Below are 55,463 nucleotides of genomic sequence, written 5' to 3'. Positions count from 1 at the left end.
TCCAACTCAGTCACATGCGGAAGTATTAAAAGGTTTGCTAGATGGATTTGTTACAGATAGTAATAGGTCACACATTATTGTGGGTGCTTACGGCACCGGGAAATCGCTTATTGCAACAGTTATTAGTACAATTGTTTCCAAAAGAGCTTACTCCAAAGACATTCAAAAGTTAATAAACAAATTTAAATATTTTGATGATTATATTGCTGAACAAATTCGCAATGCAAGTAAGGTTGAAAAAAAATACTTACCTGTATTACTAACAGGAAATGAAGGTAGATTTAGACAATCCTTATTATCCAACATAATTAAAACACTCAATAAAGAAGGATTAGAGGTTGTTCTACCAGGTGTTAGCAAAAAGATATTAGAGACAATTGACAAATGGATGGTAGACTACCCTGATACTTTTTCTAGTTTTAATTCCTATCTGGATGAATATGAAAAAAACTTTGATAGCTGGCTAGATGGTATCAAAAGCCAAGATGAGGAAGAAATAAAATTCTTTTACACTGTGTTTCCATCACTAACGTCGGGTACAGCTTTTGAGGCTGGATATAACGATGCATTTCTAACACAAATGGAACACATTCTAGAGATCTTAGATAAAAATAATTTAGGACTTATTATCGTACACGATGAGTTTGGAAGATTCTTGCAAGGTATAAACAGCTCTAGTCTTAATGAAACTATGCAAGATATCCAAGACCTTGCAGAGCTAACAAACCGAACAAATTCATTGCAATTCATATTAATTACTCATAAAAGTTTAAGACAATATTTCAATGTAATGAACAAAGATGTTGCAAAAGAATTTCAAAGAATTGAAAAGAGATTTAGACAATATAATATAGTAGTGACCAAGCCACATTTTTAAAAATAGCAGAGGTAATATTAACAGAAAATTTAATGGAAAAACCAGCTGTTTCTGAAGAGCAGTTTGAGAAAGCAATCAATAACTTGAAAAAGTATCCACTTTTCCCCAGTCTAAATCCTAGTGAGAGAGAAAGGGTAATCGCAAAATCAATGTATCCTCTTCATCCGGTGGCACTTTATGTATTACCAAAACTTTCAGGTGTATTTGGACAAAATGAAAGAACATTGTTTACTTTCCTAGAGAGCGAAGAAACCGGGGGATTAATAAATCATATTTCAAAAACAGATGATTATTATCATGCTCATCAACTTTTCGATTATTTTTTCTCCGATGCTACTGAAAGTGATCTGGATAATGGTATAGCTGAACATCTTCTTCTTTATAAGAAGGCAATAGCAAGGATAGCTGATAAACTTGTGGATAAAAAGATTGCTATGAAACTTATAAAATTTATAACTACTTGGAATTTATGTGGATTACAGAAGGAGCAAAAGCTCTCAACAGAGTTCCTTGCATTTTCCATGCAAATGGATGAAGAGTATTTAGAACAAATATTAGATATCCTTTCAAAACAGAAGATAATTAGGTTTAATATTTTAGACCAATTATGGGAGATTCACTCTGGTAGTACTATAGATTTGCAAGCGAAAATCGCAAAAAAGAAATCAGAGTATGTAGTAACAAAAGCAGAAATTAAGAAAGTTCTCCAAAGGAATCTATCTAAAAAATACTATTTTGCTGAGCACTATAATGATGAAAAAGATATGACTAGATTTGCAAAAGTTGAAGTTATACTCGAATCAGATTTAGATCAGATATACTCGTTAAGAAATAATACCTTCAGCTCTGATTTAACTATATATTATGTAATCCCAGAAGAAATGGTTTCAACTAAATTAGAGAAGCAAGTCATTAAACTTTCTAGTTCTGAGAAGGATATCTTTGCAATAAACCCTAAACCATTATCCTCTATACTGTCTGAGTTGTATGATAGTAACATTATTGAAAGTATAATGACTGATAAAGAATTACTATCAGAAGATAAAGGAATTAAGGAAGAGTTAATTTTACTGTTAAAAGAAGCAAATTATGTAATTGAAAAATATTTAGCCACTCTCTCTGACTTTACAGAAGAAATGATTTGGATAACAAATAAAACTCGTAAACAAATTGTTAGCGAAATCCAATTGTCTGAGTTGTTGACAGATAAATGTAATAGTCTTTATAGTGAAACACCTCGAATCATAAATGATTCTTTTAATCGTATGAATGTATCCCCTCAGCAGAAAGCCGGGGCAAAAACTCTTATTGATGCGATTATTAAGAATCCAACAGAGGAAAGGTTTGGTATCGAGGGTAGTGGTCCTGCATATGCCATCTATGCTTCCATATTTAAAAATAATGCTAACTTTGATAAAAATGTGAACAACTTTGATTATAAAGATATTGGGTATAACCCCTATAGTAAGCTTCGTGAGAAACTGATAAAGCTACTTGATGAAAAACCAAGAGGTAATTTTGCAGATGTAGTAGATGTGTTTACAGGTAAACCTTTTGGTATTAGAAATCCTGTAATACCAATTTTACTAGTTGCAATGTTACGGGACCGGTGGAACGAATTTATGTTATATCGAAATGAGATTTTTGTACCGGGTCTAAGTGGAGATAAGCTGTATGAAATACTAGAAGAGGAAGGCGCAGAAAACTATCAATATGTCTACGAACAAATTGATGAGAAATTTATTTTGTTTTTCAATAATATTGAAAATCATTTCTCAAATCATATTGAAGAACGGCTTGAAGGAGTCAATAATTCTCGATTAATTCAAATATGTGGGACTCTTATCAAATGGTTAAGATCTTTACCACGATTTACTCAAATTTCAACATTAGTAAGCAAGGATTTTTCTTTAATTCGGGATATTATACGAAAAACTGAAGTAAAGCCTCAAGAAGCTATCTCAGAGTTATACGAACTATTTAACAATGAAAATTTCCTTGAATTATTGCGTATAAAGGAATATGCTGAAAGCTTTATAATTGAAGTTAAAGCTGATATTGTAAGAGATATTCTAAAGACGACTGGATTTACCAGTGTAGAAGACTTATTAGAATGGTCAAATAACAAACATGAGTATTTAAAGAAAACAAATGAACTTATAAAATCAATTCTTTCAGCAAATGAGAATGAGAATTGGGTTGATAGCTTCCTAGAGTCATTTACAGGGGTATTTATAGAGGATTGGTCCGATAAAACACTAGAAAAGTTTAAGCGTGAATTCAAACAAAATTATCAAGCAGTAATTGATTTCAAAGAGGTTGAAAGGAGTGAAGCGACGAACAGCTTCAAAGAAGAATCTGCTTATATTAAAATTGAAGTTAGCGATAAGACAAAAGTCATTTCGAAGGTAGACTTCTCAGTTAAAACAAGTACAGTCTATTCAAACATTGACAGGATCATTAGGAATGCAGGACGCAATATTCCAAAAGATGAGTTGGAATACATGATTTATCTACTATTAGAAAAGTATGTTGATTAGGGGTGGAAACTATGGAGGATGAACGTCAAAGTGTCCATATAGCTGTATTAGCAGGTGGTGTTACAAGTGCATATGTTGCTTTCGATATGGTTAAAAGGTTTGGTAAAGAGAATAGTAGATTAATTTTTATCGATACCTTTAATAAAGGTGCTGATGATCCAGCTTTCGAAGCAAATACTCGTTTTATGAAAGAAGTAGCTGATTATATTGGCTTACCATTAATATTTATTAAAAATGATGAGGTTGATTCACTGCATATTGAGTATTCAAATGAAGAAGAGTCTAACTCCACATTGGGCTATTCTGTAGAGGTTAAACTTAAACAGTTGCTCACCTATCTTGAAGAAGTTAGAAAAAATGAAAATCTTGAGCCTGTATTGTATTTTGGGTCTGCACCAGAAGAAATGTATAGAAACAAGAAAATATGCTTGGAAAGTATCGAAAAAGAATTGGTCAGTGTATCCGACTTACAATCTTTTTTTGAGATTGCACCATCTAAGTCTATAAAAGTACATTTCCCACTTGTGGAGCAAATGAACATAAATTTAGATGTGAAAAAAATAGTTCAAGATGAATGGGGTATAGAACTACCTCGCTCTGAGAGAAAACGTGTCTATATAGCAATGTTCTCAGGCGGTGCTGGAAGTGCTTATGTAGCGTATTATATGGTACAAGCATTTGGCAAAGAGAATTGTAAATTATTTTTTACTAATACTTTGTGGGAAGATGAAGACAATTTGAGATTTATGGATGAGGTCTCAGAATACATTGGGTTAGAAATAACAGAAATCTTGGATGGAAGAACACCAGAAGAAGTATTCTATGATTATAAATTCTTAGGGAATTCTAGACTAGCAAAATGTTCTGAAGAATTAAAGGTACGACAAACACTTATATATCTTGAAGAACTTCGTGATAATGAAAAATTAGAGCCTGTCTTATACTTTGGTATTGCGCCACATGAAAAGCATCGAAGAGACGATAGCCATGTTAGGCGTAAATTAAGTTTAGTTCGGGAAGATAGTCCAGATGCGAATATCAGAAAAGCAGCTGGGATAAGGTCATTCTATGAGCATTTCCCACTTGAGCCTATTGAATCAAGATTTCCGCTTATAGAAACACTAAGAGCTGATTTGGATGCAAAAGGTATTATTCAATATGAATGGGGAATTAAGTTACCTCGTATGTATACTGCTGCTGTTGAAAAAGCAGAAAAAGAAGGTAATACATTAGCTAAAAAGCTTGTCGAAAAAGGTATTAACGGTTTTTCACATGCGAATTGTGGCGGAAGATGTGTACGTGGTGGATTTCAACACTATGCAACTCTTTATGCAATATGGCCAGATCAGTATAAAGAGCAAGAGGAAATGGAAGAACGATTCCGTAAACATTTTGAAAAGAATGTTTCAATTTTAAAGAAAAATGGTGCCGCTTATACATTAAAACAATTCCGGGAAGATATGGATCATGAGGGTGTAGAGAAGTATTTATTCACCTCTGATGATACTATTCCTTGTGTATGCTCATTTTCATAAGAAATGTTTTAAAAAGAGTACTACTTGTAAAACAATGTTTTATAAGTAGTACTCTTTTTTGATTTTAAAAGAAATAGCTAAATAGACCAATAATTGATATAATTTCTTTAGGAAAAATGGTAAGAGATGGAGTGTGAACTATGGCGAAGGGTAATTCTAATTGGATAAGCTTTTTGAGGCAGTATGGTCCAATTCCACGTAACGACAATATGTATGATGAAACTATTCAAAGGATTATCAAAAAGAAAAAAGTAACTCCGATAAAGATAGAAATGATTTATTTGAACCAACTATTGCAAAACTTTTTTTCTGAATCACCTGTATCTGTAATATTAACAGGGACAGCTGGTGATGGAAAGACGTATTATTGCAGGGAAGTATGGAAGAAACTAGGTGGTTCAGAAGAACAGTGGGCTAAAAACAATAGAAGAAACGAGCTACTTTTAAACGGAAAAAGAATTATTTTTATTAAGGATTTAAGTGAATTGTCTTCTGATGATAAAGAAGAACTTATTCTGATGGCAGACTCTATCGCCGGGCTAGAAAATAAAATTGTTTTCCTTATTGCTGCTAATGATGGACAATTGTTAGATTCGTGGAAGAGTATTCGCCAAACGGATAATGTTATTATTGCAAGGAAGCTAATAGAGGATTTGCTTATTAGCGGTAAAAGACAAAAAGAGGATCAAAACCTATGGCTTTATAATCTTAGTCATACGAATTCAGCACACTTATTTCCAAAGGTTATTAATGAAGTATTACACAATCCCGGTTGGGAAGAGTGTAGTAATTGTTCTTTCAGTACGGGAGAGCAAATTTGTCCAATTATTGAAAACAAAAAAAGATTGGAAAGTGAAAATAGCCTAATTGTAAAGAGATTAACTGATCTTTTAACTCTTTGTGAAGTAAATGAACTGCATCTCCCGCTAAGACAGCTACTTTTGTTAATAGCAAACATGCTCTTAGGTCACCCGGATGTTAAGGATAGATTACTAAAGTGTAGTGATATTCCAAAAGTTATAGAGAAAGATAAAGTCCACTTAGCTAGCATATACCGAAACATATTTGGGGAAAATCTTCAGGATAGAAAAAGGGATACAATAGATGTCTTTAATATGCTTAATAAGTTCGGTATTGGATCTGAAACTAATGGAATAATAGATAATATTCTAATATATGGAGAAGATGATAAAAAATATAGAGAACTATATGAAAAGCTTGTAATAACGGATACTATATACGGTGCTGATAAGAAATTTATATCTGAAAAGAAAGCATACTTAGAAGGTGAAAATCTAGACAAAAACAAGTTCTTAGATTTACTTAAGTCTCAACGACAAAGGCTATTTTTTGTTATACCACCTGAAATAGAAGAGGAATTAATGATTTGGAGATTAACAACATTTCAATTTGCCGGTGAGTTTTTAAAAGAAGTATATAGACCACTTCATGAGGAAAAAAGAGTTAATTCTCAATATATAAGTAGAATGGCGAAAGGTCTAAATAGAATCACTACTGGTCTCTTAGTAGAAGATAAGGATCGTTTGATCTTATCTACTTCAGGAAATCACTCTCAAGCAAAAATTAGTAGAATTCTTGAAGAGTTCATATCTGTTAAACCAAATAGAGGCGAATATGTGAAGTTCGAATTAGACAAAGAGAATTCCAAAGTATATCTGGCTGTTGGATTTTCTAATGATCTTCCACCAGTTCGCCTACACCTACAATTAGTTAGATATGAATTTATATCGCGAGTAGCGGAAGGAGCATTACCGGGTAGTTTTTCAAGAGAGTGTTATGAAGATATTCTTGCTTACAAGAGTAAGTTATTAAAAAGACTAGCAGAAAGAAGAAAAACTGAAGATGATGCTTATGAAAATATATCAGCACTTAAATTATTGAAGATTAACGAAAAAGGGCTAGTGGAACACAAATCGTTGGAGGTGTTTTAATGATTTCAATCCTACCACGGAATTATTCTTATAATAATTTGGATTTTTGGGTTGATGAAGCCATTTGGGGACATAGATTGTATGATGAACAAACACCTTGGCTATGTTTTATGGAATTTTTAGGTGTCCTTAGTTCCGAGTATCAAAAAGGAACAGCGTTTGTTGAGAATACATTCAACTCATTAAGCTATAGTCCGTACTCACGAATTTATTTAAGAAATTTGTTATTTAACAATCCATATATCGAGGTCGTTTATAGAGACTACGAAAACCATAAAGATGGTAAAAAAGCATGGAATGATTGGATTCAAATAGCTGAACAAAAATTTGCTGGCCTAGGGTCTCTTCCTGATTTCAGGTATTTACAGTCAAACTTTGACGATTTTGAGGATTTCTATGAAGCAATTAAGTTTTTACAGAGTAACACAATCGAAGGTGAGAACAATAAACGGTGGAGTTCACAGTTTATTTTCCCATATGGAAAAGAGTGTCTGTATGAGGATTTGAGAATAAATGGGGATAAAGTTCAAAATGATAGAAGGTTTTTTGGCAGAACAGGAGAGATTTTATATTTAATGCTTTCAAGATCTGGCCGAGGGGAGCAGTTATTGCCTTTCCTTGAGGCAAATATCTTAAATTCTTCTTCTGTATTCAATCGCCTTGCAAAAAAGTTACAGCCAGACGCTGGCTTTGAGAACTCGATAAAAGAGCTAAAGGGAACTTACTTACCATACGAGAACCTAGATGATTTTCAAAACTTGGCTGATGATTGGTTAAATATTTTCACTTGTGAAATTCCACCTTATGATACACTGCCTCATTTAGTTAATATCACGGGTTTGCATATGATACTATATTTTCTTAATCGATCTAAGGGAGTACTAAATCAAAACAAAAAATCAAAATTTATACTTGAAATAATGGCTCCGAAAAAGACGATTATTCGTGACTTGGCCTCAGATTCATATATAAATAATAATAACCTTTCAAGGCAAGCAATTGAGCGACATATCCTTAGTATTAAGGAAACGAATGATTGGAAAGGAATTTCTATGTCTGGTGACCCATTATATGCTGCTCAAAAATTGATGCAGAACAAATTCTTTTGGCCATCTAATGATGAAGACTTATCTATGTATGACAGTCCAGAGGATTTATTAAATGAATTAGTCGATAAAGCAATCATGCGACACAAACAACACGTAAATAATTTTCATAGAGTTTGGGGTAAAGAAATAGGTCTTTCTTCGAGTAGAAATAGCCAAAGAACTAGGTATGCACCCACGGATAGCCTCTTTAAATCTTTAGTTCTTACAAATGTACCAAAAAGAATGGAATTTCAAGAATTTCTTGCTAAACTGTATGTAAAATATGGCTTTATCATTGGAGATAAACAAGCAATAGATATAACTGCTTCAGGGCAAGCAGATTTAGAAGCATTTTCAGAGAATGCTCTAAGATTAGAGCAGCGATTATCAAGTATGGGCTTATTAAGAAGACTTTCAGATGCTTGTGCTTATGTTGAAAACCCATTTGCAAGGGATGGAGATTGATGAATCAGTTAAAATTAATTGGTAAAGTTGCAGTAGAGTACTTGAAAATTAACATAGGAGCAGAACAAGACGATGGTATAGCTAGATTTTTATTGGACAGGTTATCAAGTTCACAAGTGTCAGTGATATGTAAGGAAATACTTGAAGACGATTCTTTATGTGGAATTGTAGATATCAAAATACCTGTAGAACTAGATACAGGTGAAGGACTGCCAAAGAACATTTTTACTCCAAAAAGAACTACTAACCTACGGCACACTTACACTGATAAACCAGTATTATTACTAGCCAACAACAATGATGATCAAGGCCCTTCTCTAAAAAACATCTTTAAAATTGGGGCAAATGACCTTAAAGACAATACTAAAATTTGGGTGAAAATTGCTGCTAGCGACATTACAGCTATAAATGGAAGTGAAAGGCTTCTTAATATATGGGAAAAGGCTTTAAAAGGCTTACTTAACACAACTGATTGTAGCCTTGAGATGTTTAGTAAATATGTTTCCAATACTAGGAATAAGATAATTGAAGACGGTGTAACTCTAATAGAAGCATTAGGATGGGCTTTACCAGCTTTGAAGTTTCCTAGAGATTCAGGAGTTTTTTATTCTATTCCTGATAACAGACAAACTTATAAAAAGAACTGGGAAAAAGTATATAAAGAATTAAAAGAGAAAAGAAGTTATTTCTTATACAAACTAACACCATCAAGAGATGTAATAGAAAATGAACAATTAAGAAACTCATTCGATGAAGTAAAAGAGTATATTCCAGAATTTGTTCATTTCGCTATTTTGGACTTTATTTCCTCAAAGCCAGCTTGGACTGCAGAGTCCGAGATCTTATCTCAGTTTGAGTGGGAAAGTGATGGTATTAGTTCATTTTTTTCCGGTATAAAGCTGGCAAAAAAGAGTAGTCTTGCAGAAGAAACAAAACAACTTCTAGAAGATGAATTCTCTGATCTGATTACAGACGAAGATTATGCCTACTTGGATCTACTTGAAAAAAGAAAGGCTAAAGAATCGAATGAAGAAGATATAGCATTTTACGATAAGCACAGGCATCAAATAGACATTGATAAAAAATTAAAGGCTAAATGGGATAAGTTTATCTATGGAAAACCAATAGAATGTAGTGACTTCCTTGTAGGACTATTACGTGCTATTGAAAGGTTACTTGCCCAGTCCGAAGGCTCTAAGGGAAGAAGAGTTATCAAAGTAAAGACTCAAAAGAGAGATAAAAAAAGTGCTTGGTTAAATCTAAATACCGATTTGGGTCTATATTTTAGCACAAGATATAAGGGTTTGCCGGAATTAACGGCTCCTTACATTGAATGGGATACGTTCTGGTTATTTAGGTACGACGAGTTTATTGAAATTGAGCAAAAAAGGTTAAAGTCAAAGTACAGTAAAAATAATTCTGTTTCAAAGGGTTCGAGGCAGATTAAGTTTTATATTGAGCTATATTATGAGGATGATCATGGAATCGAGCAACACTGTAAAGTTCAACTAGTTTGGGAAGGTAATGTTAATAATGTAGGGATGGAGCTGTATAGTGACTTAGATCGGTTGGTAAACAAGCTTAAAAATCCATTCCAATTAACCAGTGTTTCGAAAAATCCCATAAGTAAGAAGGGTAAACTCCAGGGAATATCACTCGGCGACGTGTATACGCTCCAGGCCGTTTATAGACAAAATAGGGGTTCTTTTGTAAATATATATGATAGGACAAGAGATATACAAAATGAGTTTTTAAGTGAACTCCAAATAGCTAAGGATGAATCTCGTATTAATACAGATGGATACAATGAGATTTTGAGTTCTTGGGAAGAATTTTCAGGATCATATAAGACTGCATTAAATGAATGGCTAGAAAGTGGTCTTATTTCTCAAAATCAAATACGCCAATCCGAGCTTTACGGAAAGTTAATCACTTCATTGATGAAGAATGCCAAAGGAGACATCAACAGACTTAAGTTATGGTATCCGATTATGAGAATTGGAGTTGTTGAGGTAAAGGACACCAAACCTTTAGCCATCCTTCCCCCTTGGCACCCAATGAGAATGGCAGGTCTAGCGGTAAAAATGCAACAATTGAGAGATGTTATTTTCAATCTCTTAACAACAGAGAACTTAGAGTTCGGAGATGCAAAGCTATTTTTTGATGAGTTGGAAGCAGATATTGAGCATCCATATTATCCAGAAATTTGTTTGGGATTTCAAGGCGAAGAACTACCAGAAGTTTTAACTTTAACTGATAGTGTAAATGATTATAGTTTAATGGAAATGCCAATAATTAAAACAATTTATCAAGAGACAAATGAGGATCCTCGAAAAGCAAGTGCAAAGTTAGCTAATTTACTAGATAGATATTTGGAACTACAGCCCCACGAAGGAGCTAATTTAGGAGTAGTGCTCTATAACTCAGATTCAACAAGATTGCCTTTAGCAATCGTAGACTCGATTTCTAAATTGAATGACAAGAACGATAACATTAGGTGTCAAGTAGTACTAAGACATAGAGATACAAATAAGTTGAATAATATTTATTCAAAGATGGTTGAAGGAACAGATGCAGATCCCGATAATTTTGTTGCTAGTGAGGTCACAAGTGACTTTATGGCTAAATTAAGGATTGGGGTAATGGCTCATCAATCATCAGTCTCCGAAAGCGAAGAAGGTAAGCCATACGATGTGGTGTTCCTTCAGGATGTAATATCAAGGCACGCAATGTTTGAGTGGATCAAAGTTGAAGTTTCTGCCCCTGTAGAAAATGTTATTAGACATTTTCCTGCAAGATGGTCACGTCGTCGTCCTGCGGCAAAAGATGAGTTGAAGTCAATAACCTACCTTGTTTGCCCTAATCAGACTATGGAAGGTTGGGAGTATTTAAAGTTTATTAAGAGCATTACAAAAGCTAGCGATGAAGATAATGCGGAGTACTTCCTACCTTCGAGACAGATTACCTTTCAGAACAAGGAAACAAAAAATATATTTGATGAATCTCATAAACTAGGTGAGTGGGTTGCAAATTATGATGAGTTGTTAGATCGACGGCTATTAAAGAGCCAAGGTGTGAATGTAATAAAGTATCAGCATAACAAAACTAATGGTCCTAATTTGGTCGTTTCGACTACAACGTCTCTACGCTTACTCAGGATAATACTTAAAAGGAAGCTAAAATCACTAAATTTAGGAATTGGTGATACCGATATTGAGACACTAGCTGATTATTTTATCCAAGAAGCGAATGAGCTATCGGGAGATATTGTTTTAAGGGCAGCTAAATTAGGGAGGTATGCTAGTGAATTAATGGGTGTAGTGTTAAGTAAATTAATTACGAAGGAAGAAATGCATGACCCTAATAATATAGGCTGGTACTTCCTCGATGATTATGCAAGTTGGTTAGGGAAGAGTGAGGAACAAATTGCAGATATTATGGCAATTAGTCCGTTTGAAAAAGATGGAAATTTATTTTTGCAAATAATAGTGACAGAGGCTAAGTTTGTTGATATTAAAGGCTTGTCAAATTCTAAAAAGGTCTCAAAGAAGCAACTTGTAGATACAGTTTCTAGAATTAACAATGCACTTTTTGAAGTGCCAGCTAGGTTAGACAGAGATATATGGCTTTCTAAAATCAGTGATCTGCTAGTCGAAGGAACCATTTATATGCAAAACTCATCAATTTCAATTGAGAAATGGCGAGAGTTAATTCGATCCGGCAAGGTTGAAATTGAGGTTAAGGGATATTCTCATGTTTTTGTACCAACCTATGATGGTTCAGAAAGTTTAGAGAGTGAACAGATAAAGATAAGCGAACTTAGTCACGGATATCAGGAAATTTTCTCAAGAGACTCGGTTAGAGAGTTATTGTTATCAATTTTAAACAAACAAAATCTCTACTCTGTAAGATCTAAGTTCGCAAATGAAGTAACTTGGAACAAGCTTAATACTATGCTTCCAAGTGAACAAACAGTAAATGCTAGTGTTGTACCAACTGACATTGAAGTAGTAGACAGTGACTTAGGTCAACAACGTAATTATGAAGCAACATTATCAGAAAATACAGGTGTTAGTGTTGAGGGAAGCAATCCAACAACAAGACCTTTGTTACTGTCAAATGCGATGTATCAAAATCAAGAATTTAATGAATGGGTATTTAACAACTCGAAACAAAATGCAGATACTGATAATGATCGAACTTGGTTAACGAGAGTTGTAAATTCATTAAGGGCTGCGTTGGCGACTTATAATCTACAATGTAAAGTTCTAGAGTCAAGGTTAACTCCTAATGCAGCTATCGTAAAACTTAAAGGGTCAGATCGACTTAGAGTAGAGGATATAGAGAAAAAGAAATCTCAGCTTCTTACTACACATGCTTTAAATATTATTAATGTTCTTCCACAGCCGGGAGAGATTGTGGTATTCATTGAGAGACCAGAAAGACAAACGATACCCTTAGCCACTGTTTGGAGTTCACGCAAAATTAAGGAAGAAAATTTAAAAACGAATTTAAATTTTGTAATAGGTGTTAAAGAGGTAGATGGTGAATTGCTTTATTTAAACCTTGGTGGACCTTTCGGTGGGCTAGAACAACATGCCCCTCATACTCTCATTGCGGGAGAGACTGGAAGTGGTAAATCGGTCTTAATACAAACAATAATCTTGGATATTTGTGCAACGAATACGGTTGAATCTGCAAAAATATATTTGATTGATCCTAAATATGGAGTTGACTATCAGGGGCTAGAAGACCTTCCACATTTAGCCGAAGGAATTGTTATCGATCAAGATAGGGCCTCAAAAATACTAGAGAATTTAGTGAATGAAATGGAATCTAGATATTTAAGGTTCAGAGAGCATAAAGTTCCTAATCTTAAAGAGTATAACTCAAGAGTATCTGATTCGGATAAGCTCCCATTTATCTATCTAATACATGATGAGTTTGCTGATTGGATGCTCATTGATGAGTACAAAAACACTGTATTTTCTACTGTTCAAAGGTTAGGCGTAAAGGCAAGGGCAGCAGGAATTCATTTAATATTTGCTGCACAAAGACCAGATAAGGATGCTCTACCTGTACAGTTAAGAGACAATTTGGGAAATAGATTGATACTCAAAGTTGGTAGTACAGGAACATCAGAAATTGCACTAGGGGAAAAAGGAGCTGAAAACCTATTAGGTAGGGGGCATCTGGTAGCGAGATTATCTGGGGAGCCCAATTTAATCTTTGCTCAAGTTCCATATATATCGAGTGAAGAGATATTCCGTGTATGTCAAATTATTAATAAATCAGTCTAATGGACTATAAGAAGGGGGGTGAGTATTCGTATCTCATCTTCTTTCTTATGTTTAAAATTAATCGAGATAAACATCATAATTATTTTTATATTAACTGCTATAGATTCATATGGGTGTAATATATTATTGAGAAATCATTGTAATACTTATCATTATAGAAGAATTGATTATCTCCTTTAAGTCGTACAAATTATACCTGTAAACTTATTTTTCTGAGTAGAAGATATTTTCTCCGTCTCTATTAGTTTTTTACTAATTATCTGATGGACTGAGTAAAGGCCATGAGTTTTATAAATGTGATGCGCTTAAGAAGAAGGTGCATGTAAACAAAAATAATAGTAGTATTCAACGAGTTTCTCCATCCCAACGTGTGGAGACGAAATCGGCCCAAACTTCTCACCCTTCCTCTTCTCACTAATTATGTAAATTTTATCAATACTCAAATTTAATAGGAAGGGGTTGAGCGACCGCAAAATAAATTTTCGGTACAGTCCGCAAAAGGGAGTTTTGGTGTTTTGCATTATACTTGGTTTTGTGGAGGTAGTACAATCTCAATTTTGAACTTTGGATTGCGGTTATTACGACTGAGCAGTTTCGTCGTACTCTTTTAGCAGTTTTTCTGTCTTATGCATTTCTTTGAGCATAGGATTCATGTAGTCGTTAGCTGATTCCAGATATGCTCTTGTCAGAGTATCTAGTTTATTTTTAACTTTACAGCAGTCTTCTTCGAATTGTTCCTCTGTTGAATGTTGGATAAATTCTTTTGCCTCTTCATATCTTTCTAATATGTTTTTCTTCATTGGAGTTGGATTCTTTTGATTTATTGTTTTTATTACTGTGATTGTTAAATTTATTTGTTTTATTAATTCTTTTCTTACTGTCAAAATGTTGCTCCTTTTATAAAGTGAGATGAGATAAATTTAAAACCCTCAAATAAGAGGGCTTTAGATTTATTAAGCAGAGGTGAAAGGATACCAATCTTTACTACATTAAATTTTGAATTCATTTTCATCAAACCAAATTCAAATGGAATCAGAGTTCTGGTATCATTTCGTTAACGGTTTCAGCTATGCTTCTATATGATGCATTTAATTCATTTTCCAAAAAAGACTCATCCTCCGGCATTGCTACTCTGGACAAAGCTCTAGCAAATCATGAAATAATGCCAGTTCTACCGTGACTTGGGGACCGAATAAAGGCGCTGTTTTTATATCAAGATCACAAATGACTTCATTCATTTCTTGATAATCTAGAGCATTGTATCCCATTTGTTTCAAAGTTTGGTTCACTTTTGCATCAAATTCCTGTTGAGGCATAGAGTACGTTTGTGTACTAAAACCATCTAGGATTGGGGTTGTTCTCTTTGGATCAATGTTTTCTAACTCAAATTCATGTTGTATGTAAAAGATAGGAGCCAACTTAGAAATCATTAGTTTGCTGCTATAGCTTATATTAAAATCATTTTTTACAAATGGTTCAAATTCAAATCTAAATGTAGCAGAAGGCCAAATTTCATCCTCATTTGTATTTTCATAACTTATTTTTTCTGTTTTTAAATAAGACTTTAATGAGTCAGAGAGGATAATTTCTTGTTTACATAAAGATAGATACTCTTCTTGTGTAGACTCTTTATTGTAGAATTTATTAATAGCATCAGCAATCAATTTATCCATAAGGGTACCTCCCAAAATATCTATTTTATTCTTAAATCATGTCCGCCTGATTTGTCCGCTTCTTTAGTAGGATTAAGGTTAAAATCGACTTCCCCTTGATGTTTCCCTCTTTTATTTAGGATTTCAAAGCGTCCATGTTGTGTATCTAAAGCATAATATGTTTTACTTTTTGAATCGTAGTATACATCTCGTTTATTAATTGTGGATAGTTTAGAATCTTTTTTCCAGCCATTCTGTTTAGCAATCGGGGCGGCGGTTTCTCTTATAAAAGCAATTTTTTCATTGATGTTCATGCTATACATTTTCTTTTCAAAAGATGTAACATCAAAAGTACTACTGTTCGAAGGTGATTTCCCACTATTTGATTGAAATAATACACTTTCTTTTTTTGATACATCTCTAAGAAGTTCAGTATTTAGAACGTTATGAACATCTTGTATTTTTTGTAAGTCATCCGCGAAAGCAAATTGATTTGTTCTATTAGAAAGCATGTTACTGAACATTTCTGATGTAGTAACAAGTGCTTCACTGCCTTTTGTAATAGTTTTTTGAGCTGTGAGTGTTCCTAGCTTTCCAACTTTATCAATACCTTTTGTTCCAATAAGTGATGTTACGACGGTGGCCAACGAATAGGTGATCCAACGTGATCTTGACTCTGCGTCTCCGTTTACCATATCACGCTTCCATGAATCGGATAACGATGCCCATATATTAATTCCCGTAAACGTAACTGTTGCGAGTTGCTGGGTGGGAGAGGAGTTTAAAAATTTGTATACACTGTTAATTGTCTCTGGTGCATGTAAAATCATATCCTTCACACCAAGAGCAGTGTCTTTTCCAAAGTTGTATAATCCCTCACCAATTCCTTTTAAAATTTTAGCTTCCTGCTTAGCCGTTTCTAATTGTATCACATACTGTTGTTGATAAGGCTCAAGGTCCTCATACCCAATCTTCTTCGCAATTTCTAAATATTCATCCGGGTCAGACACACCATCCGCAAGCTTTTTCTTTAAGTCTTTGATCTCTCGTTCCTTCGCTTCCTCTTCCTTAATCTTCAAGTAAGCCTCAGTCCGCTTTTCAATGTCGCCTTTTTTCTTATGTATGTCGCTCTCACGGTACGCCTTGGCGTTGTAGTGGATGGGTGTGGCGTTTTTGCCTTTGCCTGTTGCTTCTTGGAGCTTTTGGAAGTCGGACTTGATGAATTGTTCGTTTGGTTCTGACAGGGCGTATTCTGTCTTCAGGTCTTCGTCCAAGGCGTCCAATTTTTCCAGTGTTTTTTTGCGTTTGTCGTTGGCATCGGCCAGCTCGTCTTTGAAGGTTTCTGTTGAAAACAGGTCGAGCGGGAGGATGGCGTTGATATCGTGCAGGATGTCTTTCATCGCTTTTTTCTGTTCGGACATGATGGATTTTGATTTTTTATGGGCATTTGCCAGTTCGTGCTCCAGGAAGGACTCTTCGATGTATGAGTCTGAGAGGCCTTTGTCCTCGGCGGCTCCGGCGATGCTGTTGAAAAATGCGATTTTCATGTCGATGTAGTCGATCCATTGGTCGGTGACACCGACGTGGTCGTGATAGAAGGCTTTGATGTTGCTGGCGCCTTTTCCTGAGAATTCGCTGTCGCTAAGATCGGCAACGCTTTTTAATGCTTTTCTCAAGTTAACCATTTGCGTTCTTAGTTCTTTATACTCTTTCGCGCGGTCTGTTGCTTCAGAAAGCAGTGTTTTCGCTTCAAGTACTTTCATGACCATTTCCCTTCTTTTGTTCGCTCAATATCAAAATTTTACCACGGAGCGGGATCAGGGTGGGTGTAAGAACGTATTTTGGTGGAAAAATGAGTCATTAGGCATGTGTCTTTATTCATGGAGGGATTGGTAGAAACATGGTCGAAATGATATTAACTGATAAACATTTTTTGGAAGTTCGTATTCTATATTGTTTTTTAAGGAGCATGTTTATGAAGAAAAAATGGATTACATTTGGTTTATTAGGGTTAATGGTATGCATCATACTGTTTGCTCTGTATTGTCAGATACACAATAAAGACAATATCCCTGTCAGAACTTCCGCCATCGCCCCCGAAGAAGACCGCATCTTTTTTATCTACTCCAATCCTTTCATAAAAGAAAGCACGCTGCTTTCGACCTCAACAGGCGAAAGATTTAACAGGCGCACCTTCAAGGTGGCGGATGTGCCTTACATTCAAACGAAATCTTACACAGCAACTGACATTGTATTATTAGCGGAGCATGAGCCTTTCTATTACACGCTGGAGAAGGATGTGATCAAAGAGCATCCGCTGTCAGATCCATTTGCGTTTTGGTATGAGGGGAAGGATGTCTCTGTTAAGGCATATAACGTTGATACGACGGGGAATGACATACACATAAATGACAGAAAAACAAAAAAGAAATATCGGCTCACCTTGCCTTCGCTTGTCACGATGGGGTCGAGTGATGAGAACTATATTTATATCATTCAAAGCATGTCTATTTACGTGATCGATAGAAAAACAGAGGAAATGATTAAGACTCTGGGTTTGGCCTCGTATGCAGATAAATTCGTAGACTCGGAGGAATTTATTGTCGCGAGCTCGCAGCACGAACTGACTGTGATTGAAAAAGGGACATGGAAAACGACATATAGTCCGTATCCTGATGATCTTGAATACGCTGATACCGTGTACTATGACAAAGAAAGCGGCAGTTTTTACGTTACGTACGAAGACAAAGAGGGTGAAGCGAACTTGCTGGAGTATGGGAAGGAATTTTCTTTTCATACATATAGTTTGAATTTCCCTTATATGAAGGCGAAGTTTAAGGGGAATTTATTGTATATAGTCGCCCAGGAAGAGCATAAAAAGGGCATCGGCGGGTATGTGGGTGTGTTTGATATCCATTCTAAGGAGATGCTTTATCAGTTTGATTTGCCTGAGGAACAAGTGAAGGTTCAAGGTTTTGTGGTGGTTGATTAGACTTCAAAGCTATAATCTTGAATCAACTCATATGTTTCGAGGTGAGTAAATTAATCAAATGTCTTTTTGCTTAATAATAGAATTTATTAAAACTTCATATTGAAAGCATTTACTAGGAATATAATTTGAAAATATATTTTAATTCTAGTTTTTATGGTTTATAATGTATGGTAGTCCTGTATTTTACAATTTTAATTGATGGAGGTATTTGATAATGAAAAGAGTAAACCACTTGTTGACACTAGTTCTTGCAGGTGTAATGGCATTTGGACTAGTATTCATTGGATCAGGTCAGTCGGCTAAGGCTGTTAGTAAAACTACGAGTTTTACTTTTCATGCAACTGTAGAATCAAAATCTTATATTCACACATCAGAAAACTATAAGAATGTTTATACTACAGTTGAAATGGGGAGAACAGGAACTTGGGAAAGTGCTGCTTATTGCAAATTATATTTGCAACGTTATACAAATGGTTCTTGGAAAACAATTGATACAGCTTCTGGAAATGCATCATATGGTAAAAAACTAAATGTTACATTCACAAATATCGCAAAAAAATCGGCATCGACTAGAGTGAAACTAAAACTTTATAATAATTGGGATCATTCAGACTATATGCAAACAGTATATTCTAGTAAATGGACTAGATGAAGAAAAAGCTCTCCTTTTTAAGAAGGAGAGCTTTTTTTGTTACATTAATATGATTCCTTAGTTACCATTTTTGCGTTTCGATTCTCTGCTAAGGTTTATTTAAATATATTGTTCTAATAGTCTAGGTATCCGATTTTAGATACAAACCTACAAAGACAATGAAATAAGAAAGCTACCATGAGAGAACAGAAGGGTGAGAAGGACAATGAGTTATAAATTAGGTGCGATGCTTTTATCGATACTATTCCTATTATCGTCGTGTTCTGATAAGGATCAAGAAAAGTAAGCCGTGAAGAAAGCAAGCGTTACGAAGCTGACGGAGCAGGAAGTAAAATCTGCTTTAAAAAACGATATTGATTCGATCTTCAATGCATTTGATAAAGCGGGAAAAGAAAACGGCTGGAGCACACCAAACAAGACGGATTTCAACAAGCTGCGGCCTAGTGTGCTGCCTTATGCAACAGAGGCGTTTGGCTGGAGAGTACTATTGTGAGTGTGATGCTCCTTTTCACCCCGGCACTGATTTCGATGTGCGTTTTACATATGAACAGAACAAGAATAAGATAGAGGCTTCATCAATAGACCCGGCAACAGAGTTAAACAACTTGGGCACGTCATGGACGTTTGAATTGGTGAAGCAAGATGGCAATTGGAAGATAAACAAATGGGACAGCAAGTCGCTTCAAGGTGATGATGTCAAGCTGACAAAAGAAGAAGCGAAAACGATTCTGTCGAGAAACGGTGAAACTGCGGAATTTGTGAAGTCCTATGAGTCGAAGGCTGCCAGCGGTACAGCATATCTTTTTAATGTAAAAAGTTCAAATGGGGAAAGACAGGCGGCGATCAGCTCAAAGGATACCAGTCTGGTGAGTGATTATGAAAACGAGACTGAGGCTGCGGAGCAAGAAACGGCTCAGACGACTGAGGAAACCGAGTCATCTGATAGCACGGATACACAGAGCAGTGAGCAGACAACGGGAAGCACAAAAGCAGATTATGTTGCCAAATTGTCAGCGACAGAAAAGAAAGAAAAACACAATGACTATCAAAGTGATTATCAAATGATAGAGGACCACGGCTATAACTATCAAATGTGGGATGCATTGCTGAACGAGATATACGGCATGCTGCAAAAGCAGCTTTCTGCTTCAGACATGGCGAATTTAAAAAATGAAAAGCGGCAATGGATTAAGGATAGAGATGCTGCGGCCCAGAAACAATATGATGAGGAGGGGGCGGTTCACTATCCCGAGTCGTCCAAACGGAATAGCTTGCAAAACAGACGAAAGAATGCTGTTACGAGCTAGTGAATACGTATATGAAATAGAATGACATGGCCCCTTGCATAAAAGGTCCTTTTTTGCCGAGAAAAACAAATTGACAGGATGAAAAAACAATTTCTTCCTTCTGTGTTGTTTTCAAAATTTGGGATTGATAGAATATTACATATCTTATAGAGAGGGAGGGAAGCCGTTGAGTCAAGCCATACCGTCTTCATGTGTTGGTGTTAAGATTAATGAATGGTACAAGATGATTCGCCAGTTCAGTGTTCCGGATGCTGAGGTTTTGAAAGCGGAAGTGGAGCAGGACATTCAGCAGATGGAAGAAGACCAGGATTTACTGATCTATTATTCTCTGATGTGTTTTCGGCACCAGCTGATGCTGGATTATTTGGAGCCGGGACAAACATACGGAAATCGCCCTACAGTGACAGAGCTTCTGGAAACAATTGAAACTCCTCAGAAAAAACTCACAGGCCTTTTGAAATACTACTCTTTGTTTTTCCGCGGCATGTATGAATTTGATCAGAAAGAATATGTGGAAGCGATCGGGTTTTATCGCGAGGCGGAGAAAGAACTGCCGTTTCTGTCAGATGAAATTGAGAAAGCGGAATTCCATTTTAAAGTGGCAGAGGCGTATTACCATATGAAGCAAACCCATGTGTCGATGCATCATATCCTTCAGGCCCTAGACATTTATCATAAGCATCCCCTATACAGCATTAGAACAATCCAAAGCTTGTTTGTGATCGCCGGCAACTATGATGATTTCAAGCATTATGATAGAGCCCTCCCGCATTTAGAAACGGCGCTGGAGTTGGCAATGGATATTCAAAACGACCGATTTATCGCCATTTCTCTGTTGAACATCGCGAATAGTTATGACAGATCAGGAGACGATCAGATGGCTATACATCACTTTCAAAAAGCGGCGAAAGTAAGCAGGGAAACAGTCCCTGATCTGCTTCCGAAAGTCTTGTTTGGGTTAAGCTGGACATTATGTAAAGCAGGCCAAACACAGAAGGCGTTTCAGTTCATAGAGGAAGGATTAGAACATATTGCAACCTATCCAAATGCGGGGCCCCACAAACTTTATAGAGAATTGTATCTGTTCTTGCAGGCAGTTTACAAAGAGGTTGTTGACGAACGCAAAATTCATGATCTTTTAAGCTATTTCGAAAAAAAGAACCTGCACGCTTACATTGAAGCATGTGCCCGAAGTGCTGCGGCTGTTTTTGAAAGCCGCTGTCATTTTGAACATGCTGCTGCGTTTTATCGGAAAGTGCTGAAAGCGCAAGAAGATATTCAAAAAGGAGAGTGTTTATATGCCTATTAAGAAAAAAGTGATGATGTGCCTTGCTGTTACTCTAGTTTTCGGTAGCATTTCGTTTCCTTTCTTGACACAGTCTGGCGGATTTAAGGAATCAACAGATCGAAACACAACGTATATTGATCATTCCCCTCATCATCTCATAAGTGATCAGAAGAAGAAAGCCCCTAGCTAGGGCTTTTTTCTTGTTTTTCGGAAAACGGTTGGCCTTTAATACCTCGGCATTCCTTCTATTTCTAACGCAAGACACTCGAAACAACCAAACCATTTGAGGTATAATGGATAAAGTGAATAACAATATACAGATTGATATATATGAAAGAGAGTGGAGCATCATGGGCCGTAAGTGGAACAATATTAAAGAGAAGAAGGCGTCTAAAGACGCAAATACGAGTCGAATTTATGCGAAGTTTGGCCGTGAGATTTATGTGGCGGCGAAGCAGGGCGAGCCTGATCCGGAATCCAACCAGGCGCTGAAGGTTGTGCTTGAGCGCGCGAAGACTTACAGCGTGCCGAAAAACATCATTGAACGTGCGATCGAGAAGGCGAAGGGCGGAGCGGAAGAGAACTACGATGAGCTTCGCTATGAGGGCTTCGGTCCGAACGGATCAATGATCATCGTTGATGCGCTGACGAATAATGTAAACCGTACGGCGCCGGAAGTGCGTGCGGCGTTCGGGAAAAACGGCGGAAACATGGGTGTGAGCGGATCTGTTGCTTACATGTTTGATGCGACGGCTGTTATCGGTGTTGATGGCAAAACTGCTGACGAAGCGCTTGAAATCCTGATGGAAGCGGATGTCGATGTTCGTGACATTTTAGAAGAGGATGACAGTGTGATCGTATATGCCGAGCCGGATCAATTCCATGCGGTGCAGGAGGCATTTAAAAACGCGGGCGTTGAGGAATTTACAGTAGCCGAGCTGACAATGCTTGCACAAAGTGAAGTGACGCTTCCGGATGATGCGAAGGAACAGTTTGAAAAATTGATTGATGCGTTAGAGGATTTAGAAGATGTTCAGCAGGTGTACCATAACGTAGATCTTGGTGAATAAAAAAGGAGCAGACTGTCATGGTCTGCTTTTTTTATTGTCCATGAAATTGTTTTATCTGTGTTTAGGCGGATGTCTATACGATCTGTGAGGCCTTCTCATACGCTGGACTGTAACCTATGTGAAGGAGAGATTGGAATGACTGATTCAAGACACATCTGCTGCGGACCTGGTTTTGGCGCTTACCCAGGCTATGGTGCAGGCAGTTCGGGATTCGGCATGTACGGAGGCGCAGGCTATCCGGGCCATGGCATGTACACAGGGATGGGCTATCCAGGTTATGGAGGCTCAGGCTATCCTGGATATGGCATGTCTGGAGGATTCGGCGGCGGCTTCCCAGGCGGCGGCTATGGAGGCTATCCGAGCTCAATGAGTTATCCAAGCTACGGAATGCACCACGTTAATGATAGCCATCACCATCACTATCATGATGAAAATGGCGGACACCATGATCACCACCATCATGATGGAAATTATGGGCATCATCATCACCACCATGATGGAAACTACGGGCACCATCACCACCAAATGGGGCACTGGGGAAAAGACGGCCATAAATAAAAGGCGTGGAAGAACGGGCACTCTTGCTGATCAAGGGTGTTTTTTCTTCTTCCTTTTTCTTGACTGTTCAGTCTGGAAAAGGTAATATCTTCTTGTAGGAGGTGATATTCGTTTGGGAAGGAATAAAGAATTCGATACTGCACTTGTCCTGCATAGAGCGATAGAGGTTTTCGGAGAGTATGGCTACGAAGGCACTTCTCTTCAGGAGCTGCTCTCTCATTTAGGCATTGCGCGCCAAAGTTTGTATGATACGTATGGAACAAAGCGAGATTTGTTTCTGTCAGCTGTGAAGACATATCTTGAGGGGAAAAACGCTGCGGTTATCGAAAGACTTGAGGCGCCTGGATCTGTAAAGGAAGCCATTCGTGATATTTTTCAGGAAGGTGTCAATGTCCTCAAAGATCCGGAACGTGCGAAGGCGTGTTACATCATAAACAGCGCGATTGAACAGATCCCGCATGATCCTGAGCTTGCCTCGTATTTTGAGGGACAATCAAAGCAGCTTGAGGACGCTTTTTATCAGGCGCTTTTAAGAGCGAAGGATCAAGGAGAATTGACTGGCGAAGATACTGATATATCGGCGCTTGCCCGATACTTGAATCAGAGCAGGCTGTCTCTGACGTTTGTCGCTAAAGTGACGGCTGATATGAACCGGCTTCAGGACCATGTTGACGTAAGTTTATCGGTACTTGATTAACATGTGGTAAAGGATTCTTTGCCCATGTATGCCCTTTTCGGACTGAATGGTCTAGAATAAAAATGAGGTGATAATGAATGCTGATGAATGAATTTGAAAAGGCATGTGAAACATTGAGAAAGTTTATGGCGTATATGCTAGAGAAGGACATGAAGAGCTGGACGGAGCTTTGGGATGAGAATGCCGTGTTTGAGTTTCCTTATGCGCCAGAGGGGTCACCAAAAAGAATAGAAGGAAAGGCGGCCATTTACGATTATATTAAAGATTATCCTAAGCAGATTTATCTTTCTTCGTTTACGGCTCCGACAGTGTACCGCTCAGCAGATACGAATACGATGATTGCGGAGTTTCAATGTGACGGCCATGTGATTAAGACTGGGCTGCCTTATCGTCAAAGCTATATCAGTGTCATCGAAACGAGAGACGGCCGCATTGTGCATTATAAGGATTACTGGAATCCGCTGGTTGTAAAAGAGGCGTTTGGAGGATCATTTTTGCAAACAGAGGAGAGTGGAAGATGATGAAACAGCAGCCGATTTTAATCACGGGCGGGACCGGCACAACCGGGAGCCGAATCGCCAACCGTTTAATAGAGCTCGGGTACAGGGTGCGGATTGCTAGCCGGAAAAAGGGCGAGCTTGCTGATGCTGAGTATGTGTATTTTGATTGGAAGGATGCCTCCAGTTTTACGTCTGCTCTGGAACAGGTAAAACAGATCTATCTTGTTGCTCCGGTCGGTGTGTTTGACCCGGCGCCTTATGTGCTCCCGTTTCTACAGGAGGCAAAGCGGCTCGGTGCGGAGCGTGTGGTGATGCTTAGTGCGTCGGTTGTCCCTGAAGATGGCCCTGTGTTTGGTGCGCTTCATCAGGCTGTGCGCGATTTTCCTGAATGGGCGGTGCTGCGGCCTTCATACTTTATGCAAAATTTCATCAATGTCCAGCATCGAATGTCTATTCAAACTGAGGGGAACATCATCACGGCTTCGGGTGAGGGAAAGCTAGGGTTCATCGACGCTAATGACATCGCAGAAACGGCCGTGCGTGCTTTGATAGATGATGTTCCTCATCAAACACATCATATTCTGACAGGGCCCGAGGCGTTGAGCTATGCCGAAGCGGCGGAGATCATCGGAGCTGCGGCGGGACGCCGGGTGGAGCACGTCAGCATTTCTCGTTCCGAGCTGCATAATCGGATGGAGGCAGCTGGTTTGCCGGCGGATTATGCCCGTTTTATGGCGGGGCTGGATGAAGCGATCCGCCATGGTGCGGAACATCGGGTAACGGATACAGTGAAGCGTGTGACGGGAAAAGAACCCCGTTCGCTGACTGAGTTTGCGGCTGCTCATGCTGCATACTGGAAACGTTGATCTCATCTAGAAAGACCTTCGGCTCTGCCGAAGGTCTTCTTTTTATCGATTGAATTGAAAAAGTTTAGCCGCGTTTTCAGTCATAATCACGCCTCCTGCCTCATACCTATTAAGGTCATTGTTTTTGAGAAAGGAGGAGCCTGAATGAAGGATATGCAGCCGTTTACGCCTGTCAAATCATATACGCCCTTTCACAGCCGTTTTGATCCCTGTCCGCCCATAGGGAAGAAATATTACAGAACGCCCCCTAACCTTTATATGACCTTTCAGCCTGAGCATATGGAGCAGTTTTCGCCAATGGAGGCTTTGAGGAAAGGCACCCTTTGGAAGGATCTCTATGATTTTTATGAAAACCCTTATCGAGGGGGAGACGTACATGGCAAAAAAGATTGATGCCGAATACTACCGTCAGCTTGAGCAAATTCAGGCCGCGGATTTTGTGCTTGTTGAGTTGAGCCTTTATTTAAATACACATCCTCATGATGAAGACGCGCTGAAGCAATTCAATCAATATTCCGGCTATTCAAGGCACTTAAAAAGGCAATTTGAATCCTCTTACGGACCGCTTTTGCAGTACGGCAACAGCCCCGCGGGTGAGGATTGGGATTGGGGAAAAGGGCCATGGCCGTGGCAAGTATAAGGAGGAATGCTTGAATGTGGGTGTATGAAAAGAAGCTGCAATACCCTGTCAAGGTCAGTACGTGCAACCCGACGCTGGCGAAGTATTTGATTGAGCAGTATGGCGGAGCGGACGGCGAGCTGGCCGCAGCTCTCCGGTATTTAAACCAGCGTTATACGATTCCTGATAAGGTCATCGGCCTTTTAACAGACATCGGCACGGAGGAGTTTGCCCATTTGGAAATGATTGCGACCATGGTCTATAAGCTGACAAAAGACGCCACACCGGAGCAACTTCGTGAAGCGGGGCTTGGAGATCATTACGCCAATCACGATGGCGCGCTTTTTTATCACAACGCGGCGGGCGTTCCGTTTACTGCGAGCTATATCCAGGCGAAGGGTGACCCGATTGCCGATTTATACGAAGACATTGCTGCAGAAGAAAAGGCGCGGGCGACGTATCAATGGCTGATTGATATTTCGGATGATCCTGATTTAAACGATTCCCTGCGTTTTTTGCGTGAACGTGAAATTGTACACTCCATGCGCTTCAGGGAAGCGGTTGAAATTTTAAAAGAAGAGCGGGATAAAAAGAAGATTTTCTAATGGGCAGATTGGCCTCTCTTTCATACACCCTTTTACATACAGAGAAAATGGTCTGTTTTTGCTGTTTGGTCTGCATTATAATCAAGGTGTGTGTGCAAGCTTACTTTTTGATTGGGAGGCCTTTATGTCAGCTTTTAAGATTAAGAACGAAACGATTGCAGATGGATTTTACGCGTGTCCGGCTGTCTATGAGGATGCAGAATCGATTACTGGATTGCTCGTCCGAACAGCTGAATGGCTCCGGGATCGGGGTTCTAACCAATGGAGCGGACTGTTGGAAGGGCAAGATACACATGATATCACAGGTTCCATTGAAAATGGACATGTGTTTGTGTTTAAAAAAGACGAAGAGCTTGCGGCTGTCGTGATGCTGCTGCCTGAACCGAGCGAGTGGGACCGGACGCTTTGGGGAGACGATGGGCATGAGGAGTCCATTTATTTGCACCGCCTCGCAGTAAGCCGCCGGTATGCGGGACAGGGGCTTGGAGCACGCGTCCTTCATTGGGCGGAGACGGGCATATACTTTCCGGGAAAAACACGGGTCCGGCTTGATTGTGTCGCTGATAACGATGCCTTGCATTCCTTTTATCGGCGTATGGGATATGAATTCATGGGTGCTGATGCATCCGGGTATCATTTGTTTGAGAAAGAGATTTCGGCAGAATAAGCGTCCTTTGCAGGAGGCTTTTTTGTCTTGTACAAAAAGGAGTATAGAGCTGTGGTCATTTTTTATGTAATAGGCCGGATACGTTACAGAAAAAGTTAAGGACGTCTGCTGCCTCTAATCATGTCGAATTTTACATAGGACGGCAGGAATTTTCTTTCGAAAGGAGAAATACTTATTACTCCAAATGAAAGCGTTTTCTGAAGCGGGAAGGTGATGTTGATGATATACAGTGTGACGAATGGGATGAATCGCTTTTGTACGTGGGTGATGAGACTGGCCTATTTGAATGTGCTTTGGATTTTGTTTTCTCTTGCAGGTCTGGTTGTGTTTGGGGTGATGCCTGCTACTGCCGCGATGTTTTCAGTGACGAGAGAATGGGCGAAGGGGAACACGGATGCCCCAGTGTTTTCTGTCTTTTTTCGGGCGTTTAAAAAGGAATGGCGGGCAGCACATATCCTCGGGCTCATTCTTGTGACGGCCGGCCTGTTTTTGTTTGCGGATATGCGGATTGCGGCTCAGATGAATCAGTCTGTGCTCGTCAATGTGTTCCTGAGCATCAGCTTGATTTTCGCATTTGTTGTGCTGTATGTGTTTCCGGTGTTTTCTCATTTTGACGTGAAAATCAGAGAAGTGCTGAGCATCAGCTTTTTGATCGCCTTCAGCCGTCCGGCGGTGACGCTCATGATGGCGGCGGGCGCTGTCGGTGTGCTGTTTCTCGTGTTGTTTCACGTCACGTTTCTGCTGTTTTTCAGCGGGAGTTTACTGAGCCTGATCTTAACGAAGCTATCCTTTAAAGCGTTTCGGTCAATGGATCAGCGTCAGGAGAAAGAAAAGGCGGCATGAAAAAAAGAGCTGCTGGCTGGTACAGGCGGATGAAGATTAGGGATAAGCTGTTTGTGTTCCTTTCACTGATTATGGCTGTTTCCTTTTTGTTTGTATACAGCGGGGTGCAGTACGCCTTTCATGTGTATGATGAGCAAATTTACCGCAAATCCTCGGAGGTACTGCGGATGTCTTCTGAAAGGATCGAAGACGAGCTAAAGAAGATAGAGGATGTGTCATATGAAATCATTACAGACGAACAGATTCAGCGTATTCTGAGCATGCAAAACCGTGATGATACGTACGATCAGTATCAAATGAAGCAGGAGCTGTGGGATCAGCTGGCGGAATATGCCGGTGATGAAAAGTACATCGATTCCATTCATTTAATTGATGCCCGCGGCTCAGAGTATTCAGCGGGAAGCAGTTCTTCAGATCTTTTGAAGCAGGAGCAGGAAGAGGTGTTTAAACGGGCCAAAGCGAAAAATGGAAGAAATCTTTGGATGACGCTCGGCGGTTCCGATCCTGTCCTGATTTCAGCGCGGCAGATCAGATCCTATCACCAGCTGAGCTTGAACGGCTTGGGCATGGTGCTGATCCAAGTCAATGTGAAACAGATGATTCGTGATGTACCGAAGGATTGGGGCGATTCGGTCGGAGACATCATGATTGCCGACCAAGGCGGGAATTTGGTGTATTCGGCAGATGCATCAGTGCTTGTTCCTGAGGCGGCAAATGAGACGCTAAAGCACCCCGGTTATGACTTGATAAAAAAGAATGGCAAACGTTACTTTATTTCTTTCCTTCAATCATCCTATCAAAATTGGAGCTACTATAACGTCATCCCCTTTGATCAGATGTTCGAAAAAATTTCCTTTATGAAAACGGTGATCGGCACGTGTTTTCTTCTGTTTTTCTGTGTGGTTTTGCTTTTCGGAAGGAAAATCGCCAACAGTATCACGGAGCCGATCGAGCAGCTTGTGTCCGCGATGAAATCGGTGCAGGACGGCGGCATTGAGGCGGGCGTATCGCTTTCTCTGCCGGAACATACACAGGATGAGGCCGGCATGCTGAACCGCCATTTTACTGTCATGATGAAACGGATTAACGAGCTTATGGAAGAAAATGTGGAAAAACAGCTCATCATTAAAGAAACCGAATTGAAGGCACTGCAAGCCCAGATCAACCCGCATTTTTTATATAACACGCTCGAATCCATCAATTGGCTGGCAAAGGCGAATCAGCAAAAGCAAATCTCAAAAATGGTGGAATCGCTCGGTTTTCTTCTTCGAAACAGTATTCATATGAAGAAAGATATAGTGACCATTCAGGAGGAGGCGGATATCGTTCTTCACTATATGACCATTCAGCGGTTTCGATTTGAAGAGCGCCTGAACTTCACTTTGGATATCGACGAAGAAGTGAAGCATTGCCTCATTCCGAAACTGACGCTCCAGCCGCTGGCGGAAAATGCGGTTCAATACGCGCTTGAGCCCTTCACAAGGCCGTGCGCCATCCGCCTTCAGGCGAAAAAGATGAAGGACTGTGTCTGTATTACGGTCGAAGATAACGGGCCCGGCATGGATGAACGGATGCTTGAGACATCGGGCGGTAGAGGAATCGGACTTTGGAATATTCGTGAACGCATCCGGCTGACATTCGGAGAGCCGTACGGCTTGCGTATTCAGAGTGAGCAAGGAAAGGGAACGAGGATTGTGATCACTATACCGTGCCGAAATGAGGTGGCGTGATGTATAAGATATTGCTAGCTGATGATGAGAGGATTATTCTTGACGGAATGGCAGGAATCATTGAGTGGGAGGCGCTTGGAACTTCATTAATTGGCAAGGCGCAGAACGGGAATGAAGCGTACGAGAAGATCTTACATAGGCAGCCGCATATTGTCATTACAGATATCAAAATGCCCGGCATGGACGGGCTTGAGCTGATCAAAAAGGTGTCAGCCGTGAGTCCGTCGGTTCAATTTATCGTCCTGTCCGGGTTTGGGGAGTTTGAGTACGCGAAGGAAGCAATGAAATACGGAGTCAAGCATTATTTGCTGAAGCCCTGCAATGAACAGCAGATTATCAGTTCACTGGAGGAAATCATTGCCGAACTGAAGCAGCATGAGGTGCGGAAAAAGAAAACCGCTCATCTGAAACATGAGCTCGATCATATTCGTTCTTTTGCTGCCGATCAGTACTTGGAGGGGGTGATCGCCGGTGTGGCCCAGTTGTCTCCGCCGCCTTCACTTGCCGAAAAAAAGGTCCGCCTCCTGATCTTAAAAGGGGAGCAATCTATTGATCTCACGGCCAGAAAGGCACTCGGGTCGGCGCTGACAGCGGTTTGCAGCAGCGGAGAATGGACCGTGCTCGCCGTGGAGGAAAATGCCGCTGAAAAGGCGGCGGACGTTTTCGCGGACCGCCAGATGGCAATCAGTCAGGCGGGAGAACTCCGGCACGCTGGGCAGCTGTTTCGCGACACAGCCGAAGAATCTGGTGACCTGCACGGAAGCGCAGTGATTTCGAAAATGATCAGGCTTGTTGCCGACGAACTCGGAAATCCGAATCTCTCCTTAAAATGGGCGGCGAAGGATATGCTGTTTATGAATCCTGATTATCTCGGGAAATTATTTAAACAGGAAACAGGAGAGAAATTTTCCCAATACGTTACACGAGTACGTCTTGAGCATGCGATGAAGCAGATGAAAATAAGGCGGGACGCGAGTGTATCAGAAATTGCAGAAGAAATTGGGTTTGGCGATAATCCGAAGTATTTCAGTCTCGTCTTTAAAAAATATACCGGTCTGACACCGTCAGATTTCAGAAGAAAACAGGGAGGCGCTTCCGCAGGATAGCCATCTCTGTTTTTTTTACTTTCGCCACTGTTTTTTGAGTGTTTCGCCCCATCCGAACACTTTAAAATAAAATGTAAGCACTTACATTAAAGGGGGGATTGGTTTGAAGAAGATTTGTTACGTGCTGTTAACACTTGTCTGCGTCTTTTTTTTCAGCGGATGTTCTTCAGGCGAAGAGGCATCGGGGAAAAAAGAAGACATTACGCTCAGAATCGCATGGTGGGGCGGGCAGCCAAGGCATGATTATACAACGAAGGTGATTGAACTATATGAGAAAAAGAATCCGCACGTCCATATTGATGCGGAATTTGCGAACTGGGATGACTATTGGAAAAAGCTCGCGCCGATGTCTGCCGCCGGCCAGCTTCCTGATGTCATTCAAATGGATACCGCTTATTTGGCACAGTACGGAAAGAAGAACCAGCTGGAAGATTTAACGCCGTATACAAAGGATGGAACGATTGATGTCAGTTCAATCGACGAGAATATGCTGTCGGGCGGAAAAATTGACAATAAGCTCTATGGGTTTACGCTGGGCGTCAACGTGCTGTCTGCGATTGCGAATGATGATTTACTGAAGAAAGCAGGTGTGTCCATCAATCAGGAAAACTGGGCGTGGGAAGATTACGAGAAGCTGGCGTATGACCTTCAGGAAAAAGCCGGCGTCTACGGCTCCAATGGAATGCATCCGCCTGATATTTTCTTCCCTTATTATTTGCGCACGAAGGGTGAGCGTTTTTATAAAGAAGACGGCACAGGCCTCGCGTATCAGGATGATCAGCTGTTTGTCGATTATTTTGAACGGCAGCTGAGGCTGGTGAAAGCGAAAACATCCCCAACACCTGATGAAAGCGCACAGATTAAAGGGATGGAGGACGACTTTATCGTCAAAGGTAAGTCAGCAATTACATGGAACTACTCCAATCAATATTTGGGCTTTGCCCGATTGACAGACTCGCCGCTGTCTCTCTATCTGCCGCCGGAGCAAATGAAGGAAAAGGCGCTGACGCTGAAGCCGAGTATGCTGTTTTCGATTCCGAAAAGCTCTGAGCATAAAAAAGAGGCCGCAAAGTTTATCGATTTCTTCGTCAACAATAAAGAAGCCAACATGCTGATCAAAGGCGAGAGGGGTGTACCGGTATCCGACAAGGTGGCGGACGCGATTAAACCGAAGCTGAATGAGGAAGAAGCCAACATCATGGAATATGTAGAAACCGCATCAAAAAACATCAGCAAAGCCGATCCGCCGGAGCCTGTGGGAAGCGCGGAGGTCATCAAGCTGCTGAAGGATACGTCTGATCAGATTCTGTATCAGAAGGTATCGCCGGAAAAAGCCGCCAAAACGTTCCGGAAGCAGGCCAATGAGATATTAGAGAGGAATAACTGACGGGAAATGGGGCTGATGCAATGAAAAAAAGCCGGAGTATGAGAAAAGACAATCTGGCGGGATATGCTTTTATTTCTCCGTTTATTATCGGATTCCTATGTTTTACGGTGATTCCGATGGGGGCGTCCTTGTTTCTGTCCTTCACAAGCTATGACTTGTTTACGGCGCCGAAATGGATCGGGCTCGATAACTACAAGGAAATGTTTACGGGTGACGAAAAGTATTGGCAGTCACTGAAGGTGACGTTTACGTATGTGCTTGCCGGGGTTCCGCTCCGCCTCGGCTTCGCGCTTTTTATCGCTGTCATTTTAAACAATGCATCAAAAGGAACGGCCATTTACAGAACGCTCTTTTATCTGCCTTCGATCATCGGCGGGAGCGTGGCCGTGGCGATTATGTGGCGCAATATTTTTGGCAATGACGGGGTCATCAATGCGCTGCTGTTTTTTGTCGGGATTGATCAAAAAATTCTTTGGTACCAGGACCCGACTAGCGCGTTGTGGACATTGATTCTGCTGTCCGTCTGGCAGTTCGGGTCATCGATGCTGATTTTTCTGGCCGGGCTGAAAAACATTCCGTCTTCGTATTTGGAAGCGGCAAGCGTGGATGGGGCAAATCGGGTGCAGCGTTTCTTTAAAATTACGCTTCCGATCCTCACGCCGATTATTTTCTTTAATCTTGTGATGCAGACGATTTCTGCTTTTATGACATTTACACCTGCCTATATCATCTCGAAGGGCGAGGGCGGGCCGCTTGACGGGACGCTTTTGTATTCGCTCTATTTGTTCCAGCGGGCGTTCAACTATTTTCAAATGGGTTACACATCGGCGATGGCGTGGATCATGCTTATCATTGTCGGGCTGATTACGCTGATTTTGTTTAAAACATCGTCATATTGGGTTCATTACGAGTCAAAGGAGGAATGACGGATGGAGCCGGTCAACCAGCCTGTCAGAGAAGCCCCGGTTTTTGAGAGAAAAAAAGCCGGGCGCGTCAGGCCCAAACGCATACTGTTCCATGTTTTTACGGCATCGCTGGCAGTGTTATTGCTGTACCCGGTCATTTGGCTGTTTGTCAGCTCGTTTAAGGAAAGCTCCAGTATTTTTACAACCTCTCATTCTCTCATTCCCGATCCTTTTATTCTCAGCAACTATGCTGAAGGATGGAAGGGCATTGCGGGGCAGCCGTTTCTGACCTTTATTAAAAACTCGGCGATCATTGTCGGCCTGTCAACAATCGGCGCCGTCCTGTCATCGGCTGTTATTGCGTACGGGTTTGCGCGCATCCCGTTTAAGGGGAAAGCGTTTTGGTTCGCCTGCATGATGGGGACGTTAATGCTGCCGCATGAGGTGCTGATGATTCCGCAGTACATTTTGTTTGCGAAATTAGACTGGCTGAATTCTTTTAAACCGATTGTCGTTCCGCAATTTTTCGGGCATGCGTTTTTTATTTTTCTGATGATCCAGTTTATCCGGACGATTCCCGAGGAGCTGGATGAAGCCGCTCGAATCGATGGCTGCGGGCGCTTTGCCTGCTTTTGGCGGATCATTCTTCCGCTGATTGCCCCAGCGCTTGCGACGTCTGCGATTTTCTCCTTCTATTGGAAGTGGGAGGAGCTGATTCAGCCGCTCCTGTATTTGAATAAGCCGGAGCTTTATCCAGTTTCGCTTGCGCTGAAGCTTTTCCTCGATACGGAATCTGCTTCGAACTGGGGCGCGATGTTTGCTATGTCGGCCGTCTCGTTATTGCCTGTGATTCTTGTATTCTTTTTGTTTCAGAAATATATCGTTCAGGGCATCAGTACGACCGGATTAAAATAAAAAAGGAGTGTTGCAGATGGCACAGCTTATCTTTGACGAAGAAAAGGTGACGTCCGTCATTGACCGGATCGTGAAACGGACATTTCAGATGGATTTTGCGTGGGATTGGCCGGGCGGCGTCGCGTTTTACGGCGTGGCGGAGGCTTATGAAGCGACGGAAAACGAGGAATATATCAATCTGTTAAAAACGTGGGTGGATGAGCAGCTGGAGGATGGGCTGCCGCCGCTTTCGATCAACGGGGTTTCCATCGGACATACGCTTTTGTTCCTCCACAAGGTGACGGGTGATCACGTATATTTGGAAACAGCGGGCGAGATGGCGGAGTATGTGCTGCATAAAGCGCCGCGCTTTGGCGAGGGGATTCTTCAGCATACGGTTAATTCGACAGAGTACGTGTTTCCAGAACAGGCATGGGCGGATACGCTGATGATGGCGGGACTGTTTATGCTGAGAATCGGGCGGGTGATGGAGCGTGAGGATTATTTTGAAGACGGCATGCGCCAGTTTCACGGACATGAAGACGTGCTTCAGGACCCTGTCACGAATTTGTACTACCACGCCTGGGACAATAAAGCGCAAAATCATCTGTCGGGGATTTATTGGGGCAGGGCGAACGGCTGGGCGGCACTTACGATGGCGAAGGCGCTCCCGCTCATTGAGGTGACGCATCCTTCCTTTATGATCATCGACGGATCGCTCAGAGATCAGCTAAGCGCGCTCGTCCGCCTTCAGGACGATACAGGGCTGTGGCATACCATTTTGGATGACCCGGATTCATATCTCGAAGTTTCGGCATCGGCTGGCATTGCCTCTGCTCTGCTGTCGAACGGAAAGCTGTATACGAAATATGTGCAGAAATCGCTTGCCGCCATTTTGGATGCGGTAGAAGAGGACGGACGGGTCAGCAAGGTATCGGCCGGAACAGCCGTCATGAAAAATGCAGAAGGATACAAACAGGTGCCTTACAAACGAATACAAGGATGGGGACAGGGACTTGCGCTGACGTTTCTTGCTGATGTGTTGAGAACGAAAAAACGCGTGTATCAGTAAAGATGGCGGCGGGGGGAAAGGGATGAAAAAACAGCCTCAACAGAAGGAACGGGTTTCACGCTGGAAGGGAACGTATTTCAAAAGAAACTTTGTCTTCATTTTGCTGATTGCCTGTATTCCCGGATTGCTGACTGGCGGCGCTATCTACTTTCTTTCGATCGATAAGGTAGAGAAAGAGCTGCAGAGATCACATGAAACACAGGTGGCGCGTGAAGTCAGCCGAATGGATGAGAAACTGGGAGTGCTGGAGCTGACTCTCACCCAGATGGCATATGATTCTTCGCTGATGAACGGATTGGCCGAGAGGGATTTGGAGAAAGACTTTACGTTCTCCTATCAATTAACGAAAAAACTGTTTCTTTTACGGGACCAGCAGCCGCTGATCGAGCAGGCTTCCATCTTTCTGAACAGCCCCCGGCCTCTTGTACTGAGCCCTGAATACAGCGCTTTGACAGAACAGGAGGCGCTTCGCAAGTATCGCTCGCTGCTTGCCTCAGACAACAGTATTTATTGGAACCGATCCGGAAATCAAGCGATGCTGATCCAGCTCATTCCGGGCGCAGCGGAGAAACCGTTCGGCGCGATCATGCTGGCGGTTGATCCGAAAGAAATGGAGTCCATCCTACAAAGCTTGTCCCCTTATCCTGATGGCAGTGCGCTGCTTCTGGATCAAAATCAGGAGGTGCTTTTTCACGAGGGAGAAATAGATTTTGAAAAGACTTTACTTCAAGAGGTAAAAAAACAGCCGAAAGAGAAAGGCCATTTTCAGATGGAATGGGACGGCAAGGTGTATTCCGTCTCATTTGGAGAAATGAACCGCATGCATCAGCAGTGGACCTTTGTGTCAGCGGCGCCTCTTTCAGCCATTACAGCGCCGATGGTGTTTTTATCAAAAGTGATCATCGTGATGCTTGTCATTTGCATCTGCTTGGCGGTGTGCATGACGTGGTATGCATCAAAAAAAATCTATCGCCCCATTCAGCATTTGCTTGGCTTGTTTACCGGGGGAGAGAAGAAAACATGGCAGGCGTCCGGGCAGGATGAATTCAAGTGGATTGAAAAGCGATGGCATGATCTATCCCTTGAAAGCCAGAAACTTCAAAAGCAGCTCCTGCGGCAGACACCCCATATGAAAAAGAGTTTCTTTCAGCACCTCTTGCAGGGCGATTTTTACTATGACAACGAGAAAAGCCTCAGATCGCGGATGGAGGAGGCTGGATGGAGCATCGGAGAAAATGTGTTTCAGGTGCTTGATCTTCAGGTAACAGGCCTCCGCTGTGAAAAAAGCATCTTTCGTGCCGGTGATGAACAGCTTGCTGTATTTACGCTGACCAATCTGGCCGAGGAGCTTGCGGCAAAACGCTGTTTTCAGACCTCTATTCTTGATATCGGCCGGCTTTCCGTCACCTTGCTTGTGATGAAAACAAACAGCTCTGATCTGAAGGCGTATGTAAAAGAGCTGGCACGCCAATTTGACGATGTTACCGGATTAAGCCTGACCGGAACGATGAGCAGGAAGACGGAGCGTGTCACGGAGATCCCTGCTTTATTTCAGGATGTAAAAAGCGGCAAATCCCGCAGGCAGTTTGCCAACCGGCATCAGGTGATTGATTTGCAGGCCGACTTCCCTCAGGGTGAGCAATCCGCCCCTTATTATCCTTTTGAACTGGAAAAACAAATTGTTCAGGCCATCCGGCTGGAAAGAAAACAGGAGGTCGAGGAATTGATACGTGTATGCATGGAGGACCTGGCGGAAAAGGCGGTCATAGACAGGCATGTGCACTCCGCCCTGATTCAGCTGTTTTCCCGCATTCAGGAGGATATTTTGCATTCCGGGCTCAATCCGAGTGACCTATTTCAGCATCGGGAGCTGCTTCTTGACATTTCAGAATTGCGCGAACCTAATGAAGCGACGGCCTGGCTGATGGATGCTGTGGTGACGCCTTACCTTTCCAAGCTTGAGGGCAGAAAAAACAGACAGCAAAAGCAGCTGGCGGATCGTGTCATCGCCATGATTCACGAACAGTATATGGCGGATATTTCGCTGGAAAGCTGTGCCGATGCGCTCGGCATGAATTCATATACGTTAAGCAAGGCATTTAAGCAAGTGACCGGCGTTAATTTTATAGATTATGTGACCCAAATCAGAATCGAAAAGGCGAAAGAGCTGCTGGTGAATACGAATAAAAAAATTCATGACGTGTCGGAAGAAGTCGGCTACCGCCACAATTACTTCAATCGGATTTTTAAAAAACAGGTCGGCATGCCGCCTGGTGTCTTCAGGCAAATGTATCAGGAAACGCCGTGAAAGGAGAGAACATGTGATGGAGAAACCGATTCAAGTGTTTTTAGCGGGGGATTCCACCGTGAGTGACTGCCCGCCTCATGAAGCGCCGATGGCGGGGTGGGGGCAGGTATTCGGGCAATTGTTTTCTGAAGATGTGAAGGTGCACAATCACGCCAAAGGAGGGGCAAGCACCAATTCTTTTGTGGAGGAAGGAAGGCTTCAGGCGATTGCCGAGCGCATCAGACAGGGCGATTATTTGTTTATTCAATTCGGCCACAATGACCAGAAACCGCGCGGGACGAAGCCGTACTCTACGTTTCAGCAATTTCTCACCCTGTTTGCAGATACGGCACGCGAAAAGGGAGCGCAACCTGTCTTTGTCACATCGGTGCAGCGCCGCCGTTTTGATGAAAACGGACGGATCGAGCATACACTTGGCGAGTACCCCGATGCGATGAAAGCACTGGCGAAGGAGCTTGATGTGCCTGTGATTGATCTGCTGGCAAAAACAAAAGAGCTCTATGAAGCATACGGACCGGAGGAGTCGAAAAGATTGTTCGTTTGGTTTCAGCCGAATGAACATCCGAATTATCCGGACGGCATTGAGGACAATACGCATTTTTCAGAAAAAGGGGCAATGGAGGTTGCGAAGCTTGTGGCAGAAGGCATTGAAGAACTCGGTCTTCCGCTGAAGGATCATCTCGTGAGCCGGGAGGGAAAAGAATATGTATAAGGAAGGCGCGTGCCTGTACCGCAATCCGCTCCGGTCAGCAAGCGATGTGAAGGACTGGCGGATGGAGGGAGGCGGACAGATCACATTTGACGATCACCGCTTGCATCTGTCGCATGTTCAGGACGAAGCACACTTTGTCTATTGGTGCCCGGAAACGTTTCCGGATGGCATCATTGTGACGTGGGACTTCTCTCCGATTGAGCAGCCTGGGTTGTGTATGCTGTTTTTTGCCGCTGCGGGGATTGGAGGCGAAGATTTGTTTGATCCAAGTCTCAAGAAAAGAACGGGAAAATACCCTGAATATCATTCGGGGGACATCAATGCGCTCCACCTGTCGTATTTCCGCAGAAAATACGCGGAGGAAAGAGCGTTCCGCACCTGCAATTTAAGAAAAAGCCGCGGTTTCCATCTCGCCACGATGGGAGCCGATCCGCTCCCATCTCCAGACGACGCTGATTCCCCGTATCATATGAAGCTCATTAAAGACAAAGGCTATGTGCACTTTTCAATCAATGATTTGCCCATTCTTGAATGGATGGACGACGGCAGCACCTACGGGTCTGTGTTAACAAAAGGGAAAATCGGGTTCCGGCAGATGGCGCCCATGAAAGCCGCTTATCGAGATTTTGCTGTGCATCAAGCGGTGAGAAGATGAGGACGACGGTAACGGATGCGCTTTATGCAGGCTGTGAAGCGGTGGTGAAAATTGCGTGGCTCAACGGGCTGTGGCTGTTGTTTACGCTTTTGGGCGGCGTTCTTTTCGGATGGGCGCCGAGCACTGCCGCGATGTGTGCCGTCATACGGAAATGGCTGATGGGGCAAAAGGATATCGCGGTGTTTCCGTTATTTCTCGATACCTACAAAAAAGAGTTTCTCAAGGTCAATGCAATTGGACTGGCGTTTGCGGCTCTTTTGCTCATATTGTCCGCGAATTATCATTATTTTTCTGCAAGTACGGATTGGCTGTCCTTTACCGTAACAAGCTGCACGTTGCTTGCGGGGCTTTTGTATATCATTGCGCTGATGTATGTATTTCCCCTTTATGTGCATTACCAGCTCCCGCTTCGCAAATATATTCCGCAAGCGCTGCTGTTTGGCGCCATGCGGCCGCTGACGACCGGATGTATGCTGATCGGGTGCGGATTTGTCCTTTACCTGCTGTATACGCTCCCGGGCTTGATCCCATTTTACGGCCCATGTTTATTTGGGCTAGTGTCGATGTTTTTTGCTCTCAGAGGATTTCAAAAGACGGAGGCCCAGCACCACCAAGCCGGGTAACAAAAAAATGACAATCGCGCAAAAAAGTGCAGTGTCTGAAAAAGGCAGATGCAAAAAAGTGTAATTGAAGACAGCTCACAAAGCGCATAAAATTCAATTTAAGTAAGCGCTTACAGAAAAATGAGAAGGAGCTGTCTGATGATTAAACGAAGGAAACGCTTGTTTACCGCTGGTACGTTGCTGGTCTTGTTGGTGATGGGAACCACTGTATTTCCTGTGAAAGCTGAAGGAGCAGCGCGGCAGATGGAAGCGCTGAATCGGGGGCTTGTGGCGGTCAAGACGGACGGCGGCATTTTTGTCAGCTGGCGGTTTCTTGGCACTGAAAACGCATCTGTTTCGTTCAATGTGTACAGAGACGGACAAAAGCTGAATGCTGTGCCTGTCAAAACCACGAACTATGTGGATAAAAACGGATCGGCGGGCTCAACGTATACGGTTCGGGCTGTCGTAAACGGTACCGAACAGGCGGCTTCTGAAAAAGCCTCCGTATGGGCGCAGCCGTATCATTCAGTCCCGCTGGATAAACCGGCTGGCGGCACGACGCCAAAGGGTGAAGCTTACACCTACAGCGCCAATGACGCAAGTGTTGGCGATGTGGATGGTGACGGGCAATACGAGCTGATCCTGAAATGGGACCCGTCTAATTCAAAGGACAACTCACAGGATGGCTATACGGGTGACGTACTGATTGACGCCTATAAACTTGACGGAACGAAGCTATGGCGGATCAATCTCGGCAAAAACATCAGAGCGGGAGCGCACTACACCCAGTTTATGGTGTATGACCTTGATGGTGACGGAAAAGCGGAAGTGGCGATGAAAACGGCAGACGGGACAAAAGACGGCACAGGCAAAGTGATTGGAAATGCCAATGCTGATTACAGAAATGAACAGGGGCGTGTGCTTTCAGGGCCGGAATACCTTACTGTGTTTCAAGGTGCAACCGGGAAAGAGCTTGTCACAACAAACTTTGAACCGGCCCGCGGCAATGTGTCAGATTGGGGAGACAGCTACGGCAACCGGGTTGACCGTTTTCTCGCCGGCATTGCCTACCTCGACGGACAGCGGCCGAGCCTGATCATGACCAGAGGGTATTATGCCAAAACCGCGCTTGTCGCCTATAACTTCAGAGACGGAAAGCTGTCAAAGCTTTGGACGTTCGATTCTTCGAAGTCTGGAAATGAGGCGTTTGCCGGACAGGGGAATCACAGCCTGAGCATCGCTGATGTTGACGGGGACGGAAAGGATGAGATCATTTTCGGCTCAATGGCTGTTGATCATGATGGAAAAGGCATGTATTCAACTGGCTTAGGCCACGGGGATGCCCTCCATACCGGGGATCTTGATCCGAGCCGGCCGGGTCTTGAGGTGTTTCAAGTTCATGAGGACAAAAATGCAAAATACGGCTTATCCTTCCGTGATGCGGCAACCGGAAAAATCCTTTGGGGCGTTCATGCAGGCAAGGATGTAGGCCGGGGGATGGCTGCTGATATTGACCCGCGTTATCCGGGACAGGAAGTGTGGGCAAACGGTTCTCTTTACACAGCGAAAGGCGTCAAAATCGGAAGCAGTGTTCCGTCATCGACCAACTTCGGCATCTGGTGGGACGGCGACTTGCTGCGGGAACAGCTGGACAGCAACCGAATCGATAAGTGGGATTATCAAAACGGCGTATCGAAAAATATGCTGACTGCATCAGGCGCGGCCGCCAACAACGGCACAAAAGCAACGCCGACGCTTCAGGCTGATCTGCTTGGGGACTGGCGAGAGGAAGTCGTGTGGAGAACGGAGGACAGCAGTGCGCTCCGCATTTACACGACAACCATTCCGACTGAGCATAGGCTGTACACGCTGATGCACGATCCTGTGTACCGGCTTGGCATCGCCTGGCAAAATGTCGCGTATAACCAGCCGCCGCACACAAGCTTCTTTTTAGGAGAGGGCATGGCGGAACAGCCAAAACCGAATATGTATACGCCTTAATAGAAAGGGGGAAGGAACGGGCTGCACGCAGCCCGTTCCCATTAAAATGAAGCCAAAAAAGAGGCAGATGGAATACTTGACCAGAGGCTTAATTGCGGTCAAGACGGAGCAGGGCGTGTTTGTCAGCTGGCGTTTTCTCGGAACGGATCATGAGACGACGGCTTTTCACCTTTATCGGGATGGAAGGCGGATCACCCGCGAGCCTATCGCGGACAGCACCAATTTTCTCGATCAAAACGGAACGGCGGACTCTGTTTACCAGGTGGCGGCCGTCAATAAGGGACGGGAAGAAAAGCTGTCCAAAGAAGCTCCCGTCTGGCGGGAAAATGCCCTAGAGGTTCCGCTTAACAAACCGGAGGGCGGTATCACGCCGGACGGAAAGCCGTACACCTACAGCGCCAATGATGCCAGTGTCGGAGATGTGGATGGGGATGGAGAATATGAAATCATCCTGAAGTGGGACCCGTCTAATTCAAAAGACAACGCCCATGACGGATATACCGGGGAGGTTCTCATAGATGCCTATAAACTGGACGGCACCTTTTTGTGGCGCATCAACCTCGGCAGAAACATCAGAGCAGGCGCGCATTATACCCAGTTTATGGTCTATGACCTGGACGGTGACGGAAAAGCAGAAATCGCCATGAAAACAGCCGACGGCACAACAGACGGGAAAGGACACATCATTGGCGATGAGCATGCCGATTTTAGGAACGAACAGGGCAGAATCCTGTCCGGTCCAGAATATTTGACTGTGTTTAAAGGAGAAACCGGTGAAGCGCTCACGACCGTGGAATATGAACCGCCCCGCGGCAAGCTGGAAGATTGGGGAGATGGCTACGGAAACCGCATGGACCGTTTTCTCGCCGGGATCGCTTATTTGGATGGGGAGCGGCCGAGCCTCGTGATGGCGCGCGGCTACTATACGAGAGCTGTACTCGTGGCATACGATTTCAGAAACGGAAGGCTCAAAAAACGCTGGATATTTGATTCCAATCAGCCGGGCCATGAAGCGTATGCAGGGCAGGGCAACCACAGCTTGAGTGTGGCAGATGTTGACGGAGACGGGAAGGATGAAATCATTTACGGCGCCATGGCGATTGATCATGACGGTATAGGCTTGTACACAACGGGGCTCGGACACGGAGACGCGATGCATGTAGGGAATCTGGATCCGTCCCGAAAAGGGCTTGAAGTGTTTCAGGTGCATGAGGATGCCTCGAAGCCGTACGGACTGTCGCTGCGTGATGCCGGTACCGGCGAGATTTTGTGGGGCGTTCATGCCGGAACTGACGTCGGCAGGGGCATGGCGGCTCATATAGACCCAAACTACAAAGGATCGCTCGTCTGGGGAATCGATCCGCCGGGCAATGACGGAATGTCATACGGCCTTTTTACCAGTAAAGGAGAAAAAATCAGTGACAAAGCGCCCATCTCAGCCAATTTCGCCATCTGGTGGGACGGCGACTTGGTCAGGGAGCTGCTTGATCATGACTGGGACGGAACGGCCGGCCGGCCGAAGATTGAAAAGTGGGATGCTGAAAACCGCTGTCTGAAGACGATTTTTCAGCCGGACGGCGTGCTGTCCAACAACGGCACAAAAGGAAATCCTGTTCTTCAGGCCAACCTGTTCGGAGACTGGCGGGAAGAAGTGATATGGAGAACGGAAGACAGCAGCGCGCTCCGTATCTATACAACGATACATCTCACCCGCCATCGCTTTTATACGCTTATGCACGATCCGGTTTACAGGCTCGGCATCGCCTGGCAGAACACCGCCTACAACCAGCCGCCGCACACGGGCTTTTACCTCGGAACGGGAATGAAAAAACCGCCGAAGCCCGCCCTGTACATAGCGGGCAGCAAAGCGGAGGCGCCGCTATAGGAGGAACTACGAAGCAAAGGCTGAACAGTACGACAAGATGACTTAATCAAAGCCAGGACGACCAATGTTCAGGCGCTAAACTCACCGGTTTTTCAAGGGAAGAGCTGTCCATGATTGATGCCATATGAAACGAAAAAACGAGGGGGAATGAGATATGGCAAATCACATTTATCTTGCTGGCGATTCGACTGTTCAAACGTATGGAGACAGCACAAATCAAGGGGGCTGGGGGCAGTTTCTCGGCTCACATCTGCCGGAGCATATCCAGGTGATCAACAGAGCAATCGGGGGAAGAAGCTCGAAAACATTTGTGGAAGAGGGCAGGCTTCAGGCGATTCTTGATGTGATTGAGCCGGGTGACTGGCTGTTTGTGCAGATGGGCCATAATGACGCGTCGAAAAATAAGCCGGAGCGCTACACCGAGCCCTATACCACCTATAAACAATATTTAAAGCAATATATCGCAGGCGCGCGGGAAAAAGGCGCCCATCCGCTTCTCATTACCCCTGTAGCCCGCTTTCATTATGAAAACGGCGTGTTTTTGAACGACTTTCCTGATTATTGCATTGCCATGAAGCAGACGGCTGCTGAGGAGAATGTCCAGCTCATTGATCTGATGGAGAAAAGCCTTGCTTTCTTTACCGAGAAGGGCGAGGAAAAAGTGTACACCTATTTTATGGTGTCAGAAGGAATGAACGATTACACGCACTTTACAAAAAAAGGCGCAAATGAAATGGCGAAACTTGTGGCAAAAGGCATAAAGGAGCTCGGCCTGCCATTGACAGAATCGATCATCAAAGAAGGGTGAAAAATGTGAGGAGAAAACTGTATCACGGTGCTTGCTATTATCCAGAACTATGGGATGAAGAGACGATTCAGCAGGACATTGACATCATGCGTGAAGTTGGCGTGAATGTTGTGCGGATCGGCGAATTTGCCTGGTCTGTCATGGAACCGGAAGAAGGAAAAATTGACGTCAGTTTTTTCAAAGAGATCATCACCCGGCTGTATGATAACGGCATCGAAACGATCATGTGCACGCCGACGCCTACACCGCCGATTTGGCTGTCGCACGGCCGGCCGGAGCGTATGCATGTAAACGAAAAAAGAGAGGTCATGGGGCATGGCTCCCGTCAGCATGCTTGTACGAACAACCCGTATTTCCGAAAAAAAGCCGCCATCATCACCACAAGCATCGCCAAGGAGCTTGGCCAGCTCCCGGGACTGATCGGCTGGCAGCTCGACAATGAGTTTAAATGCCATGTTGCAGAATGCATGTGTGAGACGTGCTTGCACTTATGGCATGACTGGCTCAGAAACCGCTATGGCGTGATTGAGCGGTTAAACGAGGCATGGGGAACCAATGTGTGGAGCGAAACCTACCAGACGTTTGAGCAAGTGCCGCAGCCGGGGCCAGCCCCGTTTCTGCATCACGCCTCTCTAAGCACAATGTATCAGCTGTTTTCGATGGAGATGATCGCTTCATTTGCGGATGAACAGGCCAAAATCATCCGCTGCTATTCGGATGCGCCGATCACGCATAACGGCTCTGTCATGTTCAGCGTGGACAATGAGCGGATGTTTCGGAATCTCGATTTTGCCTCCTATGATACGTACGCTTCGCAGGAAAACGCTTCTGCTTTTTTATTGAACTGTGATTTGTGGAGGAACTTGAAACAAGGGCGCCCGTTTTGGATTTTGGAAACGAGTCCGTCGTATGCCGCCTCGCTCGAAAGCTCCGCGTTTCCGCATGCCGATGGGTATTTACAGGCCGAAGCCGTATCTTCCTATGCCTTAGGAAGCGAGGGTTTTTGCTATTGGCTGTGGCGCCAGCAGCGTTCGGGCAGCGAGATTTCACACGGTTCGGTTCTCAGTGCCTGGGGCGAGCCGACCGTGGGCTATCAGAACGTGCTGGCAGTCGAGCGGGCAAGAAAGGACATCGAACAGGTGATTTTATCGACTGTGCCCGTTCAAGCCGAGGCAGCGATGACGTACTCCGACAGAGCAAAAGCTTTTATCAAAACGGAGCCTCACCGGGGACTCCAGCACCGTACGCTTGTGACCCATTTTTATGAGCGTATTCTTAACACGGGGATACACCGTGACCTCATTCCGGAAGGCGTTCCACTGGACGGCTACCGCTTGCTGTTTACGCCATTTGTGCCGTATCTGTCTTCGGATTTTATCCAAAAAGCTTCGGCATTCGCTGAAGCTGGCGGCATTTGGATTGTTGGACCGCTGACAGGGGGACGCTCAAGCGAGCATACAATTCATACCGATTGCGGGCTTGGCGAACTTGAGAAAACAGCCGGGATCAAAACGCTGTTTACCTTTCCAATGAACGAGGATGCGAATACAGGAAAAGCGTTTGGCATCACGGCGCCACTGGGGCTGTGGAGCGCGGTGTTTGATACAGAGAACGGAAACACCCTAGGCACGGTTGAGTCAGGACCGGCAGCAGGCCATGCTTTTCTGACAGAACGGAAGCACGGCAAGGGAAAAATCGTCATGCTCGGCTCGCTTCCATCCGGGAAAAAAGGGGATGCGATGCTGGAAGCGCTCGTCAGGCATTATGCCGCTGAAGCAGCCATTTCCGTTCGGTCGGATGTGACACCCGGCACGATCGTTGCCCCTCGCAAAGGCGATAACGGCCTTGTGTGGGTCATCGTGAATATGGATGGAAAAGGCGGAAGCGTAACATTGCCGGAAGCGGGAACGGATTTGTTGACGAACCGTTCGGAAAAATCGGGGAGGCTGGCGGTCGGACCGCATGAATACCGTGTGATTCAGTTTGACAATCACAGCTGATTCTTTGCATCGAATCAGCTTTTTTCTATGGAGGGAGAGAACTGATGAAAAAGATGAAATGGTTATCAGAACAGCCAAAGGTGACAAGCGGTGTGACGTGGGGCGTGCCATGGAAAAAAGGAGAATTGAAAAAGGGTGACCGTCTGGCGCTTGTGAATGAAAACGCGGAAAGCCAATTTGTGCAAAGCGAACCGTCGGCCTATTGGCCGGACGGGAGCATCAAGTGGACGAAGCACGCGGCAGTGTTCAGCGGACAGGACCATCAAAGCTTTGCAGTGCAAAAAGGAGAAGCCCTGAAGCCAGGTGAAACGCTCAGCATCAAAGAGTCAAAGCATGACATCCAAGTGGATACAGGAACGCTCGTCTGTACCATCCTTAAAACAGGCTCCGATCTTATTCAATCATTGCAGATTAACGGAAAGCCGATCGCCGCAGGCGGGAGGCTCGTTGCCTTAAGAGAAACGAGAAAAGAGACGGCGGCGGAAACGGTTCTTTTTCGTGAAACGTCTGTCAGCCTCATCAAACGTGCGGCGCTTGAGATGCAAGGACCTGTCAAAACAGTGATCAAAATAGAGGGCGTGCATATCCTCAAAAAAACAAATGAAGAATGGCTGCCGTTTGTGGTCAGATTGATATTTTATGCCGGGCTGTCTGAAATCGGTATCGTACATACGCAGCTGATTGACAGGAACGGTAAACAAGAATTCATTAAGGGGCTCGGTATCGAATTTGACCTTTTTTTGGAAGGGGAGCCGTACAACCGACATTTCCGTTTTGCAGGAGAGAAAGGGATGTACAAAGAACCCGCCCAGCTGTTTGGCACACGTAAATTCAATGAACGGTATCCTCTTTATCAAAAACAAATCAATGGTGAAACGCTGTTTCCAAGTGAAGAGCACAAGGAATGGTTTGCGCACGGCACACAGAACGCGGTTTGGAATGATGTCAAGCTCGTGCAGGATTCCAGTGATCATTACAGCCTGTCAAAACGGACCGGAAAAGATTATGCGTGGGTAGGCATGCTGCATGGCAGCCGGGCGAAGGGGCTTTGCTATGCGGGCGGCGAAAATGGCGGCATAGCCCTCGGTCTGCGGTACTTTTTTGAGAAATACCCGTCAGCACTGGAAATCACAGGCCTTGCCGGCAGCCACCCAAAAATGACCGTCTGGTTTTGGCCTCCGGATGGAGGGGCGATGGATTTGCGGCATTATACAGGAAACACCCATGTGGCCAGCGCGTATGAGGGTTTTGATGAAATGCGTTCTGATCCGACCGGCATTGCCAACACAAATGAAATCAGCCTGTCGTGCTTTTCGCATATGCCATCTGATGATGTCCTTCATACGCTCGCTGACAAATGGCAGGCGCCGCCGCTGCTTGTTTGTGAGCCGGACGTCTATTACGAATCAAAGGCGCTCGGGGTTTGGAGTGTCATTGACACATCTCATCCGCTCAAAAAAGAGCTGGAAGAACAGCTCGACGCCGCATTTCTATTTTACAAAAAGGAAGTAGAGCAGCGCAGATGGTACGGGTTTTGGGATTATGGCGATGTCATGCATACGTATGACCCGATCCGGCATATGTGGCGGTATGATCTCGGCGGGTATGCATGGCAAAATAATGAGCTCGTTCCGACCTTATGGCTGTGGCAGGCGTTTTTCCGCTCTGGCAGAGGGGATATCTTCCGCATGGCAGAAGCCATGACCCGCCACACGAGCGAAACGGACAGCTTTCACCTCGGGGAATACGCAGGGCTTGGCTCACGGCATAATGTTGTTCATTGGGGATGCGGCTGCAAGGAAGCGAGGATCAGCATGGCCGGGCTTTATAAATTCTATTATTATCTGACGGGAGATGAGCGGACGGGAGATCTTTTGACAGAAGTGAAGGACGCCGATTACGCCCTCGTCAAAACCGATCCGATGCGCGCTTTTTATGAGAAAGGCGAGCACCCGACCCACGCCAGAACGGGACCGGACTGGGCGGCGTTTTGCTCGAACTGGCTGGCGGAATGGGAGCGGACCGAAAATCCGGCATATCTCAAAAAAATCGAAACGGGCATCAGCTGTCTGAAGCAGCTGCCGCTCCGCTTATTATCCGGTCCGACATTTGAATATGACCCGGAGACCTCGATGCTTCATCACATGGGAGATGGCATAGCGGGCGGATATCATATGATCATTGCCTTCGGCGCGCCGCAAGTGTGGATGGAGCTGGCTGAGCTTCTTGATGACCGGGAATGGGAGGAAATGCTGAGTGAATTCGGCGAATTTTACACACTCAGTGATGAAGAAAAACGGAAAAAAAGCGGAGGCGCTCTTCATGACAGGCATTTTCACTGGCCGATGTTTGCCGCTGCCATGACCGCCTACGCCGCAAGAAAAAAACAAGACCAGAAGCTCGCCGCCAAAGCGTGGAATCTTTTGCTCGACGATAAGCTGAGCCATACGCCGCTACCGATCAAACCAGAGCGCATTGAGACATGGACGCAGCTGGAGGAGCTCCCGTGGGTGACAACGAACACCGTCTCTCAATGGTGTTTGAACGTCATAGCAGCGCTGGAACTGATTGGAGATTCCCTTCCGGCAAAAAAAGATACATCCGGCAAAAAAGGATAACAGACGGAATTTCATAGGAGAAATGGTGCAAAAAATGAAGATTGCAAGAATTTATGTAAGCGCTTTATATTAGGAGGGGCAAAGGGGAAATGCAAATTGAAAAAAGGGGGACTTACGCATCATGAAAAATAGAATGCGAAAAAAATGGCTGGCCTTGCCGCTCGCTGCCATGATGATCGCCGGATGCAGCCATTCGGAAACATCCAGTTCAGCAGGCGGTTCGAAAGACACGATTAAAATTATGGCGCCGCTCTTATCGCCGGAAAGCCCGAGTGAAAAGAGCCCTTCATTAAAAGCGCTCGAAAAATACACAGGCAAAGAGATTAAGGTCACATGGGTGCCTGATTCATCCTACAACGACAAATTCAACATCGTCATGGCTTCCGGAGAGATGCCTCATGCGATTGTGATTAAAGATAAATCAGCCGGCTTTATCAAGTCTGTCAAAGCAGGGGCATTTTGGGAGCTGTCTCCTTATTTAAAAGACTACAAGAATTTAAGCCAGGCAGATGAAAAGATTTTGAAGAACAGCTCGGTGAACGGCGAGGTGTACGGAATCTACAGAACGAGGGACCTGATCAGAGCGTGTATGATCATCAGAACCGACTGGCTTAAAAACGTCGGTCTAGATATGCCGGAAACGATTGATGATTTCTATGAAGTGCTGAAAGCCTTTAAGGAAAAAGATCCTGACGGAAACGGCAAGGATGATACGTACGGCATGGTCGTGCCGAAATGGATGGGGCTTGGCAACGGAAGCCCGTGGGATGTTCTGCAAATCTGGTTCGGCGCTCCGAACCGCTACGGCGTTGAAAACGGAAAGCTGATTCCTGATTTTACAACGAAGGAATACATGGATGCGCTCAAGTTTTTTAAAAAGCTTTATGATGAGGGCTTGATCAATAAGGACTTTGCGGTCATGGATTCAGCGAAGTGGAATGATCCGGTTGTGAAAGGAAAAGCGGGGATCATCGTTGATACCGGCTCCAGAGCGTCTCAAATCCAAAGCGCGATGGAGGAGGCGGATGAGTCGAACAAGGATGTGATTGATATCGTCGGCTCGCTTGAGGGGCCGAATGGCAAGCGCACCTTCCCGACATCCGGTTATTCAGGCATGATCGCGATACCAAAATCAAGCGTCAAAACCGAAAAAGAGCTGAAAGAGGTGCTGTCCTTCCTCGATAAGATGAATGATAAGGAAGCGCAGATTCTCACGAACAACGGAGTGGAGGGCCGCAATTACGAGCTCAAGGACGACGTATTCACTTCGCTTGAAAAAAACAACAAGTCTCTCCTGTATGAGCATGAAGGCTTGGCGCAGTTCAGCATGTCGATTCCGAAAAGCGAGTATTACATCGAAGACCAGAAAACAAAGCTCTTCCAGCATCGCAAGGACATCATAACTGAAGGAGAAAAAATAGCCGTCTTTAACCCGGCTGAGTCGCTTGTATCTGATGTCTATACCCAAAAAGGTGCCCAGCTTGACAACATTATTCTCGACGCGAGAACACAATTTATCATTGGAGAAATTGATGAAAAAGGGTTCGAGGATGCGGTGGAGCTTTGGAAAAAAAGCGGCGGCAATGACCTGATGAAGGACTTGAACAAATTGTATCAATCGTCAAAATAAACCGATGCGCCTGCCGTTCGGCGGGCGCACCGGTACCACGAAAGGAGAACAGATATGGAAACAGTGCCGAAGAAGGGAGATTCACCTGTTCTCACTGCTGGAAAAGGCATCAGCTGGATGGCTGCACTCAAACGGGACAAATGGCTTTATCTTCTTCTTATTCCCGGTCTGCTTTATTTTTTGATTTTCAAATACTTGCCGATGTGGGGCGTGCTGATCGCTTTTAAAGACTATTCGCCATATCTCGGCTTCTGGAAAAGCGAATGGGGCGGCTTTGATTATTTCAAAGACTTTTTTATGAACCCGGATTTTTTCCGGCTGCTGCGCAACACCCTCATGCTGGCGAGCCTGGACCTTTTATTTGCCTTTCCAGCGCCTCTCATTTTGGCCTTGCTTTTGAATGAGGTGAGAAAGGCCGTGTATAAAAGATGCATCCAAACCTTTATTTACGTGCCCCATTTTGTTTCATGGACAATCGTGGTCAGCATCACCTTTGTTTTCTTTACTGTCGATACAGGTGTGATCAACAAATTGATTATGAACCTGACAGGTGAGCAGATTTCTTTCTTATCGGACGCGGACTGGTTCCGGCCGATGATTGTGATGCAAAGCATCTGGAAGGAGACAGGCTGGGGAACGATTTTATTTCTGGCTGCGCTGGCGACGGTTGATCAGGAGCAGTATGAAGCCGCCATTATGGACGGAGCGGGCCGGTTCAGGAGAATGTGGCATATTACGCTGCCGGCAATCAGAAGCACCATTATCGTTTTGTTGATTTTAAGAATCGGCAGCTTTTTGAATCTCGGCTTTGAACAGGTGTATTTGATGACGAACTCGCTCAACCGCAGCGTGGCTGACATTTTTGACACGTATGTATACATGATGGGGATTACCCAAGGCGCGTACAGCTACAGCACAGCGGTCGGTTTGTTTAAATCGGTTGTCGGGATTATCTTGATTTTCGGCGCCAATTACATTGCGAAAAAGTTTGATCAGGAAGGATTGTTTTAGAGGAGGGAGAGGTATGGCTGAAATTCACACGATGCATAACACAAAAGCCGGACGGGTGTTTGACGTCTGCAACATTCTGTTTCTCGGCGGTGTCGGCGCGATTACCATTTTGCCGTTTTTGTACATTATCGCCGGTTCCTTTGCGACAGAAGCGGAACTCGCCCAGCGCAGCTTCTTTATATTCCCGAAAACCTTTACACTTGATGCTTACAAGTATGTGTTTTCGACACCGACGTTCATCCGAAGCATGGGCGTATCCATCTTCATTACCGTGGTCGGGACGGCTGTGCAGCTGTTTTTCACCTTTACGATGGCGTATCCGTTGGCGAAGCGGCATGTGAAGGGGCGGAATCTGCTGTTGAACCTGGTGATCTTCTCTATGCTATTTTCCGGCGGCATGATCCCGACGTACCTTGTCGTGAAATCACTTGGCCTTTTGGATACGTATTGGGCATTGATTCTGCCGATGGCGATTAATCCGTTCAACCTTATTATTATCAAAAACTTCTTTCAGCAGCTGCCCCGCGAGCTGGAGGAATCGGCAAAAATTGACGGCTGTTCCGAAATCGGTGTCTTTTGGCGGATCGCCTTGCCGCTGTCAAAGCCGGTTATTGCGACCTTTGCGCTGTTTTATGCGGTCGGGATTTGGAATGATTTCTTCCACGCTCTCTTATATATCAATGACAGTGCAAAATGGCCACTGCAAATGGTGCTCCGCCAAGTCACAATCTTATCGGATTTAACAGCGACCAATGGTGATACGATGCAAAATACCGTTCCGCCGGAGCAGGGAATAAAACTCGCCGTCATTGTCATTGCGACGCTACCGATTTTGGCGGTCTATCCATTCCTGCAAAAACACTTTGCAAAAGGAATGCTGATCGGTTCGGTGAAAGGCTGAGAAAGGGAGTGTGTCATATCAGTACGTTAGATCAAATTAAAATCGCCTATATCGGCGGGGGGTCTCAAGGCTGGGCCAGAAGCCTGATGAGTGATCTGTCGATTGATGAACGGATGTCAGGCACAGTGGCGCTCTATGATCTTGATTTTGAAGCCGCTCAGAAAAATGAAGAGATCGGCAATCACAGCGGAGACGGCAGATGGAGGTATGAAGCGGTTTCTACTTTGAAAAAGGCGTTATCGGGCGCGGATATCGTCATTATTTCCATTTTGCCGGGTTCACTGGAAGATATGGAAATCGATGTCCACTTCCCTGAGCGCTGCGGCATTTATCAGTCTGTGGGTGATACTGTCGGGCCGGGCGGGATCATCAGAGGCTTGCGGGCTGTTCCGATGTTTGTCGAAATTGCCCGGGCCATAAGAGACTACGCACCAGAATCATGGGTCATAAATTATACAAACCCAATGTCTGTCTGTACAAGAGTGCTGTATAAAGTGTTTCCGGGCATCAAAGCGATTGGCTGCTGCCACGAGGTATTCGGCACGCAAAAGCTGCTGGCGGAAATGGTCACAGAAAGGCTCGGAGTAGAGGTGCTGCGGCGCGAAGATATCCGCGTCAATGTACTCGGCATTAACCATTTCACATGGATCACGGAAGCCTCTTACCGCCATATTGATCTGCTGCCTATATTCCATGAATTCAGCGCGCATTATGGAGAATCAGGATATGAGCTAGAGGGGGAAAGCTGGAGGGACAGCGTCTTTCGTTCGGCACACCGTGTTGCGTTTGATTTATTTGAAATGTATGGCGCCATCCCCGCTGCGGGTGACAGGCATCTGGCAGAGTTTCTTCCCGGCCCTTACCTCAAACAGCCTGAGTTATGGAAATTTCATCTCACATCTGTATCATTCAGAAAACAAGACAGAGACGAAAAACGAAAAGAAACAGAACGATTAATCGTTCAAAAACGGGGCGTTGCCGGGAAAGCCTCGGGAGAAGAAGGCGTGAACATCATAGCGGCTCTCCTCGGATTGGGTGAAATCGTCACGAATGTAAATGTGCCGAATCAAGGCCAAGTTTCCAATCTTCCTTTACAAGCGATTGTCGAAACGAACGCCTTGATTACCCGCAACAGCGTCCAGCCGATTTTCTCTGGAGCGCTGCCAAAGGGTGTGGAAATGATTGCGACGAGGCACGTATCCAATCAGGAGGCAGTGGCGGAATCTGGTTTAACAAAAGATCGCGGCCTTGCATTTCAGGCGTTTCTCAATGATCCGCTTGTCACGATTGACCGCAGTGATGCAGAGCAGCTTTTCGATCACATGCTGGCAAAGCACCAACTGATGTGAAAATCTGCAGTTCTGGTTTAGAAAAAGTGCAGTTGACCATAATGGTAGTAGCTCTTAAGAAGTAGGTGCTATCAACGTGGGAGATTATCTGAATGTAGCAATAGAATTAGTTTGCGGTCTCGGTATTTTATTTGTCATTTTGAAGTTTCTTGGGAAAACCCAATTCTCTCAACTCACCCCGTTTGACTTTATTTCTGCCTTAATTTTAGGGGAACTGGTCGGAAATGCCGTCTATGATCATGAAATCAAGATTAAAGAAATTATTTTTGCTTCACTCCTATGGGGCTTGCTTATATTTTTGATTGAATTGATTACACAAAAACTAAAAGGAACCAGAAAGTTTCTAGAAGGCGAACCAAATATTGTGATTCATAAAGGAAAGCTGAAATACAAGATGCTGAAGAAAAACAAGCTCGATATTAATCAGCTGCAAAGCCTCCTGAGGCAAAAAGGCTGCTTTTCGATTCAGGAAGTGGAATATGCAATTCTGGAAACAAACGGGATGATCAGTGTGCTCCCGAAAGCCGATTTCGATAAACCGACCAGAAAAGATATGAACCTTCCGACAAAGGATGTATCTTTGCCGATTACGTTAATTCTTGATGGGGAGATTGTGTTTGATAACCTGGTGGAAGCGGGTGTGGATGAACAATGGCTGAAGCAATCGCTGCAACAGCATGGAGTTGAAAAGACTGAGGACGTCTTATACGCGGAATGGCATGCCAACCAACCTCTTTATGTCATCACATATGAAGAAGGCAGTTCATCATGACCGTAAAAAGAGCTTGCAGCTGGTGCAAGCTCTTTTCATTATTCATGAGTCCCTTGTTTAACAGCTCTTACATGATACATGCTCACTTCAGTGCTGATCAGATAGTCAGGCTTTGGTTTGCCTTTGTTCGCTTTATGGCCGGCGATATGTGCATCGCTTTTTTCCCATTGCTTCCAGTGATCCTCGGATTCCCAACGAATCATGACAACAACTTCCTCATCACCGCGGTGGACGTTTTTTTCAAGCACTGTTACATCAATTAAACCTTCTTGTTTTTCAATGATTCCTTCAGCGCTGAAACGTTCTATGACTTTATCTGCATGGCCTTCTTTTACCGTCATTTTTCTCAACTGAACAAACATCTGTCTCTCTCCAATCATTCTCATATATGAATGATTGTAAATGAAATTCATTCTCAATGTCAAAGAAAGCGCATGGCGGAATAGAACCGCCGTCGCATCGTTATTCTTTCAATAAAAATACATTGCCATCTTCGTCTTTAAATTGAACGAAGGTGCCCCACTCCATTTGATTGGGCTCACCAAGAAATTCTACACCGTTTGCTTTCATTTTCTCGTATGTACCAAAGATGTCTTCACATTCAAACACGATAGAAGCTTTCATTTGTTCAGAGCCTTTCATCATGGCTTTCGGATAAATAACTAAACGGGTCTGGGCTCCTTGTGGCGCAACCTCCAGCCAGCTTGCGTCAGGTCCCATCGGGTGGTCCGCCGCAATATCAAAGCCAACCTTCTCTGCCCAAAATTGCTTCGCTTTCTGCTGGTCTTCAACATATACAGCAACAGTTGCAATTTGTTTGATCATAGGGAAACCTCCAAGTTGAAAGATAATTATACTATAACCTGTTTACGGGCGAAGTAACATAAAAAAATCAGCCGGAAAAACCGGCTGATTATCGATTAATATGAGCAGCTCACAACATCTATCAGATTTGTGTCTAAGGCGAAATAAACCCAGCGGCGCCGTGAAGAATCCCAGTAAAAGCCTCCGACGGATCTTCTGCCAAGAATGATCGGGTAG

The 55,463-nt window shown here is 43.8% G+C and carries 47 protein-coding genes and 1 pseudogene (1 of these 48 cut by a window edge); 42 read left to right on the top strand and 6 right to left on the bottom strand.

Translation table 11 applies throughout. From position 1 onward, the window contains the following. The 6 genes and pseudogenes from RAC86_RS00785 to RAC86_RS00760 form a co-directional block, all read left to right on the top strand. Window positions 1-877: pseudogene (locus tag RAC86_RS00785) on the top strand (hypothetical protein); the annotation flags it as partial. Window positions 878-909: 32 nt separating this feature from the next. Further along, entirely contained in the window at window positions 910-3,417 is a 2,508-nt protein-coding gene (locus RAC86_RS00780) for a regulator of G-protein signaling domain-containing protein (protein WP_377885333.1), read from the top strand. Between the two features lie 11 nt (window positions 3,418-3,428). Beyond that, window positions 3,429-4,952, top strand: coding sequence for a hypothetical protein (locus RAC86_RS00775; RefSeq protein ID WP_236827544.1), 1,524 nt, complete (start codon window positions 3,429-3,431; stop codon window positions 4,950-4,952). Window positions 4,953-5,092: 140 nt separating this feature from the next. Continuing rightward, window positions 5,093-6,904: a hypothetical protein gene (locus tag RAC86_RS00770; protein WP_072565884.1), complete on the top strand. Its 1,812-nt coding sequence runs from the start codon at window positions 5,093-5,095 to the stop codon at window positions 6,902-6,904. Next, a complete protein-coding gene (locus tag RAC86_RS00765) occupies window positions 6,904-8,457 on the top strand; it encodes a hypothetical protein (protein ID WP_072565885.1) in 1,554 nt (517 codons plus the stop codon). The genes RAC86_RS00770 and RAC86_RS00765 overlap by 1 nt, the downstream gene beginning before the upstream one ends. After that, window positions 8,457-13,757, top strand: coding sequence for an FtsK/SpoIIIE domain-containing protein (locus RAC86_RS00760; RefSeq protein WP_377885332.1), 5,301 nt, complete (start codon window positions 8,457-8,459; stop codon window positions 13,755-13,757). The genes RAC86_RS00765 and RAC86_RS00760 overlap by 1 nt, the downstream gene beginning before the upstream one ends. A gap of 578 nt (window positions 13,758-14,335) precedes the next feature. Here RAC86_RS00760 and RAC86_RS00755 read toward each other — a convergent pair. The 3 genes from RAC86_RS00755 to RAC86_RS00745 form a co-directional block, all read right to left on the bottom strand. Beyond that, a complete protein-coding gene (locus RAC86_RS00755) occupies window positions 14,336-14,641 on the bottom strand; it encodes a hypothetical protein (protein WP_377885331.1) in 306 nt (101 codons plus the stop codon). A 243-nt stretch (window positions 14,642-14,884) separates the two neighbouring features. Then, a complete protein-coding gene (locus RAC86_RS00750; protein WP_072565888.1) occupies window positions 14,885-15,430 on the bottom strand; it encodes a hypothetical protein in 546 nt (181 codons plus the stop codon). Window positions 15,431-15,450: 20 nt separating this feature from the next. Further along, on the bottom strand, window positions 15,451-17,172 hold the full coding sequence (locus RAC86_RS00745; protein ID WP_109491772.1) for a T7SS effector LXG polymorphic toxin: 1,722 nt from the start codon (window positions 17,170-17,172) through the stop codon (window positions 15,451-15,453). A gap of 212 nt (window positions 17,173-17,384) precedes the next feature. Here RAC86_RS00745 and RAC86_RS00740 point away from each other — a divergent pair, with 212 nt between their 5' ends. The 36 genes from RAC86_RS00740 (at window position 17,385) to RAC86_RS00565 (ending at window position 54,422) form a co-directional block, all read left to right on the top strand. Further along, on the top strand, window positions 17,385-18,401 hold the full coding sequence (locus RAC86_RS00740) for a hypothetical protein (RefSeq protein WP_072565889.1): 1,017 nt from the start codon (window positions 17,385-17,387) through the stop codon (window positions 18,399-18,401). Window positions 18,402-18,615: 214 nt separating this feature from the next. Further along, window positions 18,616-19,053 carry a hypothetical protein gene (locus RAC86_RS00735; RefSeq protein WP_072565890.1) on the top strand — a complete coding sequence of 146 codons (438 nt, stop codon included), beginning with the start codon at window positions 18,616-18,618 and terminating at the stop codon, window positions 19,051-19,053. 289 nt (window positions 19,054-19,342) lie between these two features. Further along, window positions 19,343-19,546, top strand: coding sequence for a hypothetical protein (locus tag RAC86_RS00730; RefSeq protein ID WP_236827546.1), 204 nt, complete (start codon window positions 19,343-19,345; stop codon window positions 19,544-19,546). A gap of 112 nt (window positions 19,547-19,658) precedes the next feature. Continuing rightward, window positions 19,659-20,360, top strand: coding sequence for a lysozyme inhibitor LprI family protein (locus RAC86_RS00725; protein ID WP_377885330.1), 702 nt, complete (start codon window positions 19,659-19,661; stop codon window positions 20,358-20,360). Window positions 20,361-20,526: 166 nt separating this feature from the next. Beyond that, window positions 20,527-21,669, top strand: coding sequence for a response regulator aspartate phosphatase RapH (gene rapH / locus RAC86_RS00720; protein ID WP_072565891.1), 1,143 nt, complete (start codon window positions 20,527-20,529; stop codon window positions 21,667-21,669). Next, window positions 21,659-21,838, top strand: coding sequence for a phosphatase RapH inhibitor PhrH (phrH, locus tag RAC86_RS00715; RefSeq protein ID WP_072565892.1), 180 nt, complete (start codon window positions 21,659-21,661; stop codon window positions 21,836-21,838). The genes rapH and phrH overlap by 11 nt, the downstream gene beginning before the upstream one ends. A 160-nt stretch (window positions 21,839-21,998) precedes the next feature. Next, a complete protein-coding gene (locus RAC86_RS00710; RefSeq protein WP_003219465.1) occupies window positions 21,999-22,718 on the top strand; it encodes a YebC/PmpR family DNA-binding transcriptional regulator in 720 nt (239 codons plus the stop codon). A gap of 135 nt (window positions 22,719-22,853) precedes the next feature. Further along, on the top strand, window positions 22,854-23,276 hold the full coding sequence (locus tag RAC86_RS00705; protein ID WP_014112949.1) for a hypothetical protein: 423 nt from the start codon (window positions 22,854-22,856) through the stop codon (window positions 23,274-23,276). 112 nt (window positions 23,277-23,388) lie between these two features. Further along, the gene (locus RAC86_RS00700; RefSeq protein WP_072565893.1) at window positions 23,389-23,973 is read left to right on the top strand and encodes a TetR/AcrR family transcriptional regulator; all 585 of its coding nucleotides are present in this window, start codon (window positions 23,389-23,391) and stop codon (window positions 23,971-23,973) included. A gap of 77 nt (window positions 23,974-24,050) precedes the next feature. Then, window positions 24,051-24,494: a nuclear transport factor 2 family protein gene (locus RAC86_RS00695; RefSeq protein ID WP_014112951.1), complete on the top strand. Its 444-nt coding sequence runs from the start codon at window positions 24,051-24,053 to the stop codon at window positions 24,492-24,494. Next, on the top strand, window positions 24,491-25,339 hold the full coding sequence (locus RAC86_RS00690; RefSeq protein ID WP_061186153.1) for an NmrA family NAD(P)-binding protein: 849 nt from the start codon (window positions 24,491-24,493) through the stop codon (window positions 25,337-25,339). The genes RAC86_RS00695 and RAC86_RS00690 overlap by 4 nt, the downstream gene beginning before the upstream one ends. Before the next feature lie 144 nt (window positions 25,340-25,483). After that, entirely contained in the window at window positions 25,484-25,732 is a 249-nt protein-coding gene (gene cotJA / locus RAC86_RS00685; RefSeq protein WP_014112953.1) for a spore coat-associated protein CotJA, read from the top strand. After that, the gene (gene cotJB, locus RAC86_RS00680; RefSeq protein WP_041520881.1) at window positions 25,716-25,979 is read left to right on the top strand and encodes a spore coat protein CotJB; all 264 of its coding nucleotides are present in this window, start codon (window positions 25,716-25,718) and stop codon (window positions 25,977-25,979) included. Before cotJA ends, cotJB begins: the two co-directional genes overlap by 17 nt. Window positions 25,980-25,993: 14 nt before the next feature. Continuing rightward, complete coding sequence (gene cotJC, locus RAC86_RS00675; RefSeq protein ID WP_003219494.1) at window positions 25,994-26,563, top strand: spore coat protein CotJC; 570 nt, start codon at window positions 25,994-25,996, stop codon at window positions 26,561-26,563. A 124-nt stretch (window positions 26,564-26,687) separates the two neighbouring features. Beyond that, on the top strand, window positions 26,688-27,230 hold the full coding sequence (locus RAC86_RS00670) for a GNAT family N-acetyltransferase (protein WP_072565894.1): 543 nt from the start codon (window positions 26,688-26,690) through the stop codon (window positions 27,228-27,230). A gap of 213 nt (window positions 27,231-27,443) precedes the next feature. Then, complete coding sequence (locus RAC86_RS00665; RefSeq protein WP_072565895.1) at window positions 27,444-28,073, top strand: YesL family protein; 630 nt, start codon at window positions 27,444-27,446, stop codon at window positions 28,071-28,073. Then, window positions 28,070-29,803 (top strand): two-component system sensor histidine kinase YesM, encoded by a 1,734-nt coding sequence (gene yesM, locus RAC86_RS00660; protein ID WP_072565896.1) that lies wholly within the window; start codon window positions 28,070-28,072, stop codon window positions 29,801-29,803. The genes RAC86_RS00665 and yesM overlap by 4 nt, the downstream gene beginning before the upstream one ends. Beyond that, window positions 29,803-30,909 (top strand): response regulator transcription factor, encoded by a 1,107-nt coding sequence (locus tag RAC86_RS00655; protein WP_061186156.1) that lies wholly within the window; start codon window positions 29,803-29,805, stop codon window positions 30,907-30,909. The genes yesM and RAC86_RS00655 overlap by 1 nt, the downstream gene beginning before the upstream one ends. Window positions 30,910-31,012: 103 nt before the next feature. Further along, on the top strand, window positions 31,013-32,296 hold the full coding sequence (locus tag RAC86_RS00650; protein ID WP_072565897.1) for an ABC transporter substrate-binding protein: 1,284 nt from the start codon (window positions 31,013-31,015) through the stop codon (window positions 32,294-32,296). After that, window positions 32,293-33,222 (top strand): carbohydrate ABC transporter permease, encoded by a 930-nt coding sequence (locus RAC86_RS00645; RefSeq protein WP_072565898.1) that lies wholly within the window; start codon window positions 32,293-32,295, stop codon window positions 33,220-33,222. Before RAC86_RS00650 ends, RAC86_RS00645 begins: the two co-directional genes overlap by 4 nt. A 3-nt stretch (window positions 33,223-33,225) precedes the next feature. Further along, complete coding sequence (locus RAC86_RS00640) at window positions 33,226-34,116, top strand: carbohydrate ABC transporter permease (protein WP_072565899.1); 891 nt, start codon at window positions 33,226-33,228, stop codon at window positions 34,114-34,116. Between the two features lie 16 nt (window positions 34,117-34,132). Then, window positions 34,133-35,167, top strand: a complete 1,035-nt coding sequence (gene yesR / locus RAC86_RS00635; RefSeq protein WP_072565900.1) for a rhamnogalacturonyl hydrolase YesR — start codon at window positions 34,133-34,135, stop codon at window positions 35,165-35,167. Between the two features lie 22 nt (window positions 35,168-35,189). Further along, the gene (gene yesS / locus RAC86_RS00630; RefSeq protein ID WP_072565901.1) at window positions 35,190-37,475 is read left to right on the top strand and encodes a transcriptional regulator YesS; all 2,286 of its coding nucleotides are present in this window, start codon (window positions 35,190-35,192) and stop codon (window positions 37,473-37,475) included. A gap of 13 nt (window positions 37,476-37,488) precedes the next feature. Further along, a complete protein-coding gene (gene rhgT / locus RAC86_RS00625) occupies window positions 37,489-38,187 on the top strand; it encodes a rhamnogalacturonan acetylesterase (RefSeq protein ID WP_072565902.1) in 699 nt (232 codons plus the stop codon). Further along, complete coding sequence (locus RAC86_RS00620) at window positions 38,180-38,842, top strand: YesU family protein (protein ID WP_072565903.1); 663 nt, start codon at window positions 38,180-38,182, stop codon at window positions 38,840-38,842. Before rhgT ends, RAC86_RS00620 begins: the two co-directional genes overlap by 8 nt. After that, window positions 38,839-39,465 carry a YesL family protein gene (locus tag RAC86_RS00615; RefSeq protein WP_072565904.1) on the top strand — a complete coding sequence of 209 codons (627 nt, stop codon included), beginning with the start codon at window positions 38,839-38,841 and terminating at the stop codon, window positions 39,463-39,465. Before RAC86_RS00620 ends, RAC86_RS00615 begins: the two co-directional genes overlap by 4 nt. 138 nt (window positions 39,466-39,603) lie before the next feature. Then, the gene (rhgW, locus tag RAC86_RS00610; RefSeq protein WP_444979123.1) at window positions 39,604-41,448 is read left to right on the top strand and encodes a rhamnogalacturonan lyase; all 1,845 of its coding nucleotides are present in this window, start codon (window positions 39,604-39,606) and stop codon (window positions 41,446-41,448) included. A gap of 46 nt (window positions 41,449-41,494) precedes the next feature. Beyond that, complete coding sequence (gene rhgX, locus RAC86_RS00605) at window positions 41,495-43,333, top strand: rhamnogalacturonan exolyase (RefSeq protein WP_072565906.1); 1,839 nt, start codon at window positions 41,495-41,497, stop codon at window positions 43,331-43,333. A gap of 154 nt (window positions 43,334-43,487) precedes the next feature. Next, window positions 43,488-44,141, top strand: a complete 654-nt coding sequence (locus RAC86_RS00600; protein ID WP_014112969.1) for a rhamnogalacturonan acetylesterase — start codon at window positions 43,488-43,490, stop codon at window positions 44,139-44,141. 5 nt (window positions 44,142-44,146) lie between these two features. Further along, on the top strand, window positions 44,147-46,141 hold the full coding sequence (locus tag RAC86_RS00595; RefSeq protein WP_072565907.1) for a beta-galactosidase: 1,995 nt from the start codon (window positions 44,147-44,149) through the stop codon (window positions 46,139-46,141). 44 nt (window positions 46,142-46,185) lie between these two features. Then, window positions 46,186-48,759, top strand: coding sequence for an exo-rhamnogalacturonan lyase family protein (locus tag RAC86_RS00590; protein WP_072565908.1), 2,574 nt, complete (start codon window positions 46,186-46,188; stop codon window positions 48,757-48,759). 121 nt (window positions 48,760-48,880) lie between these two features. Then, window positions 48,881-50,389 (top strand): extracellular solute-binding protein, encoded by a 1,509-nt coding sequence (locus RAC86_RS00585; RefSeq protein WP_014112972.1) that lies wholly within the window; start codon window positions 48,881-48,883, stop codon window positions 50,387-50,389. A gap of 54 nt (window positions 50,390-50,443) precedes the next feature. Continuing rightward, the gene (locus RAC86_RS00580; RefSeq protein WP_072565909.1) at window positions 50,444-51,400 is read left to right on the top strand and encodes an ABC transporter permease; all 957 of its coding nucleotides are present in this window, start codon (window positions 50,444-50,446) and stop codon (window positions 51,398-51,400) included. Window positions 51,401-51,413: 13 nt separating this feature from the next. Continuing rightward, complete coding sequence (locus RAC86_RS00575; protein ID WP_014112974.1) at window positions 51,414-52,301, top strand: carbohydrate ABC transporter permease; 888 nt, start codon at window positions 51,414-51,416, stop codon at window positions 52,299-52,301. A gap of 8 nt (window positions 52,302-52,309) precedes the next feature. Beyond that, entirely contained in the window at window positions 52,310-53,650 is a 1,341-nt protein-coding gene (gene lplD, locus RAC86_RS00570; protein WP_072565910.1) for an alpha-galacturonidase LplD, read from the top strand. Window positions 53,651-53,726: 76 nt separating this feature from the next. Next, window positions 53,727-54,422, top strand: a complete 696-nt coding sequence (locus RAC86_RS00565; protein ID WP_072565911.1) for a DUF421 domain-containing protein — start codon at window positions 53,727-53,729, stop codon at window positions 54,420-54,422. A gap of 38 nt (window positions 54,423-54,460) precedes the next feature. Here RAC86_RS00565 and hmoA read toward each other — a convergent pair whose 3' ends face one another. The 3 genes from hmoA to RAC86_RS00550 form a co-directional block, all read right to left on the bottom strand. After that, a complete protein-coding gene (gene hmoA, locus RAC86_RS00560; protein WP_152024360.1) occupies window positions 54,461-54,784 on the bottom strand; it encodes a heme-degrading oxygenase HmoA in 324 nt (107 codons plus the stop codon). Window positions 54,785-54,884: 100 nt separating this feature from the next. Continuing rightward, window positions 54,885-55,247, bottom strand: a complete 363-nt coding sequence (locus RAC86_RS00555) for a VOC family protein (RefSeq protein ID WP_014112977.1) — start codon at window positions 55,245-55,247, stop codon at window positions 54,885-54,887. Between the two features lie 95 nt (window positions 55,248-55,342). Then, window positions 55,343-55,463, bottom strand: partial view of a hypothetical protein gene (locus RAC86_RS00550; protein ID WP_072565913.1) — the 3' end only. It continues 410 nt past the right edge of the window; the window shows 121 of its 531 coding nt (coding positions 411-531); the start codon falls outside the window, past its right edge — the gene reads right to left on this strand; the stop codon is at window positions 55,343-55,345.

The sequence above is a fragment of the Bacillus sp. LR_5 genome, assembly GCF_042709275.1.
The sequence above is the reverse complement of the archived record's forward strand: the minus strand, read 5'-3'. Positions and strand labels throughout refer to the sequence as shown.

What these genes read in the sequence shown, in the direction of transcription:
- cotJC (WP_003219494.1), top strand. Translation starts at nt 25,994, where the DNA reads ATGTGGGTGTATGAAAAGAAGCTGCAATACCCTGTCAAGGTCAGTACG.
- hmoA (WP_152024360.1), bottom strand. Translation starts at nt 54,784, where the DNA reads ATGTTTGTTCAGTTGAGAAAAATGACGGTAAAAGAAGGCCATGCAGAT.
- RAC86_RS00575 (WP_014112974.1), top strand. Translation starts at nt 51,414, where the DNA reads ATGGCTGAAATTCACACGATGCATAACACAAAAGCCGGACGGGTGTTT.
- RAC86_RS00585 (WP_014112972.1), top strand. Translation starts at nt 48,881, where the DNA reads ATGAAAAATAGAATGCGAAAAAAATGGCTGGCCTTGCCGCTCGCTGCC.
- RAC86_RS00580 (WP_072565909.1), top strand. Translation starts at nt 50,444, where the DNA reads ATGGAAACAGTGCCGAAGAAGGGAGATTCACCTGTTCTCACTGCTGGA.
- RAC86_RS00705 (WP_014112949.1), top strand. Translation starts at nt 22,854, where the DNA reads ATGACTGATTCAAGACACATCTGCTGCGGACCTGGTTTTGGCGCTTAC.
- RAC86_RS00665 (WP_072565895.1), top strand. Translation starts at nt 27,444, where the DNA reads ATGTTGATGATATACAGTGTGACGAATGGGATGAATCGCTTTTGTACG.
- RAC86_RS00690 (WP_061186153.1), top strand. Translation starts at nt 24,491, where the DNA reads ATGATGAAACAGCAGCCGATTTTAATCACGGGCGGGACCGGCACAACC.
- rhgX (WP_072565906.1), top strand. Translation starts at nt 41,495, where the DNA reads ATGAAGCCAAAAAAGAGGCAGATGGAATACTTGACCAGAGGCTTAATT.
- RAC86_RS00615 (WP_072565904.1), top strand. Translation starts at nt 38,839, where the DNA reads ATGAGGACGACGGTAACGGATGCGCTTTATGCAGGCTGTGAAGCGGTG.
- cotJA (WP_014112953.1), top strand. Translation starts at nt 25,484, where the DNA reads ATGAAGGATATGCAGCCGTTTACGCCTGTCAAATCATATACGCCCTTT.
- RAC86_RS00620 (WP_072565903.1), top strand. Translation starts at nt 38,180, where the DNA reads ATGTATAAGGAAGGCGCGTGCCTGTACCGCAATCCGCTCCGGTCAGCA.
- RAC86_RS00600 (WP_014112969.1), top strand. Translation starts at nt 43,488, where the DNA reads ATGGCAAATCACATTTATCTTGCTGGCGATTCGACTGTTCAAACGTAT.
- RAC86_RS00740 (WP_072565889.1), top strand. Translation starts at nt 17,385, where the DNA reads ATGAAGAAAAAATGGATTACATTTGGTTTATTAGGGTTAATGGTATGC.
- yesR (WP_072565900.1), top strand. Translation starts at nt 34,133, where the DNA reads ATGGCACAGCTTATCTTTGACGAAGAAAAGGTGACGTCCGTCATTGAC.
- RAC86_RS00590 (WP_072565908.1), top strand. Translation starts at nt 46,186, where the DNA reads ATGAAAAAGATGAAATGGTTATCAGAACAGCCAAAGGTGACAAGCGGT.
- RAC86_RS00765 (WP_072565885.1), top strand. Translation starts at nt 6,904, where the DNA reads ATGATTTCAATCCTACCACGGAATTATTCTTATAATAATTTGGATTTT.
- RAC86_RS00655 (WP_061186156.1), top strand. Translation starts at nt 29,803, where the DNA reads ATGTATAAGATATTGCTAGCTGATGATGAGAGGATTATTCTTGACGGA.
- RAC86_RS00775 (WP_236827544.1), top strand. Translation starts at nt 3,429, where the DNA reads ATGGAGGATGAACGTCAAAGTGTCCATATAGCTGTATTAGCAGGTGGT.
- RAC86_RS00735 (WP_072565890.1), top strand. Translation starts at nt 18,616, where the DNA reads ATGAAAAGAGTAAACCACTTGTTGACACTAGTTCTTGCAGGTGTAATG.
- rhgW (WP_444979123.1), top strand. Translation starts at nt 39,604, where the DNA reads ATGATTAAACGAAGGAAACGCTTGTTTACCGCTGGTACGTTGCTGGTC.
- yesM (WP_072565896.1), top strand. Translation starts at nt 28,070, where the DNA reads ATGAAAAAAAGAGCTGCTGGCTGGTACAGGCGGATGAAGATTAGGGAT.
- RAC86_RS00640 (WP_072565899.1), top strand. Translation starts at nt 33,226, where the DNA reads ATGGAGCCGGTCAACCAGCCTGTCAGAGAAGCCCCGGTTTTTGAGAGA.
- RAC86_RS00710 (WP_003219465.1), top strand. Translation starts at nt 21,999, where the DNA reads ATGGGCCGTAAGTGGAACAATATTAAAGAGAAGAAGGCGTCTAAAGAC.
- yesS (WP_072565901.1), top strand. Translation starts at nt 35,190, where the DNA reads ATGAAAAAACAGCCTCAACAGAAGGAACGGGTTTCACGCTGGAAGGGA.
- RAC86_RS00750 (WP_072565888.1), bottom strand. Translation starts at nt 15,430, where the DNA reads ATGGATAAATTGATTGCTGATGCTATTAATAAATTCTACAATAAAGAG.
- RAC86_RS00780 (WP_377885333.1), top strand. Translation starts at nt 910, where the DNA reads ATGGAAAAACCAGCTGTTTCTGAAGAGCAGTTTGAGAAAGCAATCAAT.
- RAC86_RS00695 (WP_014112951.1), top strand. Translation starts at nt 24,051, where the DNA reads ATGCTGATGAATGAATTTGAAAAGGCATGTGAAACATTGAGAAAGTTT.
- RAC86_RS00745 (WP_109491772.1), bottom strand. Translation starts at nt 17,172, where the DNA reads ATGAAAGTACTTGAAGCGAAAACACTGCTTTCTGAAGCAACAGACCGC.
- phrH (WP_072565892.1), top strand. Translation starts at nt 21,659, where the DNA reads ATGCCTATTAAGAAAAAAGTGATGATGTGCCTTGCTGTTACTCTAGTT.
- RAC86_RS00770 (WP_072565884.1), top strand. Translation starts at nt 5,093, where the DNA reads ATGGCGAAGGGTAATTCTAATTGGATAAGCTTTTTGAGGCAGTATGGT.
- RAC86_RS00670 (WP_072565894.1), top strand. Translation starts at nt 26,688, where the DNA reads ATGTCAGCTTTTAAGATTAAGAACGAAACGATTGCAGATGGATTTTAC.
- RAC86_RS00555 (WP_014112977.1), bottom strand. Translation starts at nt 55,247, where the DNA reads ATGATCAAACAAATTGCAACTGTTGCTGTATATGTTGAAGACCAGCAG.
- cotJB (WP_041520881.1), top strand. Translation starts at nt 25,716, where the DNA reads ATGGCAAAAAAGATTGATGCCGAATACTACCGTCAGCTTGAGCAAATT.
- RAC86_RS00760 (WP_377885332.1), top strand. Translation starts at nt 8,457, where the DNA reads ATGAATCAGTTAAAATTAATTGGTAAAGTTGCAGTAGAGTACTTGAAA.